The 57,671-nt window shown below is 66.3% G+C and carries 47 protein-coding genes (2 of these 47 running past the window's edge); 29 read left to right on the top strand and 18 right to left on the bottom strand.

What is annotated here, in order from left to right:
* The 19 genes from K4G53_RS20285 to dnaE form a co-directional block, all read left to right on the top strand.
* Nucleotides 1-109: the 3' portion of a hypothetical protein gene (locus K4G53_RS20285; protein WP_221387491.1), read on the top strand. Its footprint begins 584 nt before the window's first position; only the last 109 of its 693 coding nucleotides appear in the window; the start codon falls outside the window, past its left edge; it ends in the stop codon at nt 107-109.
* A gap of 48 nt (nt 110-157) precedes the next feature.
* Nucleotides 158-1,960, top strand: coding sequence for a penicillin-binding protein 2 (locus tag K4G53_RS20290; protein WP_221387492.1), 1,803 nt, complete (start codon nt 158-160; stop codon nt 1,958-1,960).
* A gap of 96 nt (nt 1,961-2,056) precedes the next feature.
* Nucleotides 2,057-3,682: a UDP-N-acetylmuramoyl-L-alanyl-D-glutamate--2,6-diaminopimelate ligase gene (locus tag K4G53_RS20295; protein ID WP_221387493.1), complete on the top strand. Its 1,626-nt coding sequence runs from the start codon at nt 2,057-2,059 to the stop codon at nt 3,680-3,682.
* Between the two features lie 6 nt (nt 3,683-3,688).
* Entirely contained in the window at nt 3,689-5,152 is a 1,464-nt protein-coding gene (murF, locus tag K4G53_RS20300; RefSeq protein ID WP_221387494.1) for a UDP-N-acetylmuramoyl-tripeptide--D-alanyl-D-alanine ligase, read from the top strand.
* Nucleotides 5,149-6,258 (top strand): phospho-N-acetylmuramoyl-pentapeptide-transferase, encoded by a 1,110-nt coding sequence (gene mraY / locus K4G53_RS20305; protein WP_221387495.1) that lies wholly within the window; start codon nt 5,149-5,151, stop codon nt 6,256-6,258. Before murF ends, mraY begins: the two co-directional genes overlap by 4 nt.
* A complete protein-coding gene (murD, locus tag K4G53_RS20310; RefSeq protein ID WP_221387496.1) occupies nt 6,240-7,817 on the top strand; it encodes a UDP-N-acetylmuramoyl-L-alanine--D-glutamate ligase in 1,578 nt (525 codons plus the stop codon). The genes mraY and murD overlap by 19 nt, the downstream gene beginning before the upstream one ends.
* A gap of 2 nt (nt 7,818-7,819) precedes the next feature.
* Nucleotides 7,820-9,148 (top strand): putative lipid II flippase FtsW, encoded by a 1,329-nt coding sequence (gene ftsW, locus K4G53_RS20315; protein ID WP_221387497.1) that lies wholly within the window; start codon nt 7,820-7,822, stop codon nt 9,146-9,148.
* A gap of 6 nt (nt 9,149-9,154) precedes the next feature.
* A complete protein-coding gene (murG, locus tag K4G53_RS20320) occupies nt 9,155-10,255 on the top strand; it encodes an undecaprenyldiphospho-muramoylpentapeptide beta-N-acetylglucosaminyltransferase (protein WP_221387498.1) in 1,101 nt (366 codons plus the stop codon).
* Nucleotides 10,252-11,625 carry a UDP-N-acetylmuramate--L-alanine ligase gene (murC, locus tag K4G53_RS20325; protein WP_221387499.1) on the top strand — a complete coding sequence of 458 codons (1,374 nt, stop codon included), beginning with the start codon at nt 10,252-10,254 and terminating at the stop codon, nt 11,623-11,625. The genes murG and murC overlap by 4 nt, the downstream gene beginning before the upstream one ends.
* Nucleotides 11,618-12,535 (top strand): cell division protein FtsQ/DivIB, encoded by a 918-nt coding sequence (locus tag K4G53_RS20330; RefSeq protein ID WP_308287939.1) that lies wholly within the window; start codon nt 11,618-11,620, stop codon nt 12,533-12,535. The genes murC and K4G53_RS20330 overlap by 8 nt, the downstream gene beginning before the upstream one ends.
* 185 nt (nt 12,536-12,720) lie before the next feature.
* Nucleotides 12,721-13,959 carry a cell division protein FtsZ gene (gene ftsZ / locus K4G53_RS20335; RefSeq protein ID WP_221387501.1) on the top strand — a complete coding sequence of 413 codons (1,239 nt, stop codon included), beginning with the start codon at nt 12,721-12,723 and terminating at the stop codon, nt 13,957-13,959.
* A gap of 8 nt (nt 13,960-13,967) precedes the next feature.
* Complete coding sequence (locus tag K4G53_RS20340; protein WP_221387502.1) at nt 13,968-14,657, top strand: polyphenol oxidase family protein; 690 nt, start codon at nt 13,968-13,970, stop codon at nt 14,655-14,657.
* A complete protein-coding gene (locus K4G53_RS20345; RefSeq protein WP_221387503.1) occupies nt 14,650-15,408 on the top strand; it encodes a YggS family pyridoxal phosphate-dependent enzyme in 759 nt (252 codons plus the stop codon). Before K4G53_RS20340 ends, K4G53_RS20345 begins: the two co-directional genes overlap by 8 nt.
* A gap of 90 nt (nt 15,409-15,498) precedes the next feature.
* On the top strand, nt 15,499-16,029 hold the full coding sequence (locus K4G53_RS20350; protein ID WP_221387504.1) for a cell division protein SepF: 531 nt from the start codon (nt 15,499-15,501) through the stop codon (nt 16,027-16,029).
* 118 nt (nt 16,030-16,147) lie between these two features.
* Complete coding sequence (locus K4G53_RS20355) at nt 16,148-16,435, top strand: YggT family protein (RefSeq protein ID WP_221387505.1); 288 nt, start codon at nt 16,148-16,150, stop codon at nt 16,433-16,435.
* Nucleotides 16,436-16,614: 179 nt separating this feature from the next.
* Complete coding sequence (locus K4G53_RS20360) at nt 16,615-17,298, top strand: DivIVA domain-containing protein (RefSeq protein WP_221387506.1); 684 nt, start codon at nt 16,615-16,617, stop codon at nt 17,296-17,298.
* Nucleotides 17,299-17,386: 88 nt separating this feature from the next.
* Nucleotides 17,387-17,959: a signal peptidase II gene (gene lspA / locus K4G53_RS20365; RefSeq protein ID WP_221387507.1), complete on the top strand. Its 573-nt coding sequence runs from the start codon at nt 17,387-17,389 to the stop codon at nt 17,957-17,959.
* The gene (locus K4G53_RS20370) at nt 17,952-18,878 is read left to right on the top strand and encodes an RluA family pseudouridine synthase (RefSeq protein ID WP_221387508.1); all 927 of its coding nucleotides are present in this window, start codon (nt 17,952-17,954) and stop codon (nt 18,876-18,878) included. The genes lspA and K4G53_RS20370 overlap by 8 nt, the downstream gene beginning before the upstream one ends.
* A 67-nt stretch (nt 18,879-18,945) precedes the next feature.
* Nucleotides 18,946-22,503, top strand: coding sequence for a DNA polymerase III subunit alpha (dnaE, locus tag K4G53_RS20375; protein WP_221387509.1), 3,558 nt, complete (start codon nt 18,946-18,948; stop codon nt 22,501-22,503).
* A 64-nt stretch (nt 22,504-22,567) separates the two neighbouring features.
* Here the strand turns inward: dnaE and K4G53_RS20380 are convergent, their stop codons facing one another.
* Nucleotides 22,568-23,068: a flavin reductase family protein gene (locus K4G53_RS20380; RefSeq protein WP_308287940.1), complete on the bottom strand. Its 501-nt coding sequence runs from the start codon at nt 23,066-23,068 to the stop codon at nt 22,568-22,570.
* A gap of 138 nt (nt 23,069-23,206) precedes the next feature.
* Here K4G53_RS20380 and K4G53_RS20385 point away from each other — a divergent pair, with 138 nt between their 5' ends.
* From K4G53_RS20385 to nrdR, 3 genes are all read left to right on the top strand, one after another.
* Entirely contained in the window at nt 23,207-23,734 is a 528-nt protein-coding gene (locus K4G53_RS20385) for a hypothetical protein (protein WP_221387510.1), read from the top strand.
* A 4-nt stretch (nt 23,735-23,738) separates the two neighbouring features.
* A complete protein-coding gene (gene hisD / locus K4G53_RS20390) occupies nt 23,739-25,112 on the top strand; it encodes a histidinol dehydrogenase (RefSeq protein ID WP_221387511.1) in 1,374 nt (457 codons plus the stop codon).
* Nucleotides 25,113-25,247: 135 nt separating this feature from the next.
* Nucleotides 25,248-25,748 (top strand): transcriptional regulator NrdR, encoded by a 501-nt coding sequence (nrdR, locus tag K4G53_RS20395; protein WP_221387512.1) that lies wholly within the window; start codon nt 25,248-25,250, stop codon nt 25,746-25,748.
* A gap of 51 nt (nt 25,749-25,799) precedes the next feature.
* Here nrdR and ppgK read toward each other — a convergent pair whose 3' ends face one another.
* Both ppgK and map read right to left on the bottom strand, forming a co-directional pair.
* Entirely contained in the window at nt 25,800-26,603 is an 804-nt protein-coding gene (ppgK, locus tag K4G53_RS20400) for a polyphosphate--glucose phosphotransferase (protein ID WP_221387513.1), read from the bottom strand.
* A 126-nt stretch (nt 26,604-26,729) separates the two neighbouring features.
* Complete coding sequence (gene map / locus K4G53_RS20405) at nt 26,730-27,608, bottom strand: type I methionyl aminopeptidase (protein WP_221387514.1); 879 nt, start codon at nt 27,606-27,608, stop codon at nt 26,730-26,732.
* 118 nt (nt 27,609-27,726) lie between these two features.
* On the opposite strand from map, the gene K4G53_RS20410 reads away from it, so the two are divergent.
* Complete coding sequence (locus K4G53_RS20410) at nt 27,727-27,891, top strand: SPOR domain-containing protein (RefSeq protein WP_221387515.1); 165 nt, start codon at nt 27,727-27,729, stop codon at nt 27,889-27,891.
* A gap of 160 nt (nt 27,892-28,051) precedes the next feature.
* Here K4G53_RS20410 and panB read toward each other — a convergent pair whose 3' ends face one another.
* Nucleotides 28,052-28,948: a 3-methyl-2-oxobutanoate hydroxymethyltransferase gene (panB, locus tag K4G53_RS20415; RefSeq protein ID WP_221387516.1), complete on the bottom strand. Its 897-nt coding sequence runs from the start codon at nt 28,946-28,948 to the stop codon at nt 28,052-28,054.
* A 275-nt stretch (nt 28,949-29,223) separates the two neighbouring features.
* On the opposite strand from panB, the gene K4G53_RS20420 reads away from it, so the two are divergent.
* The 3 genes from K4G53_RS20420 to K4G53_RS20430 are packed head-to-tail and all read left to right on the top strand — an operon-like array spanning nt 29,224 to nt 34,126.
* Nucleotides 29,224-30,564, top strand: coding sequence for a glutamine synthetase family protein (locus K4G53_RS20420; RefSeq protein WP_221387517.1), 1,341 nt, complete (start codon nt 29,224-29,226; stop codon nt 30,562-30,564).
* Nucleotides 30,565-30,573: 9 nt separating this feature from the next.
* A complete protein-coding gene (locus K4G53_RS20425) occupies nt 30,574-33,585 on the top strand; it encodes a bifunctional [glutamine synthetase] adenylyltransferase/[glutamine synthetase]-adenylyl-L-tyrosine phosphorylase (RefSeq protein ID WP_221387518.1) in 3,012 nt (1,003 codons plus the stop codon).
* Complete coding sequence (locus K4G53_RS20430; protein ID WP_221387519.1) at nt 33,575-34,126, top strand: GNAT family N-acetyltransferase; 552 nt, start codon at nt 33,575-33,577, stop codon at nt 34,124-34,126. The genes K4G53_RS20425 and K4G53_RS20430 overlap by 11 nt, the downstream gene beginning before the upstream one ends.
* A gap of 957 nt (nt 34,127-35,083) precedes the next feature.
* On the opposite strand, the gene K4G53_RS20435 is transcribed toward K4G53_RS20430, so the two are convergent.
* The 3 genes from K4G53_RS20435 to glnA all read right to left on the bottom strand — a co-directional run bounded on the left by K4G53_RS20435 (nt 35,084) and on the right by glnA (nt 41,874).
* Nucleotides 35,084-36,298, bottom strand: coding sequence for an HNH endonuclease family protein (locus K4G53_RS20435; protein WP_221387520.1), 1,215 nt, complete (start codon nt 36,296-36,298; stop codon nt 35,084-35,086).
* Between the two features lie 859 nt (nt 36,299-37,157).
* Nucleotides 37,158-38,348: an acyltransferase gene (locus tag K4G53_RS20440; protein ID WP_221387521.1), complete on the bottom strand. Its 1,191-nt coding sequence runs from the start codon at nt 38,346-38,348 to the stop codon at nt 37,158-37,160.
* Between the two features lie 2,101 nt (nt 38,349-40,449).
* Nucleotides 40,450-41,874, bottom strand: a complete 1,425-nt coding sequence (gene glnA / locus K4G53_RS20445; RefSeq protein WP_221387522.1) for a type I glutamate--ammonia ligase — start codon at nt 41,872-41,874, stop codon at nt 40,450-40,452.
* 286 nt (nt 41,875-42,160) lie between these two features.
* On the opposite strand from glnA, the gene K4G53_RS20450 reads away from it, so the two are divergent.
* Nucleotides 42,161-42,598 carry an RDD family protein gene (locus K4G53_RS20450; RefSeq protein ID WP_221387523.1) on the top strand — a complete coding sequence of 146 codons (438 nt, stop codon included), beginning with the start codon at nt 42,161-42,163 and terminating at the stop codon, nt 42,596-42,598.
* A gap of 9 nt (nt 42,599-42,607) precedes the next feature.
* Here the strand turns inward: K4G53_RS20450 and K4G53_RS20455 are convergent, their stop codons facing one another.
* The 5 genes from K4G53_RS20455 to lipB all read right to left on the bottom strand — a co-directional run bounded on the left by K4G53_RS20455 (nt 42,608) and on the right by lipB (nt 46,588).
* Nucleotides 42,608-43,534 carry a DMT family transporter gene (locus tag K4G53_RS20455; protein WP_221387524.1) on the bottom strand — a complete coding sequence of 309 codons (927 nt, stop codon included), beginning with the start codon at nt 43,532-43,534 and terminating at the stop codon, nt 42,608-42,610.
* Nucleotides 43,535-43,594: 60 nt separating this feature from the next.
* Nucleotides 43,595-43,966: a DUF3817 domain-containing protein gene (locus tag K4G53_RS20460; RefSeq protein WP_374226190.1), complete on the bottom strand. Its 372-nt coding sequence runs from the start codon at nt 43,964-43,966 to the stop codon at nt 43,595-43,597.
* A gap of 88 nt (nt 43,967-44,054) precedes the next feature.
* The gene (locus tag K4G53_RS20465) at nt 44,055-44,807 is read right to left on the bottom strand and encodes a DUF4191 domain-containing protein (protein ID WP_221387525.1); all 753 of its coding nucleotides are present in this window, start codon (nt 44,805-44,807) and stop codon (nt 44,055-44,057) included.
* An 87-nt stretch (nt 44,808-44,894) separates the two neighbouring features.
* Nucleotides 44,895-45,914, bottom strand: coding sequence for a lipoyl synthase (gene lipA / locus K4G53_RS20470; RefSeq protein ID WP_221387526.1), 1,020 nt, complete (start codon nt 45,912-45,914; stop codon nt 44,895-44,897).
* Nucleotides 45,911-46,588: a lipoyl(octanoyl) transferase LipB gene (gene lipB, locus K4G53_RS20475; protein WP_221387651.1), complete on the bottom strand. Its 678-nt coding sequence runs from the start codon at nt 46,586-46,588 to the stop codon at nt 45,911-45,913. The genes lipA and lipB overlap by 4 nt, the downstream gene beginning before the upstream one ends.
* Before the next feature lie 127 nt (nt 46,589-46,715).
* On the opposite strand from lipB, the gene K4G53_RS20480 reads away from it, so the two are divergent.
* Entirely contained in the window at nt 46,716-48,425 is a 1,710-nt protein-coding gene (locus K4G53_RS20480) for a serine/threonine-protein kinase (RefSeq protein WP_221387527.1), read from the top strand.
* Between the two features lie 19 nt (nt 48,426-48,444).
* Here K4G53_RS20480 and K4G53_RS20485 read toward each other — a convergent pair whose 3' ends face one another.
* Entirely contained in the window at nt 48,445-49,371 is a 927-nt protein-coding gene (locus tag K4G53_RS20485; RefSeq protein ID WP_221387528.1) for a TIGR01777 family oxidoreductase, read from the bottom strand.
* 73 nt (nt 49,372-49,444) lie between these two features.
* Between K4G53_RS20485 and K4G53_RS20490 the strand changes: the two genes are divergently transcribed.
* Nucleotides 49,445-52,978 (top strand): S41 family peptidase, encoded by a 3,534-nt coding sequence (locus K4G53_RS20490; RefSeq protein ID WP_221387529.1) that lies wholly within the window; start codon nt 49,445-49,447, stop codon nt 52,976-52,978.
* A 96-nt stretch (nt 52,979-53,074) separates the two neighbouring features.
* On the opposite strand, the gene K4G53_RS20495 is transcribed toward K4G53_RS20490, so the two are convergent.
* The 5 genes from K4G53_RS20495 to K4G53_RS20515 form a co-directional block, all read right to left on the bottom strand.
* Nucleotides 53,075-53,503 (bottom strand): OsmC family protein, encoded by a 429-nt coding sequence (locus K4G53_RS20495; protein ID WP_221387530.1) that lies wholly within the window; start codon nt 53,501-53,503, stop codon nt 53,075-53,077.
* Nucleotides 53,504-53,642: 139 nt separating this feature from the next.
* Nucleotides 53,643-53,996, bottom strand: coding sequence for a hypothetical protein (locus tag K4G53_RS20500; RefSeq protein WP_221387531.1), 354 nt, complete (start codon nt 53,994-53,996; stop codon nt 53,643-53,645).
* Nucleotides 53,997-54,147: 151 nt separating this feature from the next.
* Nucleotides 54,148-55,917 carry a 2-oxoglutarate dehydrogenase, E2 component, dihydrolipoamide succinyltransferase gene (gene sucB / locus K4G53_RS20505; RefSeq protein ID WP_221387532.1) on the bottom strand — a complete coding sequence of 590 codons (1,770 nt, stop codon included), beginning with the start codon at nt 55,915-55,917 and terminating at the stop codon, nt 54,148-54,150.
* A 114-nt stretch (nt 55,918-56,031) separates the two neighbouring features.
* Nucleotides 56,032-57,414 carry a dihydrolipoyl dehydrogenase gene (gene lpdA / locus K4G53_RS20510; protein WP_221387533.1) on the bottom strand — a complete coding sequence of 461 codons (1,383 nt, stop codon included), beginning with the start codon at nt 57,412-57,414 and terminating at the stop codon, nt 56,032-56,034.
* A 256-nt stretch (nt 57,415-57,670) separates the two neighbouring features.
* On the bottom strand, nt 57,671 holds a 1-nt sliver of the coding sequence (locus K4G53_RS20515) for a leucyl aminopeptidase (RefSeq protein ID WP_221387534.1). It continues 1,520 nt past the right edge of the window; only 1 of the gene's 1,521 nt is visible here; its start codon lies off the right edge, out of view; only part of the stop codon is in view: it crosses the right edge, with 1 base visible at nt 57,671.

Here is a 57,671-nt window from a genome sequence, read left to right on the forward strand (position 1 = left end):
CCCGGCTCCTGCAACCACGCCGGCGGCTTCGGCGGCACCGGCCACCCCGGCTCCCGAGCTTCACGGCGGCTCGGTTCCGGCTCCGCAGCAGAAGGTCCCCGGACAGTAGGTCAACAGGCAGGTCAGGCAGCAGGGTCAAGCAGCAAGGGATTACACGGTGGCGCAAAAGTCCGGCAAGGCAGGAACAAGCAAGGTGCCCAACGCCACCAAGCGCTTGCGCCTGGGGCTCGGCATTATGCTCACGCTCCTGCTGGTGGTGGGCGGAAAGCTCTTCCTGGTCCAGGGCCTCGACGTGGGCGGCATGGCCGAGGCCGCACTGAACAGCCGCATGACGTCCGCAGTGCTGCCGGCAGAGCGCGGAAGCATCCTGGACTCCCGCGGCACCGTACTGGCGAACAGCGTCATCCGGTACAACATCGTGGTTGACCAGCGGGTCAACACCAAGACCGACTCCTACAAGCGGCTGGAGCAGACGGACGGCCACGAGAAACTGGTGGACGTCAGCCGCGACCAGGCAATTTCCGAACTTGCCGCGGCCCTCGGCATGGAGACCAGTGCCGTCCGTGATGCCGTGACCGGGCAACAGCCGTATTACATTGTGGCCAAGGACGTGAAGCCCGACGTCGAGGACCGGATTTCCAAACTGCAGGTGCCAGGGATCGTTGCCGAAGGCGTCAGCAAGCGCGTGTACCCCAACGGTGCGGTGGCAGGGGGAGTGGTGGGCTTCCTGCAGGACGGCACCACGGGACAGGCCGGCATCGAACAGACCCAGGACGACCTGCTCAAGGGCAAGGACGGCAAGCGCCTGTTCGAAATCGGCGCCGACGGCCTCCGCATCCCCGTCGGAGTCGACGAGCTCACGCCGCCGCAGAACGGCAAGGACGTCAAGCTCACCCTGAACTCTGACCTCCAGTACTTCGCGCAGCAGGCCATCCAGAGCCAGGCGGACAAGCTCAGCGCAGAATGGGGCGTCATCATCGTGATGGACGCCAAGACGGGCAACCTCCTTGCCCTGGCGGACACGAACTCGCCCGACCCGAACAACCCTGGCCTGGTGGCCGCGAAGGACCGCGGGGTGCGGTCCGTCACGGCGGCCTACGAACCCGGATCGGTGGAGAAGATGATGACGGCTGCGGCCGTCATCGATGAGGGCCTCGCCAGCCCGCTGGACAGGTTCACCATTCCCCCCACCTATACCGTGGACGGGCAGACCTTCAGCGACGCGTTCACCCACGGCACGGAGGAACGCACACTCGCGGGCATCATCGGCTACTCCATGAACACCGGCACCGTGATGGCCGGACAGCGGCTGAGCAAGGAACAGCGCTACGACTGGCTGAAGAAGTTCGGCATCGGCGAGGCCCCGGACATCGGCCTCCCGGCGACAGCCTCCGGCATCCTCACCCCCGCGGACCAGTGGGACGGCCGCCAGCAGTACACGGTCCTCTTCGGGCAAGGCGTCTCGCAGTCCACGCTGCAGACCGTCCGTGCCTACCAAAGCATCGCCAACAACGGCGTCATGCTGCAGCCGCGGCTGATCGATTCGTACATTGCCCCGGATGGCACCGAAGAAAAAGTACCGGCACAGCCTTCCCGCGAGATAGTCTCCAACGAAACGGCCCAGCAGGTCCAGGACATCTTGGAAAGTGCCGTGACCGAGGGCGAGATCAAGGACGCAGGGATCGACGGCTACCGGGTGGGAGCCAAGACGGGCACGTCGGAATCACCCTGCGACGACGGCAAGTCCGGCTACTGCGGCTACACCGCTTCCATCGTGGGAATGGCGCCGATGGATGATCCGCGGTTTATTGTGGAGGTGGTGCTCCAGCGGCCGAAGGGCAGCATCTATGGCATCACCAACGGGCCGGTGTTCCGGTCCGTCATGAGCCAGACGCTGCGCACCTACAACGTCCAGCCTTCGACCGGCGAGCCGGCCCGGATGCCCCAGTACGCCAAGTAACCGTCCTCCACGCCGGAAGTACCAGCAGCATCCAGCGCATCACAGTGCCCGGACGATCGACTCCGGGCGCGATCACTAGCACCATCGGAGATCCCCTTGTCAGAGTTCACCACGCCCGGCGGCGAAGCCGCCGGGGACGCCAGCCAGGGCCGTTTCCGGCCCGCAGTCGTAGAGGCAGTCCGCCTGGCCGCGCTTGGGGAGGCCCTCGGCGTGGTCGTGCCGGCACCAGCCGCCGACGTGGAGATCTCCGGGATATCCCTCAACTCGCGATCCGTGGAGCCCGGGGACCTGTACGTGGCGTTGCCCGGCGCCAGCAGGCATGGCGCGGATTTCGCCTCCGACGCCATCAAGGCAGGTGCGGCGGCGGTGCTGACTGACGACGCCGGCGCACGCCTTCTCGCGCTGTCCACCGACACTGCAGTCCCGGTGCTCGTCGTGGACAACCCGCGCAACGACGTCGGGCCGCTGTCCGCCATGATCTACCGGAGCCAGGCGGGCAACCCGCTGCCGCTGTTCGGGGTGACAGGCACCAATGGGAAGACCACCACCACGTACTTCATTACGTCGCTTCTTCGTGCCTTGGGGAAGCGCAGCGGCCTGATCGGCACGATCGAAATCCTGGCCGGCGGAGAGCCGATCCCCAGCCTCCTCACCACGCCGGAGTCCACCGAGGTCCATGGCCTGCTGGCACTCATGCGCGAGCAGGGCCTCGACGCCGCGGCCATGGAAGTCTCGTCACACGCCATCTCATACCAGCGCGTCGATGGACTGGTGTTCGATGTGGCCGGCTTCACCAACCTCACCCAGGACCACCTGGACCTGCACCACAGCATGGAGGGCTACTTCGCCACCAAGGCGGAACTGTTCACTCCCCGGCGGGCCCGCAAAGCAGTGGTGATGGTCGACGACGAGTGGGGCCGCCGCCTCGCCGGCGCAGCAGAGGTACCGGTCACCACCGTCAGCACCACCCCGGGAACGCCCGCCGACTGGACCGTCACCCGGGCAGCGGCCCGCGGGCTGGGTACTGACTTCACGCTCTCCGGACCCGATGGTGCCACCCTGGACATCCACACTGGGCTGCCGGGCGGCTTTAACGTTGCCAACGCCGCCCTGGCGGTGGTCATGGTGCTCACGGCGGGGGTGGAAGTGTCCTCACTGCAGGACGTGCTGGACAGGCACGATCCCCTCACCGTGGCAGTCCCCGGACGCATGCAGCTGATTGCCGAACAGCCGGCTGCCGTAGTTGATTTCGCCCACAACACCGACGCCCTGGCGAGGGCGCTGGAAGCGGTCCGCCCACCCGAACCCGGCTCCCGGCTGATCGTGGTGTTCGGCGCCACCGGCCAGCGCGACCAGGGTAAGCGCCCGGCCATGGGCGCCATCGCCGCCCGTCTCGCCGACACCGTAATCGTCACCGACGACGACCCCCACGACGAAGACGCCGCAGCCATTCGTGCAGACGTCCTGGCCGGGGCGCAGGAGGCGCGGGAACGTGAGTCCCTGTCCAGCGAACTGCTGGAGGTCTTCCCGCGCGATGAGGCCATCCGGCGTGCCGTCGAACTGGCGCGCCCACAGGACACCATCCTCGTTGCCGGCCGCGGCCACGAGGTGTGGCAGGAAGTGAAAGGCGTCAATCTTGCCCTGGACGACAGGGTGGAGCTTCGCAGTGCCTTGACAGCCAGGGGATTCAACGTTCTCCATGACGACCGGATAGAGTCCTAGACCGAGATGATTGAATTTACAGCGGCGGAAATTGCCGAAATCACCAGCGGGCGCCTGGACGCCGATCCCGGAATCACGCCCCTGTCGGTGGTGACGGATTCGCGCGAAGCGACCCAGGGCTCGCTCTACGTCGCAAAGCCGGGCGAGCACGCCGACGGCCACGACTTCATCGCGGCGGCCTTCGAAGCCGGTGCCACCCTGGCCCTCGTCGAGCGACCCGCTGTGGCCCCGGACGGAACCGCCTACCCGTCCGTCGTGGTACCCGACGCCGTCCTCGCCATGGGCGCCCTTGCCGCCGAAGCTGTCCGCCGCATCCGCGCGGCCCGCGCCGAAGCCGGCGACCAGCTCACCGTCGTCGGCATCACCGGCTCTGCCGGGAAGACCACCACCAAGGACCTGCTGGCAGGAATCCTTGCCACCCAGGGCAACACGGTGGCGCCGCAGGGCTCCTACAACGGTGAAGTCGGCGTGCCGCTGACGGTCTTCCGGGCCGGAACCGATACCCGCTACCTGGTCATCGAAATGGGCGCCACCGGCATCGGCCACATCCGCTACCTCTCGGAGATGGTCAAGCCGGACATCGGCGTTGTCCTCGCGGTGGGAACGGCACACGCCGGCGAGTTCGGGGGAGTGGAGAACATCGCGGTGGCCAAGGGCGAGATGGTCGAAGGCCTTAACGCCGCCGGCACCGCCATCATCAACCTCGATGACGAACGTGTTGCTGCCATGCGCAGCCGCACCGAAGCCACAGTCATTGGTTTTTCCGCTGAAGGGCGGCCCGACGCACAGGTGCAGGCGCTGAACGCCGACACCAACGCGGGGGGAAGCCCTGAATTCGACCTTCAACTGCCTGACGGCGCGGACCCGCGCCACGTCAGCAGCCGACTCATCGGCGCCCACCACACCGGAAACCTCCTCGCCGCCGCCGCCGCAGCCTGGGCCGCAGGGGTGCCGGGTGAGCACATCGCCCGATCCCTCAGCAACCAGGCTGCCGCCAGCCGCTGGCGTATGGAACGCACCGAACGCGAAGACGGCGTCACCGTCATCAACGACGCCTACAACGCCAACCCCGAGTCGATGCGCGCCGCGCTGCGCACCCTGGCCGACCTCGGCCGGGGCCGCCGCACCTGGGCGGTCCTGGGGGCCATGCTGGAACTCGGCGATGACTCCATCCGCGAACACACTGCCGTCGGCACCCAGGTGGTCCGCCTGAACATCTCCAGGCTCCTGGTGGTGGGGCGCGAAGCCCGTGCCCTCTACGTCTCGGCGGTCCAGGAAGGCTCCTGGGGTGACGAATGCCTCTTCGCCGAAACCGTCGACGAGGCTTACGAGGTTCTGGAGGCCGAACTCCAACCGGGCGACCTGGTGCTGTTCAAGTCCTCCAACAGCGTGGGACTTCGCCATTTGGGCGATCGGATAGCATTGCCACCAACCCCGCGACTTGCCGATGAAAGGAGCACTCTGCTGTGATTGCACTTTTGATCGGTGCGGGCCTGGCGCTGCTGTGCGCCCTGGTGGGCACCCCGCTTTTCATCCGGCTCCTGGTGCGACGGGGCTATGGCCAGTTCATCCGCGACGACGGACCGACGTCGCACCACACCAAGCGCGGCACGCCGACCATGGGCGGAACAGTGGTGGTGGCCGCGGTGCTCCTCAGCTACGGGCTTACCCACCTCATCATGCTGATGATGAACCCCGAGTCCCCCGGACCGTCCGCATCCGCCCTTATCCTGCTCTTCCTCATGGTGGGCATGGGCCTGGTGGGCTTCCTGGACGACTTCATCAAGATCTCCCGGCAGCGCAGCCTCGGGCTGAACGCCAAGGCCAAGCTCATCCTGCAGGGACTGGTGGGCATCATCTTTGCGGTGCTGGCGCTGAACTTTCCCAACGACGCAGGCCTGACCCCGGCGTCGACCAAGATTTCCCTCGTCCGGGACCTGCCATGGCTTGACCTCGCCTTCGGAGGCACCGTCCTGGGTGCCATCCTGTTCGTGATCTGGTCCAACATCATCGTCACCGCTGCCACCAACGGCGTGAACCTGACGGACGGCCTGGACGGGCTGGCCGCCGGGGCATCCGTCATGGTGTTCGGCGCATATACGCTCATGGGCATCTGGCAGAGCAACCAGGCCTGCGGTTCTCCCCGGGAAGCGGGCAGTGGCTGCTACCTCGTCCGGGACCCGCTGGACCTGGCGCTCCTGGCCGCGATCCTCAGTGCGGCGCTGGTGGGATTCCTCTGGTGGAACACCTCGCCCGCCAAGATCTTCATGGGCGACACCGGTTCACTGGCCATCGGGGGAGCCGTCGCCGGATTCGCCATCCTCTCCAGGACCGAGCTCCTCCTCGGGATCGTGGGCGGCCTCTTCGTTCTGATCACCCTCTCCGTCATCATCCAGGTGGGGTACTTCAAAGCCACCGGGGGTAAGCGCGTGTTCAAGATGGCGCCGCTCCAGCACCACTTCGAACTGAAGGGCTGGGCCGAGGTCACTGTTGTCGTCCGGTTCTGGATCCTGGGCGGACTGTTCGTCGCCGTCGGACTGGGCATCTTCTACGCTGAATGGGTTGTACTGCTGTGACCGTTTCCCCCCGCCTGCAAAACCTCGTCTCCTGGGACTCGGACTGGGCCGGCCTGCGGGTGGCCGTCACCGGGATCGGAGTTTCCGGCTTCGCCGCCGCGGATACGCTCATTGAACTCGGGGCCCGCGTGGTGGTGGTGGACGCCGCTACCAGCGAGACCGCCCGCGCGCACGCGGACACCCTGAAGATCGTCGGCGCCGCAGATGTGCTGCTGGGCCCGGATGCTGTCACCCGGATCCCCAGGATTGACGGCGAACTCCCCGAACTGATTGTCACCTCGCCCGGCTGGCGGCCGGACCAGGCCCTGCTCGCCGCGGCGGCGCGTGCCCACATCCCGGTGTGGGGCGACGTGGAACTCGCCTGGCGCGTGCGGGTCCGCGAGGGCAGGAAGACGGCCGACTGGCTGACCATTACGGGTACCAACGGAAAGACCACCACCGTCGGCCTGACCGAGTCCATGCTGAGGGCCGGCGGGCTGAAGGCCATTGCGGTGGGCAATGTGGGAACACCCATCCTGGATGCCATCCGGGATCCCGTGGAATACGACGTCTTCGCGGTCGAACTTTCCAGCTTCCAGCTCCACTGGGCCGAGTCCGTTTCGCCGGTGGCCAGCGTTTGCCTGAACGTCGCCGAGGACCACGTCGACTGGCATGGCTCCTACGATTCCTACCTGGCGGACAAGGCCAAGGTGTACGAACGCACCCAGAAGGCCTGCATCTACAACGCCGAGCAGGTGGAAACCGAACGCATGGTGGAGAACGCCGACGTGGTGGAAGGCTGCCGCGCCGTCGCCTTCACCACCCTCACTCCCGCGGTGAGCATGCTGGGCGTCGTGGAGGGACTGCTCGTGGACCGCGCCTTCATCGAGGAGCGCAAGGACAGCGCAGCCGAACTGGCGGCCATGACAGACCTCGGTCCGCTGGCGCCCCGGCACATGGTGGCCAACGCCCTTGCGGCCGCAGCCCTGGTCCGGGCCTACGGGGTCGAGCCGAAGGCCGTCCGCCAGGGCATCCAGGACTACATCCCCGGCGACCACCGCATCCAGCCCGTGGCCCGCATGAAGGGCGTCCTCTGGATCAACGACTCCAAGGCCACCAACCCGCACGCCGCCTCTGCCTCCCTGTCGGCGTTCAGCAATGTTGTCTGGATCGCCGGCGGGCTCTCCAAGGGCGTGACGTATGACGACCTCGTCCGGGAACACGCCCACCGGCTGAAAGCCGTGGTCCTGATCGGAACAGACACATCCGCGCTCCGCGAGGCCCTCCAGCGACACGCGCCCGATGTCCCGGTGATCGAGCCGGACCCGGGTGACACTGAAGGGGTGCAGACTGCTGCGGCACCTGGCGGCACCCAGGCGGGATCCCCCGGCAACGGGGAGCAGGTGATGGCCAGGGCCGTTGCGTCAGCAGCGCGGCTGGCCGGGTCCGGTGACACCGTGCTGATGGCTCCGGCAGCTGCTTCCATGGATCAGTTCTCTTCCTATGCTCACCGTGGTGGTGCTTTCATCGACGCTGTCCGCGAGCTTGTGGAAGGGCAGGCCCAGACCGGCGAGGAGTAACAATGGTCAGCACGCCCACCCGGCCGCAGGCTGGCAAGCCGCGCCCCGGGTCCACCGCCACGGCAGCACGGGGCCCGGCAGCCCCTGCCGACCGGCTGCGGACCATCTACCGCAGGTTCTGGTCCGCTTTGGAGGGAACGGGCACGTCCCGGAACGGCTCCACCTACTACCTCATCCTCGGGGCCACCCTGGCCCTGACGGCCATCGGGATCATGATGGTCCTGTCGGCCTCAAGCGTCGAATCCATCGCCGCCGGCAAATCGCCCTACGGGGACGCCCTCAAACAGGGCATTTTCGCGGCGCTCGGCATCTTCACCATGTTCGTGCTCTCGCGCGTCAACGTCGTCTGGCTCAAGCGGCTCGCCTGGCCCGGCATCGGCGCAGCCGTGGTGCTCCTGGTCCTGGTGCAGGTCATCGGCGACGAGATCAACGGCAACCGGAACTGGATCGACCTCGGCGGCGTGACTTTCCAGCCGTCCGAGGCAGCCAAACTCGCCCTCGCCCTCTGGATGGCCACCGTCCTCGCCCGGAAGGGGCAGCTGATCAGCCGCTGGCAGCACGTGCTGGTCCCGGCGGTGCCCATGGCCGCGGTCATCGTGGGCCTGGTCCTCGTGGGCAACGACCTCGGCACCGCGATGATCATCATGATGATCGTCGCGGCCGCCCTCTTCTTCGCCGGCGTCCCCCTCTACCTTTTCGGCATCGCGGGCGTCATCGCCGCCGCAGGCACCGCCGTCATGGCCGTCACCAGCTCGAACCGCATGTGCCGCATCACCTCGTGGTGGACGGGCCAGTCGTGCGCGGACGGGATCGACGCGAACTACCAGGCCACAAACGGCCTCTATGGCCTGGCCTCCGGCGGGTGGCTCGGGGTGGGCCTCGGGCAGAGCCGGCAGAAGTACAGCTGGATCCCCGAAGCGCACAACGACTTCATCTTCGCCATCATTGGCGAGGAGCTCGGACTGGTGGGAACCGTCGTCGTCCTGATCCTCTTTGCCATCCTCGGTGCCGCCATCTACCGCGTCGTCGTGGCCCAGGCAGACATGTTCCACCGGGTCCTGGCCGGCACCATCATGGTCTGGCTGCTCGGCCAGGCCACCGTGAACATGTCGGTGGTGACGGGGCTGATGCCGGTCATCGGCGTTCCGCTGCCGTTCATCTCCTACGGCGGATCGGCGCTGCTGATGTCGCTGTGTGCGATCGGCGTGGTCCTGTCTCTGGCCCGGGAGCAGATGGCGCCCGCCATCCGGCCCAAGCGGATGCTCAAATTCAAGGCCCGGAAAGGGCGGGGCAGCAAGCCCCAACAAAAGACTGCAAGGAAGCGTGCCTAACCAGAGATGACTTCGACCCAACCCTCCATCGTCCTGGCCGGCGGCGGAACGGCAGGCCACATCAGCCCGCTGCTCGCCATTGCCGCCGCCCTGCGGAGTGCCTCGCCGGAGGCCGCCATCCTTGCCGTGGGAACACCGTCGGGGATGGAAACCCGGCTGGTTCCAGCTGCAGGCGTCAAACTGGCCACCATCGACCGCGTGCCCTTCCCGCGGAGGCCATCGGCCGACCTGCTGCGCCTGCCCGCCCGGCTGGCCGGCGCCGTCCGCCAGGCCGGAAGCATCCTGGACGACGCGGCGGCGGACGTCGTGGTGGGCGTGGGCGGCTATGTCTGCACCCCTATGTACCTCGCGGCGCGGAAGCGGCGGATCCCCATCGTGATCCATGAAGCGAATGCCCGGCCCGGGCTCGCTAACCGCGTGGGCGCCCTCCTGAACGCCCGGGTCGCCGTGGCGTTCGAGGGAACACCCCTGCGGAATGCCGTGCACGTCGGGATGCCCATGCGGACCGAAATCTCCGGACTGGACCGCAAAGCCGCCCGCGCCGCGGCCCGGGAAGCACTCGGACTCGACCCCCACCAGCCCACCCTGATCGTCACCGGCGGATCCTCTGGCGCCCAAAGCATCAACCGGACCATTGCCTCGGCCGTGGGGCAACTGTCCGCCGCGGGCATCCAGACCCTGCACATCACCGGCCGCGGCAAGACCGTTCTGGATGAGGGCGGTCGGCCGCTTGCCGCCCCCGGGTACCGCCAGGTGGAGTACGTCGACGGCATGGAGCTTGCCTACGCAGCAGCAGACCTGCTGCTGGCCCGGTCGGGCGCCGCCACGGTATGCGAGGTCGCCGCCGTCGGCGTTCCCGCCATCCTGGTGCCCCTGCCGATCGGCAACGGGGAGCAGGCACTCAACGCCGCTGGCCTTGTCGCCGCCGGCGGTGCGGTGCTGGTCGCTGACCGGGACTTCACTGCCGAGTGGGTCTCCCGGGAGCTGGTCCCGCTGATCACCGACAAAGCACGGCTCGCCGGCATGGAAACCAATTCCTACCGGCTGGGCATCCGAAACGCCGACCAGCGCATGGCTGGCCTCATCCTGGAAGCGGTATCCGCATGAACCCCAACAGCGCAGGCCTGGACACCCTTGGCCGGGTGCACTTCATCGGCATCGGGGGAGTAGGCATGTCTGCCGTGGCCCGGATCATGGTGGCCCGCGGGGTTCCCGTCAGCGGCTCCGACGCCAAGGACCTGCCCGTCATGGCTGACCTTGCCGCCGCCGGTGCCCGCATCGCCGTCGGCTACGACGCTGCACACCTGGGTGACGCGCAGACAGTGGTTGCCGGCTCGGCCATCCGGGACGACAACCCCGAGCTTGCGGCCGCACGGCAGGCCGGGCTGCCGGTGCTGCACCGTTCCCAGGCCCTGGCCGCCACCATGGGCAATGACACCGTGGTGACCGTCGCGGGAACGCACGGCAAGTCCACCACGACGTCGATGATCACCGTCCTGCTGCAGGGCACGGGACTCGATCCCTCCTTCGCCATCGGGGCCAACGTTCCTGCCCTCGGCGTCAACGCCGCATCCGGGCAGTCCGGTATCTTCGTGGCCGAGGCAGACGAATCCGACGGTTCCTTCCTCAACTACCGGCCGCGCATCGCCGTCGTCACCAATGTGGAGCCCGACCACCTGGACTTCTATGGCACGGCTGAAGCGGTGTATGAGTCCTTCGACCGCTTCACCGCGCTGCTGCCCGCCGACGGCGTGCTGGTTGCCTGCGCTGACGACGCCGGCGCCCTGGCGCTGGCCGGCAGGACCAAGGCCCGCGGCAACACCCGGGTCATCCTGTACGGCACCGGCGGCGACGCGGATGTCAAGCTGCTCGACGGCGGTCCCGGCCACGTGTCCGTATCCACGGCCCAGGGGCAGTTCGACCTTGCCCTGCAGGTACCCGGCCGGCACAACGCGCTCAACGCGGCAGCCGCCTTTGCCGTGGCCCTGGAACTGGGAGTCGAACCTGCCGCGGCAGCAGCCGGGCTGGCCAGGTTCTCGGGGGCATCCCGCCGCTTTGAACTGAAGGGCTCGGAACGGGGGGTGCGCGTCTTCGACGACTATGCGCACCACCCCACGGAAGTACGGGCTGCGCTTGCGGCGGCGCGTTCCGTCGCGGGGAACCACAAGGTCCACGTGCTGTTCCAGCCGCACCTGTTTTCCCGAACCCGTGAGTTCGCGCAGGAGTTTGCCGACGCGTTGAACCTTGCCGACACCGCACTGGTCCTGGACATCTACCCCGCGCGGGAGGATCCCATTCCCGGGGTCACGAGCCAGCTCATCGCGGACCACCTGCAGGCAGGAGGCCGGGTTGTGGCTGCCGGCGACGCCGTTGCGGCGGTCGCGGCCGAGGCGGCCGACGGGGACATCGTCCTGACCGTGGGTGCAGGGGATGTCACCGCGTACGGCCCCAGGATTGTCGAGGCGCTGCGTGGCTAGCACCCGCCGCCCCACCTACTCGCCGGCCAACCGGAACAGGCGGCCCGAAACAGGGCCCGGAAACGGTGCGAAGAAAGAGGCTTCCGGTGGCGCCGCGGGTGACGTGATTACGGCGTCCCGCAGTATCCCGGACGACGCTGCAAACGGTGCTGCACGGGAGCCGGCGAAGGATCAGAAACCCGCGGGTGCCACGGTCCTGGCGTTTCCGGAGCCCAAGGGCAAACGGCGCCGGAAGAGGCTGCTGCTGGTGGCGGGAACGGTGCTGGCACTCGTTGCCGGGTTGCTGGCGGCCGCGGTCTACTCGCCGCTGCTGGCACTGCAGAGCATCTCCGTCTCCGGGACGCGGCTCACCACGCCCGGGCAGGTGGAGGCCGCGCTGGAACCTCTCCGGGGCAGGCCCCTGCCGCAGATCACCGACGACGAAGTGCGCGGCCTCCTCGGTTCGTTGGTCCAGGTCAAGTCGGTGACGGTGGAGGCGCGGCCGCCATCCACCCTCGCTGTCGCGGTGCATGAACGCATTCCAGTGGCGCTGGTCAAGCAGGGGGAGCAGTACCAGCTCGTGGACGTCGACGGCGTCCAGCTGGCCACCACGGATGATCCGGCGTCGGCTTCCCTGCCGGTGATCGACGGTGGTGCCGGCGCCATCGGCCAGGACCTGTTCCGGGCCACCGCCGCGGTCCTGGCCGCCTTGCCCGCAGATGTCCTGGCGAAGCTTTCCAACGCCTCCGCCCAGTCGGTGGATGCCGTCGAACTCAAGCTTGTGGACGGCCAGACCATCGTCTGGGGCAACGCCTCGGAGAAGGAGCTCAAGGCCCGCGTCCTGGCGGCGCTCCTCAAGGCTCCGGTTGACCCGAAGAACCCGGTCCGGGTCTACGATGTCAGCGTGCCGCGCCAGCCCGTGACACGGTGAGCACTTTCTTTTCCGGTATTAATCCGACACGCGGACCCGGTTATTGAATGTCCGAACCAGAGGAAATACCGTCACAGACAAGAGTTACTTGACATAACTATAACCTTCAAGTCGAAGGTTAAGGTTGCGTCCTTCAAGCTCTCCATCAGTTTTTCGCAATAAGACACGAACAAGGGACACGTAACGTGGCAGCTCCGCAGAATTACTTGGCCGTCATCAAAGTCGTCGGCATCGGCGGCGGTGGCGTGAACGCAGTCAACCGCATGATCGAGGTCGGGCTTCGGGGTGTTGAGTTCATCGCGATCAATACCGACGCCCAGGCACTGCTGATGAGCGACGCCGACGTGAAGCTCGACGTCGGACGCGAGCTGACCCGTGGCCTCGGAGCAGGTGCCAACCCGGAGGTCGGCAAGCAGGCCGCCGAGGACCACGCGGACGAAATCGAGGAAGTCCTGCGCGGCGCCGACATGGTGTTCGTGACGGCCGGCGAAGGCGGCGGAACCGGCACCGGCGGCGCGCCCGTCGTCGCCCGGATTGCCCGGTCCCTCGGCGCCCTGACCATCGGCGTCGTCACCCGTCCGTTCACCTTCGAGGGCCGCCGCCGCGCCGGCTCCGCAGAGGCCGGCATCGACGCCCTGCGCGACGAAGTCGACACCCTGATCGTGATCCCCAACGACCGCCTGCTGTCCATCAGCGACCGCAACGTCTCGGTCCTGGACGCCTTCCGCTCCGCGGACCAGGTGCTGCTCTCAGGTGTCCAGGGCATTACCGACCTCATCACCACCCCTGGCCTGATCAACCTCGACTTCGCCGACGTGAAGTCGGTCATGCAGGGTGCCGGCTCCGCGCTGATGGGCATCGGTTCGGCCCGGGGCGAGGACCGCGCCGTCAAGGCGGCCGAACTGGCCATCGCCTCGCCGCTGCTGGAAGCTTCGATCGATGGCGCCCACGGCGTGCTGCTTTCCATCCAGGGTGGCTCGGACCTCGGCCTGTTCGAGATCAACGAGGCCGCCCGGCTGGTCCAGGAGGTAGCACACCCCGAGGCCAACATCATCTTCGGTGCCGTCATTGACGACGCCCTGGGTGACGAAGCCCGCGTCACAGTGATCGCCGCCGGGTTCGACGACGTCAAGGCGACGTCGCCGTCCATGGACCAGTCCCAGCCCCAGGCCGCTCCGCAGCGCCCGGCCGCCCCGGCAGCCGCGCCCGCGTCGGCCCAGCCGCAGTCGGGCGGCACGCACCAGGCCAGTGTGCAGCCGATCCACGCCGGTGTTGGTGCGGCGGGACTGAGCAACTGGGGCCAGCAGCGTCCGTCGGCCGTCCCTGCTGATTCCGGCTTCGACGTCGACCTGCCGTCCGTCGTGGAGCCGGACCTGACCGGCACCCACCCGGACGACCTGGATGTCCCCGATTTCCTGAAGTAGGCACCGGCTTGTTCCATTGGCGCGCCGGCATCCTCCCGGGGGTGTCGGCCGCATTCACTGACGCCGGAGCCGGCAACCTGGCCCTGCACGTGGGCGACGACCCTGCAGCTGTCCAGGAGCGCCGGCGCCGCGTGGAGCAGTCCATTGGCGTGGCTCCCCAGTCGCTCCGCTTCATGAACCAGGTCCACGGCGCAAACGTTGCTGTCATGGATGCCGGTTCGCCGTCGCCGGAAGCAGACGGCATGGTGTCCCGGGGCCTGCCGCTGGCAGTCATGGTGGCCGACTGCATTCCCGTTCTGCTTGCCGGTACTGCGGCCACCGGTCCAGTCCTCGCCGCCGTCCATGCCGGACGCCCGGGCGTTGCCAGCGGCGTGCTTCCTGCCGCAGTGGACAGGATGGCCTCCCTCGGTGCCTCCGGCATCCGGGCGTGGCTTGGTCCATCGATCTGTGGCGCCTGCTATGAGGTTCCCGCTGCCCTTCGCGACGAGGTGGCTGAACTGGTACCCGCGAGCTGGAGCGCCACCTCGTGGGGAACGCCCGCGCTGGACCTTCCGGCCGGAGCCCGCAGCCAGCTCGAGGCGGCAGGGGTGCAGGTGGAATACTCGGGCACCTGCACGCTGGAGACGGAGAGCCTGTATTCGTACCGGCGGAACCGGAACACCGGCCGCTTCGCCGGAGTGGTGTGGTGCCATGACTGACACCTCTGCCCACGGCGAACCAGGGACCGATCCCCGAACTGCTGAACTGGCGGAACGCCTCGCAGCGGTCCGCCGGCGCATCTCCGCCGCCGCCGAAGCCGCCGGGCGCGCCGACCGGCCGCCCTCACTCATCGTGGTCACAAAATTCCACCCGGCCGCGGACATCAGGCGGCTCGCCGCCCTGGGCGTTACGGACGTGGGCGAGAACCGGGACCAGGAGGCAGCCGCGAAAGCGGCCGAACTCGCCGACTGCCCTCTCACCTGGCACTTCGTTGGCCAGCTCCAGACGAAGAAGGCCAAGTCCGTGGTCCGCTACGCCTCGGCAGTGCACTCGGTGGACCGCGAGCAGCTGGTAGAGGCCCTGGCAAAGGCGGCCCGGAATGAAATTGACGCCAGCGGACGGCCGCCCCTGGACTGCTATATCCAGGTCAACCTTGAAGACCATGCAGACGACGCCGGCACGCACCGGGGAGGGGCTGTCCCGGCCGACGTCCCGGTGCTGGCCGAGAGGATCGCCGCGGAGCCCGGCCTGAACCTTGCCGGGGTCATGGCGGTTGCCCCCCTGGGCCTGCCGCCGGGGCCCGCCTTCGAGAAGCTGGCCGCGATTTCCGCGCGCCTGGTGGCGGAGTATCCCGGCGCCACAGCCATCTCGGCGGGCATGAGCCAGGACCTGGAAGACGCCATCAAGTTCGGGGCGACACACCTGCGAATCGGTTCCGATATTCTCGGTTCCCGTCCCGCAGTGGGGTAGCGTCGGTCCTGTTGGAAGTGATGGGCGGGGGACTCCAGTGCTGTCGAATCATTGGGCGGCCCGCTTACGGGACACGATTAGGAGTCGACCATGGCCGGCGCTCTGCGCAAGACAATGATCTATCTTGGGCTCGCCGACGGCGACGAGCATTACGAGCCCGAGCAACAGACCACACGTAAGGATGAGGACGAAACAATGGAAGTTGACCGCGAGGAACGCCGTGCGCCAGCACCGGTCCGCGAAGTCAGCCGTGAGGCGTCCTACACCCCTGAAGAGGAATACCGCGCCCCTGTGACTCCCATAAAGCGTGCGGCATCGAGCCGTGAAGAGAACACCGGCCTCCGCCAGATCACCACGATCCACCCGCGCTCCTACAACGACGCCAAACTCATCGGTGAGAGCTTCCGGGACGGCATTCCGGTGATCATGAACGTCACCGACATGGGCGAGGCCGACGCCAAGCGTCTGGTGGACTTTTCTGCCGGGCTGGTATTCGGCCTGCGCGGCAGCATCGAACGGGTGACCAACAAGGTATTCCTGCTCTCGCCGTCGTACGTGGAAGTCATCGGCGACGACAAGAAGGCCAGCGACACGCAGGCCAGTTTCTTCAACCAAAGCTGAACATCAGGATGCGGCCGGATGCCAGGCAGGGACACCTGTCTGGCATCTGTGCTGAAATAGAGAAGACGCTCGGCAACACCGCGGCACCACCGCTGGATACGGAGATATGAATTAAGCCATGGCAATTGTTTTCGCACTGGTCTATCTCGCGCTGCTGCTCTTCTTTATCGCCCTCATCATCCGCCTGGTCTTCGACTGGGTGCAGGTGTTCGCGAGGGAGTGGCGCCCCAGGGGTGCCGCCCTGGTGGTGGCGCACACCGTGTACTCCATCACCGATCCTCCCCTCAAGGGCCTGCGGCGGATGATCCCGCCCCTGCGGCTGGGGGGCATCTCGCTGGACCTGGGCTTCCTGATCCTTTTCATCGGGGTCAGCATTGCGATGAACATCACCAGGGGCCTTGCCTGATTTACCGACACGGCCCAGCTGCGCAGCGGTGCTCTCCGGCGGGGAACAGTTACTGTGAAAGCGAAGAAAGCTCGAGTTTGACACCGCAGTGTTGAATTAGAGTAAGCAGACCAAATTTAGGTACCGTAGTTTTGACGGCCGGAAGGCCTACTGACTAACCAGACCAGTGAGGTGACCAGATGGCTTTGACGCCAGAAGACGTTGTCAACAAGCGCTTTCAGCCCACCAAGTTCCGTGAGGGCTACGACCAGGACGAGGTTGACGACTTCCTGGACGAGATCGTCGTCGAGCTTCGCCGCCTGAACCAGGAAAACGACGAACTTCGCAAGAAGCTCGCCGAAGCGGGTTCCAGCGTTCCGGCAAGCTCAGCCACCGCACCCGTGGTGGAAAAGGTCCCCGCGCCGGTCAAGGCCGACAAGGACGAGGCCCGCGAGAAGGCAGAGGCTGAAGCCAAGGCTGCCGAAGCCGCCAAGAAGAAGGACGTCCAGCCGGCTCCGGTTGCTGCCGCCCCCGCTGCCGGTTCTCCTGCCGCCACCGCATCCGCCGAGTCCGCTGCCGGCCTGCTGGCCATGGCCCAGCAGATGCACGACCGCCACGTCGCCGACGGACAGGCCCAGAAGGACAAGATCATCGCCGAAGCGCAGATCGAAGCCAGCAGCCTCGTCAACGACGCCCAGGAGAAGTCCCGGAAGATCCTCGGTGCACTGGAACAGCAGCGTTCGGTCCTCGAGCGCAAGGTGGAGCAGCTGCGCGGCTTCGAACGCGACTACCGCTCACGCCTGAAGGCCTACATCGAGGGCCAGCTCCGCGACCTCGAAGCCCGTGGCTCGGTTGCGACGCCGGAAGTCAGCGAAGCCAACTAAGCTGGCAGCACGTATTCTGAAAGCCGGTGGCTGAGGATTCCTCGGCCACCGGCTTTTGGCATCACCCGGTATTACGAATGAAAGCACCATGACTGACGAACTTGCCGCCGACGCCGCACGCCCTGTCCCGCCCTCCCAGCGCCCGCGCCGGGCTGTGCTGCTGTCCCTCTTCGCCGGATTCGCGGTGTTTGCCTATGTCCTGGACCAGCTGACCAAACTCTGGGTCACCTCCACCATGGTCGAGGGCGAGCGGATCCCGGTGCTGCCGCCCCTCCTGCACTGGTACTTCATCCGGAACTCCGGGGCTGCGTTTTCCATCGGTGAGAACATCACCTGGGTGTTTTCCCTCATTATGGCCGGAGTCGCCATCGCGATCCTTTTCCAGGTACGCAGGCTGGGATCCGCCTGGTGGGCCCTGGCGCTTGGCCTCCTGCTGGGCGGTGCCCTCGGGAACCTCACCGACCGGCTTTTCCGTGAACCGTCCTTCGGGATGGGGCATGTGGTGGACTTCATCCAGCTGCCCAACTTCGCGATCTTCAACATCGCCGACTCCGCCGTGGTGTCCGCCGTCGGCATCATCTGCATCCTGACCATCCGGGGCGTAGCCCTCGACGGCACCCGCGTGGGCGGCGGACGCAAGGACGGGCCCGGCCATGACTGAGCGCATCGTTATCGAAGAAGCATTCGGCGGAACACGTGCGGACGCCGGGCTGGCAGGAATCCTGGGAATCTCGCGGTCCGTTGCCGCCTCGCTGCTGGCGGAGGGCCATGTGCTGCACGGTGGCAAGACGCTGGGCAAGTCGGCAAAACTCGTGGCCGGGGATGTCCTGGACATCACGGTGCCGGAACGGCGCAACCCGCTGGAAGTCGTGGAGGAACCTGTGGAAGGCCTGAACATCCTGCTCGACGACGACGATTTCGTCGTCGTGGACAAGCCCGTGGGCGTAGCGGCGCACCCGTCACCCGGTTGGGTGGGGCCCACCGTCGTGGGCGGCCTGGCCGCCGCCGGCTACCGCATCTCCACCTCCGGCGCCCCCGAACGGGCCGGCATCGTCCACCGGCTCGACGTCGGCACCTCCGGGGTGATGGTCGTCGCAAAGTCGGAGCGGGCCTACACCGCGCTCAAGCGGGCGTTCAAGGAACGCACAGTCGACAAGGTGTACCACGCTGTGGTGCAGGGACTCCCGGACCCCTTGACCGGAACCATCGACGCGCCAATCGGCCGCCACCCCGGACACGACTGGCGCTTCGCCGTGATCGAGGACGGCCGCCCCTCCGTCACCCACTACGAGGTACTTGAGGCCTTCGGCAGGGCCAGCCTGGTGGAAGTGCACCTCGAAACCGGCCGGACGCACCAGATCCGCGTCCACTTCTCCGCGCTCCGGCACCCCTGCGCCGGTGACCTCACCTACGGCGCAGACCCGCGGCTGGCTGCAAACCTCGGCCTGACGCGGCAGTGGCTGCATGCAAGGGAGCTGTCGTTTGACCATCCGGTGACGGGGGAGCGCGTTACGGTCACCAGCGACTATCCGCAGGACCTGGCCTACGCCCTGGACATTCTGGGATCCGGGCAGGCCTGACGGGCCGGTGAACCTGACACGCCGGCCGCAGCCCGGACGCCCGGGAGGCAGCGCTTAGAATAGTGCGGTGAGTTCCAGCAATGATTCGTTTGTCCACCTGCACACCCACACCGAATATTCCATGCTGGATGGAGCTGCCCGCCTGGGGGAGCTGTTCGACGAGACCGAGCGCCTGGGCATGCCTGCCCTTGCCACGACGGACCACGGCTACCTGTTCGGTGCTTTCGATTTCTGGCAGAAGGCCCAGGCCAAGGGCATCAAGCCGATCATCGGCGTCGAAGCCTATGTGACTCCGGGCACCGCGCGGACGGACAAGGAACGCGTGCGGTGGGGCGACGAATCCCAGCGCAAGGACGACGTCTCCGGTGGTGGCTCCTACACGCACATGACGCTGCTGAGCTACAACAACGTGGGCATGCGGAACCTGTTCCGCGCCTCCTCCATCGCGTCGCTGGACTCCGTCTTCGGCAAGTGGCCCCGGCTGGACCGCGAACTGCTGAACACCTATTCCGAGGGCCTCATCGCCACCACGGGATGCCCCTCCGGCGAAGTCCAGACCCGGCTGCGCCTCGGCCAGTACCGCGAAGCCCTGGAAGCGGCGGCCGAATTCCGGGACATCTTCGGCGCGGAGAACTACTTCTGCGAACTGATGGACCACGGGCTTGATATCGAACGCCGTGTCACGGGGGACCTGCTGCGGCTCGCCAAGGACCTGAACCTGCCGCTGGTGGCCACGAACGACCTCCATTACACGCACGAGCACGACGCCAAGGCGCACGAGGCCCTGCTGGCCATCCAGTCCGGTTCCACCCTGCTGGAGCCGACGTACGACAACGGCGGCTCGCGCTTCGCCTTCTCCGGCAGCGGCTACTACCTCAAATCCCCGCAGGAGATGCGGGAGCTCTTCCGCGACCACCCGGACGCCTGTGACAACACCCTGCTCATCGCGGAGCGCTGCGAGGTGTCCTTCAACACCGACGCCAACTACATGCCCCGGTTCCCCTGCCCGCCGGGCGAGGACGAGACCTCGTGGCTGGTCAAGGAAGTGGACAAGGGACTGAAGTACCGGTATCCCGGCGGCGTCCCGGACGATGTCAGGAAACAGGCCGACTACGAGCTCGGCGTCATCACGTCCATGGGCTTCCCGGGCTACTTCCTGGTGGTTGCCGACTTCATCAACTGGGCCAAGAACAACGGCATCCGGGTGGGCCCCGGCCGCGGCTCGGGTGCAGGCTCCATGGTGGCCTACGCGATGCGCATCACCGACCTCGACCCGCTGCGGCACGGACTGATCTTCGAACGGTTCCTGAACCCGGACCGCGTCTCCATGCCCGACTTCGACGTCGACTTCGATGACCGGCGCCGCTCCGAGGTCATCGACTATGTGACCCGCAAGTACGGCGACGAGCGCGTGGCCATGATCGTCACCTACGGCACGATCAAGACCAAGCAGGCCCTCAAGGACTCATCCCGCGTCCTCGGCTACCCGTTCAGCATGGGCGAGACGCTGACCAAGGCGCTGCCGCCGGCCGTCATGGCCAAGGACATTCCGCTCGCGGACATCCAGAACCCCGAGGCCAAGCGGTATTCCGAGGCCGGCGACTTCCGGCAGCTGATCGCCACCGATCCCGAGGCCGCCAAGGTCTTCGAGACGGCACTGGGCATCGAGGGCCTGAAGCGCCAGTGGGGCGTGCACGCCGCCGGCGTCATCATGTCCTCGGACCCCATCATCGACGTCATCCCGATCATGCGCCGCTTCCAGGACGGCCAAGTCATCACCCAGTTCGACTACCCGACGTCCGAGGGCCTGGGCCTGATCAAGATGGACTTCCTGGGCCTGCGGAACCTCACGATCATTTCCGACGCCCTTGAGAACATCAAGATGAACCGGGGCATCGACCTGGACCTGGAAAACCTCGAACTGGACGACGCCGCCTCCTACGAACTCCTGGCACGCGGTGACACCCTGGGCGTCTTCCAGCTCGACGGCGGTCCCATGCGGTCGCTGCTCAAGCTCATGAAGCCTGACAACTTCGAAGACATCTCCGCCGTCCTGGCGCTCTACCGGCCGGGCCCCATGGGCGCCAACGCCCACACGGACTATGCACTGCGCAAGAACGGGATTCAGGAAGTCATCCCCATCCACCCGGAACTTGAGGAACCCCTCCGCGAGATCCTGGGCGGCACCTTCGGCCTGATCGTGTACCAGGAGCAGGTCATGGCCGTCGCGCAGAAGCTGGCAGGCTACTCGCTGGGCCAGGCAGACATTTTGCGCCGCGCGATGGGCAAGAAGAAGAAGTCCGAGCTGGATAAGCAGTTCGCCGGCTTCTCCCAGGGCATGCAGGACAACGGCTACTCCATGGAAGCCGTCAAGACTTTGTGGGACATCCTGCTGCCGTTCTCCGACTACGCCTTCAACAAGGCCCACTCGGCGGCGTACGGCGTCATCTCCTACTGGACCGCGTACCTCAAGGCGCACTACGCGCCTGAGTACATGGCCGCGCTGCTGACCTCGGTGGGTGACGACAAGGACAAGTCCGCCATCTACCTGAATGAGTGCCGCCGCATGGGCATCACGGTGCTGCCGCCGGATGTCAACGAGTCCGCACTGAACTTCACCCCTGTGGGCAACGACATCCGCTTCGGCATGGGCGCCATCCGCAACGTGGGCGTCAACGCTGTGGAAGCCATGGTGGCCGCCCGTGAAAGCGAGGGCGCCTTCACGTCCTTCAAGGACTACCTGATGAAAGTTCCGGCCGTGGTCTGCAACAAGCGGACCATCGAATCGCTGATCAAGTCCGGCGCGTTCGATTCACTGGGCCACCACCGCCGCGCCCTGGCCATGGTCCATGAAGAGGCCATCGATTCGGTCATCACCCTCAAGCGCAACGAGGCGATCGGCCAGTTCGACCTCTTCGCCGGGTTCGACGAAGCCGAATCGGAAGCGTCCCTCAGCATCGAGATTCCGGACCTGCCCGAGTGGGAAAAGAAGGACAAGCTCTCCTTCGAGCGGGACATGCTGGGCCTGTACGTCTCGGACCACCCGCTGCAGGGCCTGGAAGGCCTCCTGGCCCAGCACGCGGAGATGAGCATCACGTCCATCCTGGGCGAGGACGGGCCGCAGGACGGTGCCATCATCACCATCGCCGGCATGATCACCTCCCTGAGCCGGCGGATCGCCAAGGCCAGCGGCAACGCGTATGCCCGCGCCGAAGTGGAGGATCTGGGCGGTTCGATTGAAGTGATGTTCTTCGGCCAGGTCTACGGGCCCATCGCCTCCGTGCTCGCCGAGGACCTGATCGTGGTGGTCAAGGGCAGGCTGCAAAAGCGCGATGACGGGGCCATCACGCTGAACTGCATGGAACTGTCCGTTCCGGACCTCAGCGAGGGGCTGCACGGGCCGCTGGTGATCACCATGCCAACGCACAAGGCCACCGAAGCCGTGGTCACCGAACTCGGCGACGTGCTGCGCACGCACCGGGGCAACTCGGAGGTCCGGCTGCACCTGCAGGGGGACACCCGCACGGAGATCATGGGCCTGCCAGTCCACCTGCGGGTGAACCCCAGCCCTTCGCTCTTCGGTGACCTGAAAGTCCTGCTGGGCCCAGCCTGCCTGGACGCCTGACAGCGACGCGGACGACGGCGGGAAGTACCTCCCGCCGTCGTCCGCGCCTTTGTGCCGGGCTGGCCTAAATCTCGTAGTCGAGGGGAACGGGCTGCCCGTAGGCGCCGCCGTGGTACAGCAGCGGCGAGCCGTCGCCGCCCACCTGGCCGTCCACCACCTGGACCACCACCACGGCGTTGTTCTCGAAGGACAGCCGCATCTGCACCTCGCCGATCAGCCACCCGGCGACGTCCTTCAGGATGGGCACCCCCCGGGGGCCGATCTCCCAGTGGTTGCCTTCGAACCTGTTACCTGGCCGCGCAAACCGGGCGGCCAGCTCCTGGTTCTCCAGGCCCAGCATGTGGACGCCCAGGTACTGCGTGTTGGCGACGGCGGGCCAGGACCTGGAACTGCGTGCCATGTTGAAGGTGAAGCGCGGGGGCTTCGCGGACAGCGAGGCCACGGAGGTGGCGGTGAAACCGTAGGGCTCGTCCTGGTAGTTCACCGTGATGATGGCGACGCCTGCGGCATGGCGCCGGAACATCTCCCTGAACGTCTGCTCGAACGGCGCGGTGTTGTCGGTCACCGGAACTCCTGGCGATAAGTGGCGTGTCTCTTACTCCAAGCCTATTGGGCTTTCGGGCCGCCGTGGAAAACCCGCAGCAGCACACCCCACGCCACCCGGCGCCGGGGGATACGGGGAACCTTTGTTAAGGTGTGTTGCATGACGAATTCTGTCCGGCCCGCCCGGCTGCCCTGGAGCATGTTGCTGGTCCCGGCGGCGGCGGGGATCCCCGCTGGCATTCTCTGGTGGGTCCTGGCACCGGGCGGCCTGAACCTCCTTACCAGGGACCCCGCCCTGGCAACGGGCGGCAACCCGGTGGTGTGGCTTCCGCGGGACCTGACCCTCGCAGGCATCATGGTGCTGGCCGGCTGCCTGCTGGCGGTGTTCCTGTCCGACGGGAAGCGCAGGGACCCGCAGGCGGCGCTGCTGATGGGGCTGGCGGGGGCGTTGGCCGGCAGCATTCTGGCGTGGCAGACAGGCCTCCTCGCTGCCCGGCTCTGGGGTCCGGCGGCGGACGCTTCGGCCAACGCCAGCGTCGCCTTCTCCCTGCGTGCCTGGCCCGTCCTGCTGCTGTGGCCCGGCGCCACGGCCGTCTCGATCTTTGTCCTGGAACTGGTGACCCTGCTCGGCCGGAAGCCCGCGGATGGCGGGCAGGGAACTCCGGGCAGTTTCAGCGCCGTAAAATAGGCGGGTGACCATTTCCCCGGAGTTCCCTGTCCCAGCGACTGCCGCCGTCGATTTCCGCACCATTGACCTTCGCGGGCGCAGCATGAGCCTCGCCGCGCTGCGCGCCGCCGTCCCGCGGGCCCAGGGCCAGACCATGGCGGACGCCGAGGAAAAGGTCCTGGACATCATCTCCGCTGTACGCGGGCGCGGTTTTGCTGCCCTGGCCGAGCTGGCCCGGAAGTTCGACGGCGTGGAGCAGGACCACCCGCTGGTCCCCGCACAGGCAATTGCCGACGCCCTGGCCGGGCTGGATCCCGCCGTGCGGACCGCGCTGGAGGAGTCCATCAGCCGGGCCCGGAAGTTCGCGGACGGACAGCGGCCCCGCAATGTCGACGTCGAACTCGGCGACGGCGCGGTGGTGAGCCAGAACTGGGTTCCCGTGGCGCGCGTGGGCCTGTATGTTCCCGGCGGGCTTGCCGTCTACCCGTCGTCCGTGATCATGAACGTCGTTCCCGCACTCGCCGCCGGCGTCGAGTCCATTGCCCTGGCTTCGCCCCCGCAGAAGGAGTTCGGCGGACTGCCGCACCCCACCATCCTGGCTGCGGCGGCCCTGCTGGGAATCACCGAGGTGTACGCCATCGGCGGCGCGCAGGCCATCGCCGCCTTCGCCTACGGGGCGGAAAGCAACGCCCACGGCCCGGCGCTGGAGCCCGTGGACGTGGTGACCGGCCCGGGGAATATCTTCGTCGCCACCGCCAAGCGGCTGGTGAAGGGCGTCGTGGGGATCGATTCGGAGGCGGGAACCACCGAGATCGCCGTCCTGGCCGATGACTCCGCCCAGCCCGCGCTGGTCGCGGCGGACCTGGTGAGCCAGGCCGAGCATGACCCGAAAGCGGCTTCGGTGCTGATCACCGATTCCGAGGAACTTGTGACGGCAGTGCGGGCCGAACTGGAGCGGCAGGCAGGCATCACCAAGCACTCCGCACGCGTCCGGGAGGCCCTCTCCGGCCCGCAGTCCGGCGCTGTGCTGGTGGACGGACTGGAGCAGGGCATCGCGGCGTGCGACGCCTACGCCGCAGAGCACCTGGAGATCATGACGCGGGACGCTGCGAAGGTGGCGGCACGTATCCGCAACGCCGGCGCCATCTTCGTGGGCGATTACAGCCCGGTCAGCCTGGGCGACTACTGCGCAGGCTCGAACCACGTGCTGCCCACCAGCGGCACCGCTGCCTTCTCCTCGGGGCTGAACGTCACCACTTTCCTGCGGGCCATCCAGGTCATCAACTACAGTGAGTCCGCCCTGGCCGAGGTCAGCAGCCACATCGTCAACCTGTCCCGGGCGGAGGACCTGCCGGCCCACGGAGACGCCGTGACGGCCCGGTTCCCGGAGACGCCGTAGCTACTACATGTAGTAATTACAGGATTGTTATTCCCCCAGATATGGCCGTAAACTGAAAGGCGCCACAGCATTGCCGCCCGGCGGCGATGATGGCCCTGACCACGTTGCACACCACAAGCGAGAAGGGGGAACGCCATGTATTGCCCGTTCTGCCGCAACCCCGATTCCCGCGTAGTGGACAGCCGGATGGCTGACGACGGGTCAGCAATCCGCCGGCGCCGCCAGTGCCCCGAATGCGGCCGCCGCTTCACCACGGTCGAAACCACCAGCCTGTCCGTCATCAAGCGCTCGGGCGTGGGGGAGCCGTTCAGCCGGAGCAAGGTCATCAACGGCGTGCGGAAAGCCTGCCAGGGCCGGCCCGTGAGCGAGGACGACCTCGCCCTGCTCGCCCAGGAGGTGGAGGAGCAGATCAGGGCTTCCGGAGCTGCCGAGATCGACGCCCACGAGGTTGGCCTCGCCATCCTTGGCCCCCTGCAGAAGCTCGACAAGGTGGCCTACCTCCGCTTCGCCAGCGTCTACCAGGCTTTCGAATCCCTTGAGGATTTTGAAACAGCCATTGCCCTGCTCCGCCACGAGGCCGAGGATGACGCCAAGGGCGCATCGGGCGCGAAGAGCTCCGAGAAGAGCCCCCTCTAGACGCCGGTGGCGGCAGCGGAGGGGAAGCCGCAGCCGCCACCGGCACCAGCGCTACTTGGCCAGTTTGTGCTGGAGCGCGATTTCCAGGGCGGCGCCCACAATTCCTGCCTCGTTGCGCAGCACGGCAGGCACGATCGGCGTGCGGAGCTTGAGGTTGGGAAGGTATTCATCCGCGCGCTTCGAAATACCGCCGCCCACGATGAACAGTTCCGGCGAGAACAGGAACTCGACATGCGAGAAGTAGCGCTGCAGCAGCACGCTGTACTCGTCCCACGACAGGCCGTCCCGTTCCCGTGCCACGGCGGACGCCTTCGACTCGGCGTCGAAACCGTCGATTTCCAGGTGTCCCAGCTCAGCGTTCGGCACCAGCTTGCCGTCGAAGATGAAGGCTGATCCGATGCCGGTGCCCAGCGTGATGACCAGGACGGTGCCGGACACGCCCGCGCCGGCGCCGTAGCGGGCTTCGGCCAGGCCTGCGGCATCGGCGTCGTTGATGACCTCAACCGGCCGGCCCAGCCGCGCGGTGAGGAGCGCGTCGATGTCCGTCTCCAGCCAGCTCTTGTCCACGTTGGCGGCCGAATGGACCACACCGTGCTGGATGATGCCGGGGAACGTCACGCCGACGGGCGAACCGGCGGCAGGCGCCTCGGGCCGGGCCGAGAGTTCCGCCACCACCAGGGCCACGGCTTCGGCCACCGCCTCCGGGGTGGCGGGCTGCGGGGTGGGCACGCGGAACCGGTCACCCAGGAGCTTGCCCTTCTTCAGGTCGACAATGCCGCCCTTGATACCCGTTCCACCGATATCGATGCCGATCAGCGGTTCGTTCTTGTGCGGCTTCTCGTCGTTCTTGGCCAATGCGGTTTTCCGTTCGTGACAGGGGCGGGCAGGTAAGGGGCGCATCGGGGCGCCCCTGGTTTGGATTCTCCGGCGTGGACCGGTTCTGCGTGCTTGGTTCTACGTGCTTTTGCCGGTGGGGCCCGGTCAGGGGAGGGTCAGGATTTCTGCGCCGGTCTCGGTGACCAGCAGCGTGTGTTCGAACTGCGCCGTGCGCTTACGGTCCCTGGTGACCACCGTCCAGTCGTCGCTCCACATGTCCCATTCCACCGTGCCCAGCGTGAGCATCGGCTCGATGGTGAACACCATGCCGGCCTCGATGACGGTGTTGTAGGCAGGGGCGGCGTCGTAGTGGGGAATGATCAGGCCGGTGTGGAAGGCCTCGCCGACGCCGTGGCCGGTGAAGTCGCGCACCACGCCGTAGCCGAAGCGCTTGGCATAGGACTCGATGGCACGGCCGATGATGTTGATCTCTCGGCCCGGGGCCACCGCCTTGATGGCCCGGTTCAGCGACTCCCGGGTCCGTTCCACCAGCAGCCGGGACTCCTCGTCGACGTCGCCCACCAGGAAGGTGTAATTCGTGTCGCCGTGGACACCGTCGATGTACGCCGTGATGTCGATGTTCAGGATGTCGCCGTCCTGGACCACCGTGCTGTCCGGAATGCCGTGGCAAATAACCTCGTTCAGGGACGAACACAGCGACTTGGGGAAGCCGCGGTAGCCCAGGGTAGAGGGGTAGGCGTGGTGGTCGAGCAGGAATTCGTGGCCCACCTTGTCCAGCTGGTCCGTGGTGACGCCTGGCTGGATGTGCTTTCCGACCTCCACGATGGCCTGGGCTGCGATCTTTCCGGCGACCCGGATCTTCTCGATCGTCCCGGCGGACTTGACCTCGGATCCGGTGAACTTGGCCGGGGCAGGCTTGCCGACATACTCCGGGCGGGGGATGGACGCCGGAACGGGACGCTGCGGGCTGACGGCTCCAGGGGTGAGGGTGCCGATGGGTGCAGTCGAGGCAAGGGAAGGCATAGATTGATCATATAAGGCACCGCTGAACGCCCAATAACCGACAGGCGGCGAAGACCCGCCGCGGGGTTTAAGTTACGTGGGTCACCCTGCGGTGCCCCCGACGGAACGAGGAGCAACGATGACCGAGTATTGGTTCAACATCAACACCCACGAGGTGGAAGAGGACCGGCTGTCGGACTGGAGCCAGCTCATTGGCCCGTACAAGACCAGGGCCGAAGCCGAGCATGCTTTGGAGAAGGTGAAGGCGCGCAACGAGGCCTGGGAAAAGGGCGACGACGACTGAACAGGTGGCGGGCGCAGGGGCGCCTGGGCGGCGCTCCTCGGCGGACTGCCTCGGCCGCGGGCGGCCTCACCTTGACGTCCGCTTCCGGAGCACCACCAGACGCCGACACGTCACCCGCCCGTTGCGGTCAGGTCGCCTGTTCCAGCGCCGTTGTAAAAAGTTAAAACGAGTGCTCGGGGCCGGGGAACGCGCCTGACCGGACGTCCTCGCCGTAGGCCGTCGCGGCGTCCAGGAGGGTGCTGCGCAGGTCTGCGTACTGCTTGACGAACTTCGCCATCCGGCCGCCGCGCAGCCCTGCCATGTCCTGCCACACCAGCACCTGGCCGGTGGTTGCCTTGCCCGCGCCGATGCCTACGGTGGGGACGTCGACTGCAGCGTCGACCGCCGCGGCGGTTTCGGCCGGTACCATCTCCATCAGCACGCAGAACGCGCCTGCCCCGGCCAGGGCCTGGGCGTCGTCAATCAGCCGCTGCGCGTCGTCGCCGCGGCCCTGGACCCGGTAGCCGCCCAGGGCGTGTTCGCTCTGCGGCGTGAATCCGATGTGCGCCATGACCGGAATGCCCGCCTGAACCATCGCCCGGACCGTTGGCGCGTAATACTCTCCGCCCTCGATCTTCACGGCGTGGGCCAGGCCTTCCTTCAGGAACCGGACGCCGGCGGCGACCGCCTGTTCGGCCGAGACTTCGTAACTGCCGAAGGGAAGGTCCGCCACCACCAGGGCGCGCTTGGCCGACCGCGCAACAGCCCGGCACAGCGGCAGCAACTCATCCACGGTGACGGGCAGGCTGGTCTCATTGCCGAACACGTTGTTGGACGCCGAGTCCCCGACCAGAAGGACTTCGATGCCGGCGGCGTCGAAAATCTCGGCGGTGTACTGTTCGTAGGCGGTCAGCATGGCGAACCGCGTTCCGTCCTTCTTGGCCTGCTGCAGGTGGTGGATGCGGACCTTCGCCGGCTTCCGTTCCGCAGCGGCAGCGGGCTGTTGCCCGGGCCCGCTGCCGTAGGGGGCGGGTACGTCGGCGGACACGCTTGAGTCGGAACTGTTGCTGGAAGCCATGGGATGAGCGTAATGCGGTACCCGCCGTCCTAGCTACCGCGGCAGCAGGCGGCCAAGGGTGATTAGCGTCATATCGCGGGCACCCGGGCGCCCTGTATCGGCGGCCAAACGGGGGTGCCCCGCCTGCATCCCCGGCCGCGGAGGTTAATGCTGTGTTACGCGCCGCGCAGGCTCAAGCATCGGCGCCGAATGCTTAGTACAGTGTTGATGAACTGCTGCCGGCTTCCCCTGTGCGGGGCCCCGGAGCATGGACGTTGACCGGAGAAGAGGCCATCATGGACCGCCAGCAAGAGTTTGTCCTGCGCACAATCGAAGAGCGCGACGTACGTTTCGTGCGCCTGTGGTTCACCGACGTCGTGGGATCGCTGAAGTCCGTGGCCCTGGCCCCCGCGGAAGTGGAGGGCGCCTTCGAGGAAGGCCTCGGCTTTGACGGCTCCTCCATTGAGGGCCTGGCGCGCGTCTTCGAGTCCGACATGCTACTGCAGCCCGACCCGGCCACCTTCCAGATCCTGCCGTGGCGCGGGGAGACCGAGCAGACGTCGCGCATGTTCTGCGACATCCTGACCCCCGACGGCGAGCCCTCCACCGCGGATCCGCGCAACGTCCTCAAGCGGACCCTTGCCAAGGCCGCGGACATGGGGTTCACCTGCTACACCCATCCCGAGATTGAGTTCTACCTTCTCAAGTCCCAGGAACTGGGCCCGGACGGCGCTCCGGTGCCGGTTGACGAGGGCGGCTACTTTGACCACGTGCCCGGCGGCGTGGCCCAGGACTTCCGCCGTACCGCCGTCACCATGCTGGAATCGGTGGGAATCTCTGTGGAATTCAGCCACCACGAGGGCGGCCCCGGCCAGAACGAAATCGACCTCCGCTACGCCGACGCCCTGCAGACGGCGGACAACATCATGACGTTCCGCACCGTCATCAAGGAGGTGGCCCTGCAGCAGGGGACCTACGCCACGTTCATGCCCAAGCCGTTCACGGCCCACCCCGGCTCGGGTATGCACACCCACTTCTCGCTGTTCGAAGGCGACAGCAACGCGTTCTTTGAAGCCGGCGCGGAATACCAGCTGTCCAAGACCGCCCGCCAGTTCATCGCCGGCATCCTCAAGCACGCGCCGGAGTTCACCGCGGTGACCAACCAGTTCGTCAACTCCTACAAGCGGCTCTGGGGCGGCGGCGAGGCACCCAGCTACCTCAGCTGGGGACACAACAACCGTTCGGCGCTGGTCCGCGTGCCCCTGTACAAGCCCAGCAAGGGGCAGTCGGCGCGGATCGAGTACCGCGGCATCGACTCGGCGGCCAACCCGTACCTCGCCTACGCCGTCCTGCTCGGCGCCGGTTTGAAGGGCATCGAGGAGGGCTACGACCTGCCGGCCGCGGCGGAGGACGACGTCTGGTCGCTCAGCTCGGCCGAGCGCCGGGCCATGGGGCACGACCCGCTGCCGGCCAGCCTGCACGACGCCATCCGCTCCATGGAGGACTCGGAGCTGTTGCCGCAGATCCTCGGCGAGCAGGTCTATGAGCACTTCCTGCGGAACAAGCGCGCCGAATGGCAGGACTACCGGCTGCAGGTGACGCCCTACGAGCTGCAGCGCAACCTCGGCATCCTCTAGGCGGCCGGCGTGAGCCTGGCACGCCGCCTCATCGCGGCCGGATTTAGCGACCTGGAAAAGGGCGAACGCTTCCTGGCTGCGCGCGAGCTGGAAGGGCTGGACCAGGACAGGCTCTTCGCCGGCCTGCACCTGGCTGCAAGCCCGGACACCGCCCTCCAGTCCCTGGTCCGGCTGATCGAAAAGCACCCGCAGCTGCGGGACCTGGCCGCTGCGGACCCGGAAAAGAGTGAGCCGCTGTACCGGCTGCTCGGCGCCTCCGAAGCGCTGGGGGAGTTCCTCATCCGGCACCCGGAGCACCTCGACGCGTTCGACGTCCGAGTCAGCCCGGAACCCCTGCCTGCCGACCCCGGGCGCCTGCGCGCAACCCTCTTGCAAGCCGTGGGCGCAGACCCCCGGGCTGCCCGCCCTGTCGCCGCAGCCACCGGTTCCGACGCCTACGTTGCCCTGCGCACGGCCTACCGCCGCGGGGTGGTGGACCTGGCCATCAAGGACCTGTGCGCGGCCGACCCGCTGGACTTCATGCCCGCTGTCGGCGGGGAGCTGGCGGACCTTGCCGGTGCCGCCATCGAGGCCGCCCTCGCAGTCTCCCGTGCGGAGGCCGGGGAGCAGTACAGCGCCGCGGACGTGGCGGACGTCGGCCTCGCCGTGATCGGCATGGGCAAATGCGGAGCCCGCGAACTGAACTATATTTCCGACGTCGACGTCATCTATGTGGTTGACGCCGGCGGCCTTGAGGACGCCCAGGCCAACACGATCGGCACGGCCCTGGCGAGCGGCATCTCGCGGGCCATCTCCTCCGTTGCCCGGGAACCCGGTTTGTGGGAGGTGGATGCCAACCTGCGGCCCGAGGGCAAGTCGGGCCCGCTGGTCCGCACCCTCGCGTCGCACGAAACGTATTACGCGCGGTGGGCCGAGAGCTGGGAGTTTCAGGCCCTGCTTAAAGCCCGCACCATCGCCGGCGACGCGGACCTGGGCCGCAAGTACGAGGAGGCCGTGGCCCCGCTGATCTGGAATTCGGCGGGCCGTGAAGGCTTTGTCGAGTCCGTGCAGGCCATGCGCCGCAGGGTCACCGAGCACATCCCGGCGGCGGAAGAGCAACGGCAGATCAAGCTTGGCCGTGGCGGCCTGCGGGACGTTGAGTTCACTGTCCAGTTGCTCCAGCTGGTGCATGGCAAGTCGGATGAGACATTACGACGGCGGGACACCACGTCCGCGATCGCGGCGCTTTCGGCCGGGGGCTATATCGGGCGGTCCGACGCCGCCGCTCTGGACAACGCCTACCGCTACCTGCGCCTGCTGGAACACCGCATCCAGCTGTTCCAGCTCCGCCGCACGCATCTCATGCCGGTTGCCGAGCCCGCGTTGCGGTCACTGGCCAAGGCAGTGCTGGGTCCGTTCTCCAACGAACGGCCGCACCCCGATGCGCTCCTGTCCGCCTGGCAGAAGACCAAGCGCTCCGTCCGTGAACTGCATGAGCGCATCTTCTACCGTCCCCTGCTGAATACGGCGGCGAAACTCAGCAGCGAGGACGCGAGGCTCACGCCCGAAGCGGCAGAGGGCCGGCTCGCCGCCCTCGGGTACCGGGACCCCAAGGGTGCCATGCGGCACATCGAGGCCCTGACCGCCGGTGTCAGCCGCCGCGCGGCCCTGCAGCGGCAGCTCCTGCCCATCCTGCTTGACTGGCTGGCCGAGGGCGTGGATCCCGACGCTGGCCTGCTGGCCTTCCGCCGGATCAGCGAGGCGCTGGGCACCACCCACTGGTACCTCGGCATGCTCCGCGACTCCAACGCCGCCGCCGAGCGGCTCTGCCACATGCTGTCCAATTCCCGGCTGATCGCCGACCTGCTGGAGGTGTCGCCGGAATCGGTGGCCTGGCTGGGGCACGACAAGGACCTCGCCCCGGTTGATTTCCAGGCGCAGTGGCAGGAGATCACCTCCAAGATGTCCCGGCACAAGGACCCGGAGAGCGCCATGCGGCTGATCCGTCTGATCCGCCGCCGCGAGATCCTGCGCATTGCGATCGCCGATTCCGCAGGCTTGCTGGACCAGGACCAGGTGGGCAGGGCGCTGGCGGACACGGACCGGGCCGCTGTCCTGGGTGCGCTGCGGGTGGCGGAGGGCATAGTGTCCGCCAACGGGCCCCTGAAGACCGCAGTGCTTGTAGTGGCGATGGGCCGCCAGGGCGGGCAGGAGATCGGCTACGGCTCCGACGCCGACGTCATGTACGTCCACCGGGCCCTGCCCGGCTTTTCCGAGGCCGAAGCGCAGGAGCAGGCCGCCCGCATCGTCGGCAAGGTCTCCAGCCTCCTGACCCAGCCGCTGAAGCCCGCCATCATGGCCGAACGCGTCCTCCAGATGGATGCCGATCTCCGGCCGGAGGGAAAGAACGGCGCCATGGTCCGTTCCCTTGAGTCGTTTGCCGAGTACTACCGCCGCTGGTCCCTGATCTGGGAGGCCCAGGCGCTGCTGCGGGCGCGTCCCATGGCAGGCGACGACGGCCTCGCTGCAGACTTCATCCAGCTCGTCGATCCCATCCGCTACCCCGAATCCGTGTCGGAGCAGGATGTACGGGAGATCAGGCGCATCAAGGCCCGCGTCGAATCCGAACGGCTGCCACGTGGCGCCGACCCCGCCCGGCACCTCAAACTGGGCCGCGGGGGACTCAGTGACGTTGAGTGGCTCGTCCAGCTGCTCCAGCTCCAGCACGCGGGCAAGCATCCGGAGCTGCGGACCACCTCCACCGTGGAAGCCCTGGAAGCCGCGGCGGAGCTGGAACTGCTGGCCGGGCCGGACGCCGCCCTGCTGGTCCGGGCCTGGCGGCTGGCAAGCCGGATCCGGTCCGCCAACGTCATCTGGAACGGCAAGGCCTCCGACCTCCTGCCCTCCTCACGCCGGGACCTTGAGGCCGTGGCGCGCTGGTGTGGCTATGAGCCCGGCAATGCCACCGCGCTGGAGGAGGACTACCTGCGGGTGAGCCGCCGTGCACGGGCAGTCTTCGAGCGTGTCTTCTATGGACAGTGACAGCTGCACGGGCGGGCCGGTATGGCTCATTCCGCTGCGGGACCTGGACGCCGACGCCCGTGCAATCCAGCTGGGCGCCGTTGCGGAGCTTGAGCTGGCTCCCGGGCAGGAACGCTTCGTCGGTGATCCGCTGAGGATGGCCCTTGCCGGACTGGCGGAAGCGGCGCGGCGGCCGTACGTGATCGAGTGGGCCGGCGCCGCCGTCGGCCTGCTGACCCTGCAGGCGGGGGCGGCGCGCCTTGCCGGCTGGCCCGACGACCACTCCGCCTGGCTGCTGCGCGGCTTCCTGATCGACCGGCGGCACCAGGGCTCGGGCCTCGGGACGCGCGCTGCTGCCGCCGCTGCGGAGGCCGCGCAGAAGCTCACCATGAGGCACCAAAGTGGCCAGTCCGGCGTCGTACTCTCCGTCAATGAGGCGAACCCGGCCGGCCTGTCCGCTTACCGCCGCGCCGGCTATGTTGATTGCGGCCAATACACGGGCGGGTCTGCCGGGCCGCAGCGGACCATGTTCCGCGCCTTTGCCGGCGCTCCGGCGGCGTAACGGGCGGTGCCGGCGTTGCGCTCAGCAACCGTTTGCCCGATTATGTGGATTGGCGGTGTTCTCCAACCTTGTTGGGGGGAAGGCTGGACAGAGTCTTCGTCTCGGGGGGCATTCGTCAAGGGGGTCCGGCTCCCGCTCTCAGCACGTCTGGAGCCGGGCCTCCACCTTAGCCGGGATCCTGCCCTGCACCCTCGGTGAACGAAAAAGGCGGCCACCGTGGTAACGGTGGCCGCCTTCGCCGTTTCAGCGTTCCTGCCGTGCAGGCTGGAGGCTAGACGCCGTAGTAGAGCTCGAACTAATCAGTCTTGTTTGATACGTATTGGCAGAGGCTGAAACCCTTATTTCTTCGCTGATCTTGCGTTGAGCGACACCGGCAAATTTTGGCATCTTTCGAGCCCCTTGCGGACTTTCCGGGGACTGGGGTTATTCAGCGCGCTTGTTTTTTCTGGCTGCCGCTCCCGAACTTGGGGGACTGTCTCCGGCGGAGGAGGAGCTAGGTGTGGTTCATGGCGTGCAATGCTTCTACGTCCTTACGGCTGAACCTGAACTCAGTTCTAAACTTGTGCCTCGGACCGGGCCACGAGAACATGCAGTGGAGCCTCTGTCGGTCACTATGAGTGGGTGAGACCGTGGTTGAGTGGCACCTATGACAACGACTGACAGTAAGAGTGACGAGCCCGAGTTCCGGAAGATCCACGAGGTAGCGGAGCTGTTCCGCATAAGCCACTCCACGGCCTTCCGAATGACGAAGGCCCAAGGTTGGCCGTCCACGTCCTCGAACGGGGAACCCAGCATGTCAGCCTGCCGCTTCTCTTCGCGCTCCTTATCTATGCGGGCGATCATCGCTGCGAACCCCTCCAGGTCAGACTTCACCATGAGCTGGAGGATAGCTAGCGGGACTTACAAAAAGAGAGCCCCTGTCAGCCAAGATGCCTCTTCTATTCAGGACGGAATGCGCTATGGGGCGCCGGGAAGCGTCTCGCGGGCGATGCCATTGTTGTTCGAGTCCAACTGGGCCACGTCGCCGTAGTACGGGTAGTAGGTGTTGAACCAGTTTTGGGCTTCATACCAGTAATTGAAGCTGTTGCAGTTTACCGAGTCACCCGGGTTTGCCGGCTGGGACGACGGGGGTGGTGTGGTTCCCCCACCACCCGACGGAGCGTTTCGAACGATTGGAATTGGCGAGCCCGCGGCCTGCCACTCAGCGAACGTCACCGGCCGGTTCATGTTCGGGCCGGCGTAGTACACGGTGGGGTTTCCGTAGTCCTGGTAAAACTGGTCCCCCGTGATCCTCTGAACCGTGGAAGGAGTCGGGAACCCCTCAGCGGCCCATTCCGTATACCCAAGAGGGCGACCAGCGCCGTTCACAACATCCGTCATCCGCGCAACCTCAGGAGCCCAAGTAAGCTTCAGGAAGCCCTCAGCCACCTTGTAGTCGAACGAACGGTAACCCGAGGCCGCCCACTCAGCGCCAGTGAGCTTGTGCTTGATGCCATCCTCGCCGGCAACAAAGATTTCGGCTCCTGTACGCCACTGGTAGTAGTAGCTGCCCTTGATCCACCCTGCGATGCGAGGGAACGGCTTACCTGCCGTGTTCCACTGCTCGAAGGACAGTGGCGTCCACATCCAGTTATCCTCGCCACCGGGCCAGAAAGTCACCGCATACACCGTCGGGGACCACGGGTACTTTACGAAGTCAGTCGATGCAGGGGTGGGCGTCTGGAAGTTGTAGACATCCTGCCACCGCTCGTAACTGAGCTGCACGGGAACTTGGTTGCCCCCGGAGTCGGGCTTCAGTTCACAGATGGTCGAGTCGTAGACAATCTTGTGGAGCGGCCACTTCTGCTGGCTCGCATCGATGATCATTTTCGTCGGCAGGCTGACCGGCGCGGTTCCGCACTGCGTGCCGTTGAGATAGTTGCCGAGTGCAGCGCGTTCCGCGTCGTCAACGCCGATGTTCCAACGCCATTTGACAGTCACCCAGCGGATTGCGTAGTCGCACTGACCAACCGTGGGCATCCATGTTGCTGGGTCCTGGTCGCCCTTGGACTGGTCGACATTGTCCGTGACCGCGTCCAGGCTGTGCTCGTAGCCGAGGTCATTGGCGAAGGCCGTGCGCTGGGCGGTGGTCCAGCTCCATGCTACGGATCGCCATGCTTCGGCCAAAGGCACGACATGGTCGATACTAACGTCTGAAGTGTTGGTCCACACTGCCCCGTCGTAGGGGGGAAGTCCACTGCCCAGTGGCGACCGTGCAGTCGGAGCTATACGTAACAGGCACAGCGGACTCTGCCTTGAGGACTTCAGCGCGTGTGTCGCACCCGTTCTCGTCAGTGTCGATCCAGTGCGGGAAGTAATCACGGCTGTACGGGTCCGCGATGTTCATGGTCCTTGGAAGCTGCGAGAGGATCCACTGCCCGGTATATCCGCCGCCAGCCGTCGCCTCGGTCTGCAACTTCTGCACTGGCGCGGTAAAGGGGGCTTCTGACGGAGCCGCATTGGTTGACTCCTCAGAAGCAGGGACCGTAGGGCCTGCGGTCGGAGTGGGAGCGCTCGTCGGCTCCGAGGGCGTTACGGTTGGCGTAGAGGCAGGGGACGGCTCGGCCGATGCGGTGGGTGAGTTTGTTGGTTTAGTAACCTGGTCATTGCTGACGGTGGTTGGGGCTGCGGTGGCCAGGGGTGCAACGAAACCTTGAGCGGTAGCTGCGATGGCTAGCGAAGCGAAGGCGGCTGTAAGCCGCCTGCGGTGATCCCCCATGGATTTCCTTCTAATAACGCTGCGATTGAAGCAGCAAGTCAAATGATGATCGGATCATATTCCACCGATTCGATAATTACGTGCGTTGTAACAAATGGGGAACCCGTCGCCAGCCGGAATGACTCGCGAGGGTTTCAGGTGTTGAGCATCCTGAGTCGCAGCTGCACATCCGCGGCCGTAGCACCAGGGTCATGCTGCTCCGTGATGTCCCCGAAAGACCCCCGGATGCCTGACTCGTGCTGCGCGGTCTTTCCTCTTCCCAATTGGTGGTACTCAGCCGGATTTTCTGCCCGTCTTGACCATGTGCGGGGCACTGCTGATCTTTGATTGGAATTTCGAGCCAACGAACTTCGACAGTCGGTGCGACGGCAGTTCGATCAGCCTGAAGAATGCAGGCGCCAGTAGAAGTGAGATGACGATGCCGAGGATGGCTGCGAGCGGTGCGAAGGCTGACCCCATGACGTAGCCCAAGCTCACGATAATGGGTTCGTGGATCAGGTACAGGCTGAATGATATCTTCCCCAGCCATTGAGCCGGCGCGGCTTCTAATGCTGCCCGCAACCCGCGCCAGTAAATTGCCGCGAAGATGATGATGGCAGCTCCGAGGACCATCGGCCCTACCGTCAGGCCATGAACTATCTGGCCTGGCGTCAGCGGAATCACGTACCAGCCAGCCCCAACGAGCAGGCACCCGGCCGTGAATATGATGGGCCACAAGCCTCGACGGGAGGTGATTTTCTCCCCCCAGCGTTCAAGGGCGCGGCGCTCCACGATCATCACGACGCCAACCATGAACATCGGCATATACTTCAAGATGGACTGGGCGGTTCCGTCTAGGTACGTGCTGGCGGATGAGAGCAGGACAAGACCCGCTATTCCGCAGGCCACGTACCCACGCGTTTTGAAGGCCAGCCACAGATAAACCGGCAGCGCCAGTGAAAACAGGATCTCCCATTGCAGGGACCACAACGGGGTTGCTAGTCCTCCGGGGCCACGCACCAGCGTCAGGTCTCCGACCAGGACTGCTGCCGTGACGTGCTCGGCTCGCCAATTGTTGAGCCAGTCGTTGCCCGTCCCGCCGACCCTTGGGACAAGGTAGACCGTGACCGCTGCTAGCAGGACTGCGGCCCAGATGGGCAGGTACAGCCGCAGGATGCGTTGACCGTAGAACGACTTGGCGCGGAAGGGCCTGCCGATGAATGGGAGGGTCAGAACGGCGCCGCTCAGCACAAAGAAGATGTAGACGGCGCCGTCGCCTTCCCATAGGAGGTGCAACGGTGTGTACGTCAGCCACCATGCGAGGGCATTGTCAGAGGTAGTAGTGCTGCTGGAGAAGTACGTGGCCGCGAGGACTGGCGACAGTAGGGCGGCGTGATGGATGAGGACAACGAGTGCTGCCACTCCACGGACCCCGTCCAGTGAATGAATCCGCCCCCCACGGGTGGACCTTGCTTCCGAATTCATACTGCGATAGTAGGTGACGCTGTTCACCTTCCTCGCATGGAGACCACTCCTGGTCATCCACCATATCGCCCGCTGGCAGGCGCGCCGTGGCCTGCATTGATGGCTGCGCCAGTGAATGAGTCGGAGCCGATCCGCGAGTACGTGCATGCGACCAAGATATGGCCTTCCTAAATCGATTTGGGTATGAGAAAACCCGCCAGAAGCGGGCACGTGGATCACTGACCTCTGATGGCGTGCTTATCGGCAACCCTTCAGAGGTTGTGTAATTCAGATTTGGGGACAAGTGATTAGTTTTCTTTTCGCTGCGGGCGCTGGCCTTTGTGCGCTACTAGCATCCTATTTCCGCTTTGTCTCTCGCGCAGAAGGGATGAGGAAGTCCAGGCGTCGCATGTCCCGCGGGCAGAAGCAGGGGAAAGCTTCAACACATAGCGGCGTGGTTGGCACTTATTGCACGGGTGCCCCCATTTCGCGCTGGGTCTACTGCCCAATGACAAGGTGGACGAGAACTCACACGGCGTCGTCCTTTGCGTCCTCGTAGTCCTATGGTGCTTAGCATGGCCCATATCCTGTTCTTGCTCTTTTTCGTCAGTGACGCCCGGGACAGCGATGGCCAGGAGGACAAGGAAAGTCGAGGGTTGGTTACCAAATAGTGAAGCTTGGAATACCCAGCTTTGGAAAAGCCCCCTGACTTGTATCAAACACTTGCCAGGGGCTTCAGGATTAAACCGCCACTAGGCGTCGGAAGCGGCCATCTGTTCGCTAACCGTTTCTGAGGGGTAGCCGCTGATTTCATCCGGCTTCGGCACATCGAACACGGCTGATTAGATGTTCGAGCCTGGAGTGCTGCTGGGCTTGCCGGGTCCGCGTCCTGGAGGTCCCATAGTTCTTCGAGCTGTTCACCCCTTGTACGGGTTCGCTTCGATACCGGCGTTGGCGACATTCACCCAGCCGGCTTCGAGCGCCCGATTGATGAGGGCTTTGCTGAGGCTGGTGCCGCGCCGGACAGTTCAGCCCGCTCCAGCAGGCTGGGTGCCCGGTCTGCAGCGTTCACGAGGATGTTTTCCGCCCGGTCCTGCGCGTCCCGGAAGGAGATGGCATCTAGAGCCGAAGTGAACTATCAAGACCGAACAGGCTCTTGGCGACTTCGTTTTCCTTGCAGCTTTGGCGGTGGTTTCGGCTGCCCGGAGTTCCTGGACTTCGTCTGGAGTTATTCGCGGGCGATGCTGCCGCTTCGCATCCGGGGTGAGGCGCTTGTCGTTGCGGATAGCCTAGCCGATGCAACCCACTACGCAATCCACTCGCGCATGGGGCAACCATTTGCCCATGCTGCGCACGATGGATTGCTTCCGAAGTCGCTGCTAAGCCGAAGAACAGCGCCCAATGCCGGAAATCAGCGGGCATATGTAGCCACGACTGAACAGGTTTGGGCGCTCCGTGACGCCATGCTAGCCGGCCAGCAACCTGCCATCCTTCTGGCTGCATTCGCAGGCCTGAGAGTATCCGAAGCGGTTGCGCTGAGCGTCTCGGACGTGGACTTTATGCGCGGGATCATCAAGCAGGCGATCCATTACCCTGGCGTGAACTCAAGACGGAAGAGTCGAAGACACCGATTCCGATACCGCAGAACCTATGCCTTGAACTGTCTGCGAATCACACGCGGTGGGGAGTGAACCCTGGTCACGAACGAGTGGGGACGCGCCATCTCACCCCACAGGTTAGAACACTACTTCAGGGAGGCGCGTGACACTGTGAATGGATTGCCGGAGGGTTTTAGATTCCATGACCTTCGGCATTACTTCGCTTCGCTCCTGATCGCTAAGGCCTCGATGTGAAGGTCGCGCAAAAGAGTCTGAGGCATTCGTCGGCGAAGACGACTCTCGACACGTACGGCCACATGTGGCCCGACAAGGAGGAGTCCGCGAGGGCGGCAGTATCCAGTGTCCTGGATGAGAGATTGAACTCGCCAACCTAAGAAAAGGCGTAGCGGATCCGGACAGCAAAAAGGCCGGCCCTCGGGGGTAAACCCAATGGCCGGCCTTTTCTCTTTGAAGATTCTTGCGGACTGCTGGCGGACTATGCCCCGTTCAGCCGCGGGATCTACCTAGACGCCGTAGTAGAGCTCGAACTCGTAGGGGTTCGGGCGCAGGGACAGCGGGCGGATCTCGTTCTCGTACTTGTACTCGATCCAGGTGTCGATCAGGTCCTGGGTGAAGACGCCGCCTGCCTGCAGGAACTCGTTGTCCTCGCGCAGGGCCTCCAGCGCTTCCTCGAGGGTGCCCGGAGCCTTGGGGATGTCCTTGGCTTCCTCGGCGGGGAGCTCGTAGAGGTCCTTGTCGATCGGAGCCGGCGGCTCAATCCGGTTGCGGATGCCGTCGATGCCGGCCATAAGCTGGGCAGCGAACGCCAGGTACGGGTTGGAGGAGGGGTCCGGAGCGCGGAACTCGATGCGCTTGGCCTTCGGGTTGGAACCGGTGATCGGGATACGGATACCGGCGGAGCGGTTGCCCTGCGAGTACACCATGTTGACCGGAGCTTCGAAACCCTTGACCAGGCGGCGGTACGAGTTCACCGTCGGGTTGGTGAAGGCCAGGACGGCGGAGGCGTGCTTCAGCAGGCCGCCGATGTACCAGCGGGCGGTGTCGGACAGGCCGGCGTAGCCCTTCTCGTCGTAGAACAGCGGTTCGCCACCGTTCCACAGCGACTGGTGGCAGTGCATGCCGGAGCCGTTGTCACCGAAGACCGGCTTGGGCATGAAGGTCACGGACTTGCCCCAGGCGTCAGCCGTGTTCTTGATGACGTACTTGAACTTCTGCAGGTCATCGGCAGCGTGGGTCAGGGTGGTGAACTTGTAGTTGATCTCTGCCTGGCCGGCGGACCCAACTTCGTGGTGGCTGCGCTCGACCTCAAGGCCGGCCTCGTCCAGGGCAACACACATGGCGTCGCGCAGGTCGGCCTGCTTGTCGGTGGGGGAGACCGGGAAGTAACCGCCCTTGACGGGGGTCTTGTAGCCCAGGTTGCCGCCCTCTTCCTCGCGGCCGGTGTTCCAGTGGGCTTCCTCGGAGTCGATCTTGTAGAAGCTGCCCTCGGGGGAGGACTTGTACTGGACGTTGTCGAAGACGAAGAACTCGGCCTCGGGTGCGAAGAAGGCGGTGTCCGCGATGCCGGTGGAGGCCAGGTAGGCTTCAGCCTTCTCGGCAACGCCGCGGGGGTCGCGGTGGTAGGGGTCGCCGGTGCGGGGGTTCACGATGGAGAAGTTCAGCGCGAGCGTCTTCTCCATGCGGAACGTGTCCAGGAACGCGGTGGTGACGTCCGGGATCAGCTGCATGTCAGATTCGGCGATGCCCTGGAAGCCGCGGATGGAGGATCCGTCGAAGAGCTGGCCGTTGACGAAGAAGTCGGCGTCAACACTCTTGGCGGGGACGTTGAAGTGCTGCTGGACGCCCGGAAGATCGGTGAAGCGGATATCGACGAACTTTACATCTTCGTCCTTGATGAACTTGAGGACTTCGTCCGCAGTCTTGAACATCTATGCTCCTAACGCATATGTAAATATCTGGCATGCAAGCCATGTGATCCAGCGCAATCCAAAGGCAGGGAGAACGCACTGTTTTCCCTGCTGCGTGCACCTGCCGTGGGATTACTTGAAACTGCTAACAGACTATGGATGCGGCATTTCCCGTCCGTGTCCGCATTGTTTCGGGCAGGTTACAGAATGCCCTGCTATGACCACGCTATCTTCAGTCCAGACTATGGTCGAGTCCTATCCACAGTGTGGGCGCCTCCGCTGCCGGCAGGGCCGGTAGGCTTGGACGGTGGTAGATCGCAAAGACATTGGGTCCTGGCTCAGCGGACCGGACACCTCCGGCATCTCCAAGTATCCCGGGGAACGCCTGGGCCTGCCGGAGTCCGGGCCCGGCTCCATTGCCAGGGCAGGCCGCAGGATCGTGGCGATCATGATCGACTGGGGCATCGCGCTGCTGATCAGCAACTTTGCCTTTGCCGGGGACTCCTGGGCCACCCTTGCGGTCTTTGCGATCGAGCAGATCCTCCTGGTGGGGACCCTCGGCTACAGCATCGGCCACCGCGCCATGGGCATCGCCGTGGTGAAGCCAGGCGGCGGGACGCCGGGTCCGCTCGCGGCATTGGTGCGGACGCTGCTGCTGTGCCTGGTGGTACCGGCAGTGATTTTCGATCCCGACCAGCGCGGTCTGCATGACAGAGCCATGAACACACTCCTGATCCGCCGGTAGCGGTCCCGCTTACGCCCCCGGCAGTGCCCCGGTCCGTCTCTGCCGCCGGAAGGCCGGAGCGTTGGTCACCACCACGCCCGCAATGACGACGGCGCCGCCCACCAGCTGGGCGGTCGTGTGGACCTGCCCGGCAAGGACGGTCAGAATCGCGGTGAAGACGGTGATGAGGTTGAGGAACACTCCCGCGCCGGCCGCAGGCAGGACCGTCAGGGCCCGGTTCCACAGCAGGTACGACAGCACTGACGGGAAGATAGCGATAAACAGCAGTGATGCCAGCGCGGCACCTGTTGGAGGAAGTGCCAGGCCGCCCGTGGCGAAGCGGACCGGGCCCAGAATGGCCACGACCACCGCCGCCTGCACTGCTGTTGCGGTAATGGGCGGGATCTTCGGTGCCAGCCGGCCTGTGATGGTGTACGCCGTCCAGACAACGATGGCGCCCACCATGAGTACCTCGCCGGTGCCGAAACCGGCGGCCACCAACCGCCCTATATTCCCTCCGCTGATGACAATCAGGACGCCCGTCAGGGCCAACAGGACGCCTGCCACCGCCAGCGGTGTGAGCCGTTCGCGCAGGAAGACTGCGGCAGCCAGGGTGATGAGCGCCGGGTTGAAAGCGTTGATCAGCGAGGCATTGAAGGCATCAGTGTGCTCCAATGCGAAATAGAGGAGCAGGTTGTACCCGAGCAGGCCGAGCACGCCCAGCGACAGCAGCCATGGCCACGCGGCGAGGACCGACCGCCAGGAGGGCCGTTCCACGAGCTGCGCTATGACGACCAGCGGTACCAGCGCCAGCAACCACCGCAGGAAGACAAGGCTCAGCGGGTCGATGCTCTGGACGGCGCCGGCACCCACCACATAGTTCCCTGCCCAGAACAGGGTTGCGCCCAGCAGGGAGAGAACGGCTACGGCCCGCCGGCGGCCCGGGCTTCCCTTCACTGGGTCCGTGACCCTTGGTCCCGCATTGGTGGACTCCAACCTCTCCGCCCCTGTCCGCGCCTACGCCCGGCTGGGTTCAAGGTCATCGGCGGCGTTGCCAGTGGGTGCGCCACTGAGGTGCCCGCGCCTTCCCGCCCACCTTTCGAACCAGATGGTGGCAAAGGGGAAGACAGCGGAGATACCGGCCAGCACGGCAACCAGGAACGGCCAGCGCTGGACGCGCCACAGGATGAGCGCGGCAAGCCCGTAGCCCACGAACAGGGCCCCGTGGATCGGCCCGGCCACCTGGACGCCCACCTCCGTGGTGCCGGCAATCCATTTGAAGTACATGCCGGTGAGCAACGCCGCCCAGCTGAATGCTTCTGCAACGGCAAGGATCCGGAAGGCGCGGAGGGCGGTTGTCCGCAGGGGCATGGTGAGACGTCCTGTCATGAGGGGAGGTTTGGCGTAGAAGGCCGCCGGTCCGGGGGCAAGAAAAACGCCCCGGTGGCCGGCGGTGCCGGCGCCGGGGCGCTTGTTCCTAGCGTCCGCGGTTGGGACGGGCTTTGTACGGGTCGATGCCCTTGGGGATGGGAAGCCGGGTGCCCATGGATGCGATGCGCTTGGACACGGTGCTGACCTCCAGCTTGGTCAGTTCGTTCTTCATCTTGCCCATCTGCTTCGCCACCTGGCTCAGCGGAACCTGGCCTTCGCCGTGCCCGGTCTGGATGGTGTGCACCGGAACGTTGGGCAGGATCCGGGCCAGCCGCTTGCGCTCGGCATCAAGCAGCGGCTTCACCCTGTGGGCGGGCCCTTCGCTGACCAGCACGACGCCGGGACGGCCAACGGCGCGGAATACGGCATCCTGGGTGCGGGGATTGACAGCCACCGGCTGTTCTTCCGTGATCCAGCCGCGGCGGAGCGTGCCCAAGGCGGCGCCGGAGGCGCCGGGCTGGTTTTCAATCTGGGCGAACGCCGCACGTTCGGCGCGGCGCGACAGGATGAAGGTAGCGGCCAGCAGGCCCAGCGGAATACCGATGATCAGGCCCGTGATCCAGTTGTCCAGCCAGAAGCCAACCAGGAAGCTGACGGCCACAACACCCAGGAAGACCAGCAGCATGAGCCACGGGACCATGGGGTCGTGGCGGCGGGTCATGGTGAAGACCTCGCCGATCTGCTTGAACCTGCTGGGCTTTTTGGCCTTTGCTTCCTTCGGCTTGCGCGTGAACAGGCCGCGCTTCACCGCGCTGGAGCCCGCCGGGGTGGGGTTGCTGGAGTCAGGGGATTTCGCCATAGTGCCTCAATTCTACGTGACTTAAAGCCAAGGGCCGGACGCCGGAATCTTCCGGTGTCCGGCCCTTGGCCGCTGCTTCCCCCGGCCTCAGGAATGGGCGGCGAGGACGCTGCTGGCTTCCTGGCGGGTGGTGCCGGAGTCCTGGATGCCTTCGGCGATGTGGGCGAGTTCGGCGGGGATGTCGCGGCCTTTCTTGCGCATGGCGGTGGCCCAGAGGCGGCCGGCGCGGTAGGAGGAGCGGACCAGGGGTCCGGACATGACGCCGAGGAAGCCGATGTCTTCGGCTTCGTGCTGCAGGTCCAGGAATTCCTGGGGTTTGACCCAGCGGTCCACGGGCAGGTGCCGTTCGGACGGGCGCAGGTACTGGGTGATGGTGATCAGGTCGCAGCCTGCGTCGTGGAGGTCACGGAGGGCTTCGGAGATTTCTTCGCGGGTTTCGCCCATGCCCAGGATGAGGTTGGACTTGGTGACCATCCCGTGGTTGCGGCCCTGGGTGATGACGTCCAGGGAGCGGTCGTAGCGGAACGCGGGGCGGATGCGCTTGAAGATGCGGGGGACGGTTTCGACGTTGTGGGCGAAGACTTCGGGCTTGGAGTCGCAGATCGCCTTGATGTGGTCGGGGTTGCCGGAGAAGTCGGGGATGAGCAGTTCGACGCCGGTGCCGGGGTTCAGTTCGTGGATCTTGCGGACGGTTTCGGCGTAGAGCCAGACGCCTTCGTCGTCGAGGTCGTCGCGGGCGACGCCGGTGACGGTGGCGTAGCGCAGCTGCATGGATTGGACGGAGCGGGCCACCTTGGTGGGTTCGAACCGGTCCAGGGGTGAGGGTTTGCCGGTGTCGATCTGGCAGAAGTCGCAGCGGCGGGTGCATTCGGAGCCGCCGATCAGGAAGGTCGCTTCCTTGTCTTCCCAGCATTCGAAGATGTTGGGGCAGCCGGCCTCTTCGCAGACGGTGTGCAGGCCTTCCTTCTTGACCAGGTTCTTCAGCCCGACGAACTCGGGCCCCATCTGGACCTTGGCCTTGATCCACTCCGGCTTGCGTTCGACCGGAACCGCAGCATTACGCTGCTCGATCCGCAGCATCTTCCGGCCTTCAGGTGCCAATGTCACAGTAGAGCTCCTTCAGGGCTCGAAACCAATGCTTCTTCGTGCTTGCGGAATTCCTCCACAAACCGGTCCACGATCTGGGCCGGCTGGATGTCCTGTCCTGTCTCCAGGGACATCGTGGTCACCCCCGCGTCGGTGATGCCGCAGGCGATGATCTGGCCATACGGCGCCAGGTCGTTGCTGCAGTTAATGGCAACGCCGTGCATGGTGACACCGTTCAGGACGCGGATGCCGATGGCGGCGATCTTGCGGTCCGGGCCCTTGGCATCGGCCTTGATCCACACGCCGGCGCGGCCCTTGATGCGCTCGGCATTGATGCCGTAGTCCGCCAGCACGGTGATCATGATCTCTTCGAGGCGTTCAACGTAATCCCGGATGCCGGAGCGGTTCTTCAGCTTCAGGATGGGGTAGGCAATCAACTGTCCGGGCCCGTGCCACGTCAGTTTCCCGCCACGGTCCACCGGAACAACGGGTGTGCCGTCGAACGGCCGTTCGTGGTCCTCGGTGAGCTTCCCCGCAGTGTAGACGGCAGCGTGCTCCAAAAGCAGGACAGTGCTGGGGGCAGCGCCGGCGACAACCTTGTCGTGGAGTTCGCGCTGGGCATCCCAGCCGTCCATGTAATCGACGAAGTCAGGGGCAAGACCCAGCTGTGAAAACTCAAGAGTCATGGCATCCAGCTTAGTCCCCGAAGCCGCGCGCTCCCGGTTTAGTGTCCAAGCTCACCGCCCGCCCTGGAACGTCGTGAGCTCGCCATGCCTGTGGATAACTCCTGCAGCGCGGCCGTGATTCGGCTAGACATGGACTATGGACGATGCAGAGGCCCCGGACATTGCCGGTTACGACGTCGGGCGGCTGCTGGGCCGGGGCGGCAGTGCGGACGTGTGGCTGGCCACCGAGCAGAGGACCGGCAGGCAGTTTGCGGTGAAGTGTTTCCGCCCCGGCCCAGGGAGCCTGGGCAATCCGGGCGTCGGCCAAGAGGAGATGAGGAGGGAGATCCGCATCCTGTCGGTCCTGGACCACCCGCACCTCATCAGGTCGCACCAAGCCGTCCCTTTGGCGGGATCCGGCCACGCTGCAGCCTTGACCATGGATTACGCCGCCGGTGGTTCCCTGGCACAGCTGGTAGGCGCCCGGGGCAGGATCAGCGTGGGGGAGACCGTCACGGTCCTGACCCCCATTGCCCAGGCGCTTGGCTACCTGCACGGGAAGGGCTTCACGCACTCGGATGTGGCGCCCGGGAATGTGCTGTTCACCGGGCAGGGCAAGCCGATGCTCTCCGATGTGGGCGTTGGCCGGATGATCGGGGATCCGGGCAGCACGGAGCTTCCCGGCACCTCTGGCTTCCTGGACCCGGCGCCCGTTGATGCAGTACGCGCCGGGCTCCAGCCCGAACGGGACGTCTATGCGGCAGCAGCCCTGGGCTGGTTCTGCCTCACAGGTGAGGCGCCGCGCCGCACGGCCGACCGGCCACCGCTTTCCCTGCTGGTTCCCGGCGTCCCCAAGGAACTGGCCCTGGCACTGGAAGCCGGGCTCAATGAGGACCGGCGGCAGCGGCCCACGGCCATGGCCCTGGCGACAGCCGTGTACCGCAGCGCCGCACCGTTGCCCGTGGACCTCGCTGATGCCGTCCACCCCTCTGTGATTCCCGAACTGCTCACCCGGCGGCACGACCCGGTGCGGGACTCCGGCGCCGGGCTCACGGGCAAACTCCGTGGAATGTTCCGTGGCGTGTTCCGGCGGGCGGCAACGTGCCGCCTGACCCGGCGGACGCCGTCGCCCCCGAGGATGCCCTTTCCGCAGGCGGCACATACGGCCCCCCTTCGTGGAAAGCACGCGGACTCCCGCGCCCGTGGCCGGGCGGGGTCAGCCGCACGGGTCCTGCGCGGCGCCGCCGTGCCGGTCCTGGCGGCAGCCGGAGCGGGAATCTGGTGGCTCTCGGCGGTCACCGGCACCGCACCCGGCGGGCAGGTGAGCGGTCTCTGGCCCGCGCCGGCTGCGTCGCTGGTTGCCGGCCCTGGCGCCGGAGATGGAACGGGGGCCAAAGATGGAACGGGCAGCAAGGGGAGCGGGACAGATGCGGCGCGGGTTGATACTGCCGGGATCGATACCGCCCGCCAGCAGGCGCGCTCGGAGGACCCCCTGCTGGCCGTGACGGGGATGGCCGCCCTGCGGGACCATGCCCTCAGCAGTGGCAGCCTGGAACTGCTGGAGGCGGTCAACGCGCCTGGGTCACCCGCAGCTGCGGCGGACCAGCGTCTTGCGGACCAGCTGGACGGTGCGGGGCTTCGGCTGGAAGGATTCACCAGCACTGTGTCGGACCTGTCGGTCGCCGACGGGGCTGCCGGCGGGCGGGCGGTTGTCCGGCTGACCTCCGCCACCTCCGCTTACCGGACGGTGGATGCCGGCGGCGCGGAGGTGGCAGCAGGTACTCCCAGCCCGGCCCAACGGCTCAGGCTGGTCCTGGTGCGGATGGACGGCCAGTGGAGGATCAGTGAGATCCTGCCCGGGGGCTGAAGCCCGGGCTTGACGTCGATCAACCCTCCCGTACGACTAGCCCCGGCCCCCGGGTGTGGCTCCCGGCCACCCAGCGGGCCCCTGATTCCAGTCGCCTGTGCTGCCACTGGAAACCGGCGGAAGAGAGGACCGCGGGCTCCATGCGCTGGCTGTACAGCAGGAGCTCCTCGCCCAGGCCCGGCATTGCGGTGCGCAGAACAGGGGCAGGAACGCGGAACACGGCCGGGCGGTGAAGTGCGCGCGCCAACGCTGCCACGGTGGTGTTGACGTCCGATTGCTCGGGAGCGGACAGGTTGACCGCGCCGGTGACCGCGGAGTCGAGCAGGAAGAGGAAGGCGGCTGAAACATCGGGAAGCGTTATCCATGGCCAGAACTGCCGGCCGCTGCCGAACGGACCGCCGAGGCCTAGCCGCAGCAGGGGGAGCAGCCGTCCCAGGGCCCCGCCCGAACGGCTGAACACTACCCCGGTACGCGGTGTCACGACGCGCACCCCGGAGGGCGCCGCCAAGGCAGCCTGCTCCCACTCAACACAAATCCGGGCAAGGATGCCGGAACCCGCCGGTGCGTCCTCCCGCAGAAGGGTATTGCCGGCGTCGCCGTAGTAGCCGGAGCCGGACTGGCTGATGAACGTCTTCGGCGGCGAATCCAGCTGCGCCATGGCCCGTACGAGGGTCCGGGTTGGCCCCAGGCGGGAATTGAACAGCTCCGCTACCCGCCTCCGGGTCCAGGGCCTGTCCCCGATCCCGGCGCCGGAAAGATTCACGACGGCGTCGGCGCCAGCAAGGGCGTGCGGGTCAAGGGGTCCCGATGCAGGGTCCCAGCGGATCTCCGCCGCATGGGCGGGCGGCCGCCGCACCAGCGTCACGACCGAGTGGCCGGCGTCGTGGAAGGCCTTGGACAGGGACGTGCCGATGAGCCCGGAGGCGCCGGACATGACGATGCGCATGCTCCATCTCACCACGGCAACGGCCCCTCGGCACCTCCCGCGACGCGGGGAAGGGGTTGACTATGATCAAACGATGACCTCTTCGAGCTACCTCCGTTTTCCGCACCTGCACGGCGATCTGGTCACCTTCGTGGCCGAGGACGACGTGTGGATTGCGCCCCTGGCCGGCGGCAGGGCCTGGCGTGTTTCCTCACTCCAGCTCCCTGCCCGCAACCCCCGTTTCACCCCGGATGGCCAACGCCTGGTGTGGAGCGTTGTCCAGGGGACGGCTCCGGAGGTCGTTTCGGCGCAGGTGGACGGCGGCGGCTATCGCCAGCTGACCTACTTCGGCCACAGCACCACCAGGGTGAAGGGTTTCACTGCAGGCGGGGAGGTAGTGGTCACCAGCGCTTTCCGCCAGGCGGAGAGCCGGCACACCTACGCGTACAGCGTGCCGCTCGACGGCGGCTGGGCCCAGGAACTGCCGTACGGGCCGGTTGAATCGGTAGCCTTCGGGCCGGAAGTGGGCGATGAGCGTCCGGTTGTGCTGGGAAGCGTGCTCTCCCGTGAGCCAGCGTGGTGGAAACGGTACCGCGGCGGCACCGCCGGCAAGTTGTGGATCGACGCCGACGGCAATGGCGAATTCGAGCGGCTGCTGCCGGACCTTGACGGCAACCTCACCGACCCCCTGTGGGTGGACGGCAGGATCGCCTTCCTGTCCGACCACGAGGGCTACGGCAACCTGTATTCGGTCCTGCCCAGCGGCAAGGACCTGCGCCGGCACACTGACCACCAGGACTTCTACGTGCGGCACGCCGCCACGGACGGCAAGCGGGTCATCTTCGAGTCCGCCGGTGAACTCTGGGTCCTCCACGATGCCGGCTCGGACGCGGTCAAGCTCGACATCACCCTCGGCTCGGCCTCGCAGAGCCGGCGGCCCGCGCTCCTCGATGCCGCGAAACATCTCGGGGCGGTGGTTCCGGACGGCACCGGCGCCGCCAGCGCCGTCGAGTCACACGGGACGGTCCACTGGCTGCGGCACAAGGACGGCCCCTCCCGCATCATCGAGGCCACGCCCGGCGTTCGGGGGCGGCTGCCGCGGCCCCTCGGGGACGGCCGCATCGCCTACGTCGCAGACCACGACGGCGTTGAGGCGCTGCACATCAAAGACATCGCCGCTCCTGTCCCGCAGGGCACGGCAGGCGCGCCGAAGAACGCTGTTGCCGCGCACGCCGGCCTTGCGGGTTCGACGGCGAAACCAGGCCACGCTCCGGGATCCGGGGAGGGGCAGGATTCGGTGCAGCTGCCACAGCCGGTGCCCGCGTCCGGGGCCGCGGTCCTCGCGGGGCACAGCAGCAGCCACGCTCCGGCCGACGACGAACAGCAGGCCGATGTTGCTCCGGATGCCTCGGCGTCCGTGGCGGAGGCCCAGTCCGTCGCGGCGGGAGGGGGCATCAGTGTGCCCACGCCCGCGCGCGCCAGTTCGCTGGAAGCCAGCCCGGATGGTCGGTGGCTCGCCATCGGCACCTCGTTCGGCGACGTGCACGTGCTGGATACGCGCAACGGGGACCTCGCGCAGGTTGCCAGCATCGGCGAAGGAAGCATTTCCGAACTGGCATGGTCCGCGGACTCGCGATGGCTCGCGTGGTCGGAGCCGGTGACGTCCTTCGGATCCCGGAGCAGGCTGCGGCTTGCCACGGTGGACAACCTGGATGCCGAACCGGTGGAGGTCACCGACGGCCGCTTCCGTGACGCCTCCCCGGCCTTCACCCCGGACGGCAAATTCCTGGCCTTCCTGTCCAACCGCAGCTTCGATCCCGTCTACGACGGGCACTCGTTCGACCTTTCCTTCCCCAGCCCCATCAAGCCCTACCTGGTGGCACTCGCGGCCGATACGCCGTCGCCCTTTGGTCCCTCGGTTGACCCCGCAGGCCCGGAACCGGAAGCCGAAACTGAGGCCGGCGGCAGCCCTGCAGCCAACAGCGGGGAAGGCGCCGTGCCCGCCGTGCGCGTCGATGCGGAGGGCCTCGCCCACCGCGTGATCGGCGTTCCGGTGCCCCAGGGCAACTACAGCTCGCTGAAGGCCGCTGATGGTGCGCTGCTGTGGCTCGACTCCGTCCTGGCCGGCGTCACCGGTGACGGCAAAGCCAGCCAGGAGGACAAGGACGCCCGGCCCAGCCTGGTGCGGTACGACATCGTGCAGCGCAGGAAGTCGACCCTGGTGGATTCGCTGGACAGCTACCGGCTCTCCGGGGACCGCAGCAAAGTGGTGCTGGTCTGCGACAAGCAGGTCACCGTCGTCCCGGCGGACGCCAAGGCGGATGAGGAATCAGGCAAAGTGGTCAAGGTGGACCTGGGCCGGATCCGCGTCATGCTGGACCCGGTCAGCGTCTGGGCCCAGGCGTTCGATGAAGCCTGGCGCCTGCAGCGCGACTTCTTCTGGACCGAGGACATGGCCGGGCAGGACTGGGAATCCATCCGTGCCCGCTACCGCCCACTGGTTGACCGGCTGGGGTCCCACGACGACCTCGTGGACCTGCTGTGGGAACTGCACGGCGAGCTGGGAACCTCGCACGCCTACGTCCGGCCCGCCGCCGTCACCGAACGCGGGAGCCGCGGCCAGGGGCGGCTGGGCGCAGATCTCGCCCACACCGCCGCCGGATGGGAAATCACCCGAATCCTTGCCGGCGAGTCCTCCGACCCCCTGGCAACCTCGCCCCTGACGAGGCCGGGAGTCGGGGCAAAGGCAGGGGACGTCCTGCTGGCCATCGACGGCGTCCCGCTGTCCGGGAGCGTCACGCCCGCCATGCAGCTGGTTGGCGCCGCCGGCCGCGCCGTGGAGCTGACCCTCCTCAACGGCCCGGCACACGGCCCTGCCGCCGGCACCCAGCGCAGGGTCGCCGTCGTGCCCGTCAAGGATGAGGAACGCCTGCGTTACCAGGAATGGGTTGCTGGCAATCGGCGGACCGTCCGGGAAGCCTCCAACGGCACCTTCGGTTACCTGCACATCCCGGACATGATGGCCAACGGCTGGGCGCAGCTGCACCGCGACCTGGACACCGAAACCGCATTGGACGGCCTGATTGTGGATGTCCGCCGGAACCGCGGGGGCCACACGTCGCAGCTTGTTGCCGAACTGATCGGCAGAAAGGTCACGGGCTGGAGCATGCCGCGCGGCGAGAAACCCCGGACCTATCCGCACCATGCACCGCGCGGACCGGTCATCATCCTTGCCGATGAGTTTGCCGGTTCCGACGGGGACATCATCACCCAGGTCTCAAAGCTGCGGGGGATCGGACCGGTCATCGGTACCCGAACCTGGGGCGGCGTGGTGGGCATCGACAACCGCTTCGCACTGGCCGACGGCACCGGGGTCACCCAGCCCCGGTACGCCACTTGGTTTGGCGGCGGTGTCGGCTGGAGCGTGGAGAACTACGGGGTGGATCCGGACATCGAAGTGGCGTTCCCACCGCACGCCTACGCCGCGGGCCGCGATCCCCAGCTGGAATACGGCATCAGCGCCCTGAAGGAAATGATCCAGGAACTGCCCACGGACCGTCCGCCGGCCCGTGAGGGGTACCGCCGGCTGCGCCCGGCACCCTTGCCCGCCCGCAGCCAGGGAAGCTAGCAGGCGCGCCAGGCCTGCCGCCGGGGACCGAAAAGGCCCTGCCCGCCGGAAATGTTCCGGCGGGCAGGGCCTTTTCGCAGAAGCGACAGTATCCGGTCAGGACTCCAGGGTGGCATCCATCGTGATGTCGATGCTGGCGAGTGCACCGGAGACCGGGCAGCCCACCTTTGCTTCGCCGGCGATCTTCTGGAATTCGTCTTCCGAGATCCCCGGGACCCGCGCCGAAACGGTCAGGTGGCTGCCCGTGATGCCCGTGCCGGGAACGAACGTGACATCAGCCTTGGCGCGGACTTCCTCCGGCGTGTGGCCTGCCTTTGCCAGTTCATTGCTGAAGGCCATGGAGAAGCAGGCCGCGTGGGCAGCGGCGATGAGTTCCTCCGGGCTGGTCTTGCCGTTGGCCGCTTCGGTGCGCGCCTTCCAGGTGACATCGAACGTGCCCAGGCCCGAGGTGGCCAGGGAGGTGGTTCCTGCGCCCTCCGTCAGGTTGCCGTTCCATACAGCGTTTGCTGAGCGGGTTGCTGCCATGTTCACTCCTCACATCGTTTTGTCTTAGGCCTGGCCGTTAATCTTTCTGCCAGGCCCACCGTTTTCCATCCTATGGATCATGACCGGGCGGCGCACGGGTTGTCCGCTGTCAGTGGATTATGACCGCAGGCCCGGATGGTTACTGCCAGAGGGTGGCGATGGCGATATTGATCAGCGCCAGGCCGCCGACACCATGGGCCAGGCCCGTTGAGACCGGCTGCCCGGTCTTGGCCTTGCGGGTTCCAACGATGGCCAGGACAGCCACCACAACCGCAATGACAAGCTTGATGCCCAGCTTGGCGTAGTTGGGGTTGGCGTCGGGCAGGAACGGGAGGAGGCCCATCATGGCGACGCCGGTGAGGAGCTGCAGGAAGGCTCCGTCCCGCTGGCGCGGGTGCACGGTGGGTTCGCGCATGGTGGCAATCCAGTAGCCCACGATCATGGCGGCGCCGACGACGTGCAGGAACACCAGGAAATTGAACAGAATAGTCATGGCACCAGCTTAGCCAGTCAGTTCTACAGCCCGTAGCACAACCACGCGGGCAACGGCGTGCCGGGGTGGCCGCTTAAACCACGACGGCGGCACTCGCCGTTGGTGGGTTTCCCACCGCGGGCGCGTGCCGCCGTCGTTGCTGGTGCTTCGCTTACAGACCGAGGTCCGCTTCGAAGGCGCCTTCTTCAAGGCGGGCCTTCAGGGTCTGGAGGAACCGGCCGGCGTCCGCGCCGTCCACCAGGCGGTGGTCGTACGTCAGGGACAGGTACATCATCGAGCGGATGGCGATCGAGTCGTCACCGTTCTCATCGGCCACCACCACGGCGCGCTTGACGATCGCGCCCGTGCCCAGGATGCCCACCTGAGGCTGGTTGATGATCGGGGTGTCGAACAGGGCGCCCACCGAACCGATGTTGGTGATGCTGAAGGTGCCGCCGGACAGCTCGTCCGGGCCGATCTTGCCGTCGCGGGTGCGGGAAGCGACGTCGGCGATCTTGCCGGCCAGGCCGGCCAGGTTTAGGTTTCCGGCGTCGGCAATGACCGGAACCAGCAGGCCCTTGTCAGTGTCGACGGCGATCGCCAGGTGTTCGGCGTTGTGGTAGGTGATCTCCTGCTTGTCCTCGTCGTACGCAGCGTTGAGCTTGGGGTGCTGCTTGAGGGCCTCGGCCACGGCCTTGGCGATGAACGGCAGGAAGGTCAGCTTGGTGCCGTTCTGCGCCTGGAACGAGTTCTTGGCACGGGCGCGGAGCTTGGCGACCTTGGTCATGTCCACTTCGTGGACCTGGGTCAGCTGCGTGGAGATCTCGAGGGATTCGCGCATGCGGCGGGCGATGACCTGGCGGATGCGGGGAGCCTTCTGCGTGGTGCCGCGCAGCGAGGAGGCTGCGGCGCCGGACGCTGCCGGTGCCGAGGCTGCCGGTGCTGTTGCCGGAGTGGCTGCGGGAGCTGCCTTGGCCTCGGCCGCGGCGATGACGTCCTGCTTGCGGATGCGGCCGCCGACGCCGGTGCCGGAGAGGGAGGAGATGTCCACACCGTGCTGGTTGGCCAGCTTGCGGACCAGGGGCGTCACGTAGCCGGATTCGCCGCCGCCAGCCGGTGCTGCTTCCTGGGCTGCGGGAGCAGCGGGCGCCGCAGCGGGTGCGGGGGCCGGTGCTGCTGCCGGGGCCGGGGTAGCGGCAGCTGCCGGAGCGGGCGCTTCCTGCTTCGGGGCTTCCTGCTTGGGGGCTTCGGGTGCGGCTGCCGGAGCCGGGGCGGCCTGCGGTGCTGCGGCCGGCGCGGCGGCAGCGCCGGAGCCGATGACGGCCAGGACGGAGCCCACCTCGGCGGTTTCGTCCTCGTTGACCCGGATCTCCTGCAGGGTGCCGGCAACGGGGGACGGGATTTCGGTGTCCACCTTGTCGGTGGAAACTTCCAACAGCGGCTCGTCAACCTCGACGGAGTCGCCGACTGCCTTCAGCCAGCGGGTAACCGTTCCCTCGGTGACGCTCTCGCCCAGTGCGGGGAGGGTAACCTCGTGGCTTTCGCCGCCACCGGCAGAGGGGGCTTCCTGGGCCGGTGCTTCCTGGGCAGGGGCTGCCGCAGGTGCCTCTTCGGCGGGAGCTTCTTCGGCCGGTGCAGCGGGCGCTTCCTGTGCGGGCGCCTCTTCCGCAGGAGCTTCCGCGGCAGGGGCGGAACCGCCGCCGGAGCCGTCGCCGATGCGCACCAGGGGTGCGCCGACCTCGGCGGTCTCGTCTTCAGCGACCAGGATTTCCTCAATCACGCCAGCTACAGGAGAGGGGATTTCAGTGTCTACTTTGTCGGTGGAGACTTCGAGCAGCGGCTCGTCCACCTCTACCCGGTCACCTACCTGCTTGAGCCAGCGGGTGACGGTTCCTTCGGTGACACTCTCACCGAGGGCGGGCAAGTTAACGGATTCAGACATGTCGTCCCCGTTCTCCTTATTGATCTTTAGTGCGAATGGTTGCTGCCTTGTTGGAAGCCTAGTGCACCCGGTCTGCGCGACCGGGTGCACCGGGCCTGGTAATGCTGGCGAAAATCAGCCGTGAAGCGGCTTGCCGGCCAGCGCCAGGTGGGCTTCGCCGAGGGCTTCGTTCTGGGTGGGGTGGGCGTGCACCAGCTGGGCCACATCCTCCGGGTAGGCTTCCCAGTTCACGATCAGCTGGGCCTCGCCGACCTGCTCGCCCATGCGGGCGCCGATCATGTGGACGCCCACCACGGGGCCGTCCTTCTGGCGGACCAGCTTGACCAGGCCGGAGGTGCCCAGGATGGAGCTCTTGCCGTTGCCGGCCAGGTTGTATTCCTGGGTCTGGACCTGGTCCTCGCCGAACTTTTCCTTGGCAGCCTTTTCGGTGTAGCCGACGGTGGCGATTTCAGGTTCGGAGTAGGTGACCTTGGGGATGTTGATGTCCTCGACAACCACAGGCTTCAGGCCGGCGATTTCCTCGGCCACGAAGATGCCCTGCTGGTAGCCGCGGTGGGCCAGCTGGACGCCGGGGACGATGTCGCCCACGGCGTAGATGTTGCCGACGCCGGTGTGCAGGCGCTCGTTCGTGATGACGAAGCCGCGGTCGATGGTGAGGCCGGCTTCCTCGTAACCGAGGTTGGCCGTGACGGGGCCGCGGCCGACGGCGACCAGCAGCAGGTCGGCCTCGAATGTCTTGCCGTCCACCAGGGTGACCTTTACGCCGTCGTCATTCTGCTCGACGCCCTGGAAGAAGACGCCGGTGGAGAACTTGATGCCGCGCTTCTTGAAGGCCCGCTCGAAGTTCTTGACGATGGTGGCGTCCTCGTTGGGAACGAGTGAGGGGAGGCCTTCGACGATGGTGACGTCCACGCCGAACGACTTCCAGACCGAGGCGAACTCGACGCCGATGACGCCGCCGCCCAGGATGATGGCGCTCTTGGGGATGAAGTCCATGGTCAGGGCCTGGTCGGAGGTGATGACCTTGCCGCCGATTTCGAGGCCCGGGAGGGTGCGCGAGTAGGAGCCGGTGGCCAGGACGATGTTCTTGCCCTTGTAGGCGGTGCCGTTCACCACGACGGTGTCGGTGCCCTGCAGCTTGCCTTCACCCTCGATGACGGTGATGCCCTTGGACTTGATGAGTCCCTGCAGGCCCTTGAACTTGCCCGCGATGATGCCGTCCTTGTACGCGTTGACGGCGTTGATGTCGATGCCGTCCAGGGTGACGTTCACGCCGTACTTGGCGGAGTCACGGGCGTGGTCGGCCAGCTCTGCGGAGTGCAGCAAAGCCTTGGTGGGGATGCAGCCGTTGTGGAGGCAGGTGCCGCCCAGCTTGCCCTTCTCCACGAGGCCGACGGTAAAGCCGAGCTGTACCGCACGCAGCGCCGCAGCGTATCCGCCGCTGCCGCCACCGAGTACCAGGATGTCGAATTCTTGCGCAGTTGCCTGATCGGCCACTAAAACGCTCCCTCGCGTGAACGATGACGCGATCAGCGCGCATCATCTGGTCTTGGAACTTGCACTGCCGTGATTATTTCAGCAGGGCAACTCTCTTGCATTTGTGACTACCGTGGTTCACCTTAGCGAACCACCTATCCATGCTCCACCTTGGCACTGCGTTTGTGGAGCGCTTGTGTCCAGTGTCACGCGGCTTTGTGGCGCAGGGATCTCCTGCGCCGCAAAGCCGCGCGGCACCGCGGCTGCAGCCGGTCCCT

It is taken from the genome of Arthrobacter sp. MAHUQ-56 (assembly GCF_019710585.1).
Lineage (GTDB): Bacteria > Actinomycetota > Actinomycetes > Actinomycetales > Micrococcaceae > Arthrobacter.

Coding starts and splice junctions, on each gene's coding strand:
- murF (WP_221387494.1), top strand. CDS start 3,689: ATGATTGAATTTACAGCGGCGGAAATTGCCGAAATCACCAGCGGGCGC.
- murD (WP_221387496.1), top strand. CDS start 6,240: ATGGGTTGTACTGCTGTGACCGTTTCCCCCCGCCTGCAAAACCTCGTC.
- ftsW (WP_221387497.1), top strand. CDS start 7,820: ATGGTCAGCACGCCCACCCGGCCGCAGGCTGGCAAGCCGCGCCCCGGG.
- murG (WP_221387498.1), top strand. CDS start 9,155: ATGACTTCGACCCAACCCTCCATCGTCCTGGCCGGCGGCGGAACGGCA.
- murC (WP_221387499.1), top strand. CDS start 10,252: ATGAACCCCAACAGCGCAGGCCTGGACACCCTTGGCCGGGTGCACTTC.
- K4G53_RS20345 (WP_221387503.1), top strand. CDS start 14,650: ATGACTGACACCTCTGCCCACGGCGAACCAGGGACCGATCCCCGAACT.
- K4G53_RS20350 (WP_221387504.1), top strand. CDS start 15,499: ATGGCCGGCGCTCTGCGCAAGACAATGATCTATCTTGGGCTCGCCGAC.
- K4G53_RS20355 (WP_221387505.1), top strand. CDS start 16,148: ATGGCAATTGTTTTCGCACTGGTCTATCTCGCGCTGCTGCTCTTCTTT.
- K4G53_RS20360 (WP_221387506.1), top strand. CDS start 16,615: ATGGCTTTGACGCCAGAAGACGTTGTCAACAAGCGCTTTCAGCCCACC.
- lspA (WP_221387507.1), top strand. CDS start 17,387: ATGACTGACGAACTTGCCGCCGACGCCGCACGCCCTGTCCCGCCCTCC.
- K4G53_RS20370 (WP_221387508.1), top strand. CDS start 17,952: ATGACTGAGCGCATCGTTATCGAAGAAGCATTCGGCGGAACACGTGCG.
- K4G53_RS20385 (WP_221387510.1), top strand. CDS start 23,207: ATGACGAATTCTGTCCGGCCCGCCCGGCTGCCCTGGAGCATGTTGCTG.
- nrdR (WP_221387512.1), top strand. CDS start 25,248: ATGTATTGCCCGTTCTGCCGCAACCCCGATTCCCGCGTAGTGGACAGC.
- map (WP_221387514.1), bottom strand. CDS start 27,608: ATGCCTTCCCTTGCCTCGACTGCACCCATCGGCACCCTCACCCCTGGA.
- K4G53_RS20410 (WP_221387515.1), top strand. CDS start 27,727: ATGACCGAGTATTGGTTCAACATCAACACCCACGAGGTGGAAGAGGAC.
- panB (WP_221387516.1), bottom strand. CDS start 28,948: ATGGCTTCCAGCAACAGTTCCGACTCAAGCGTGTCCGCCGACGTACCC.
- K4G53_RS20420 (WP_221387517.1), top strand. CDS start 29,224: ATGGACCGCCAGCAAGAGTTTGTCCTGCGCACAATCGAAGAGCGCGAC.
- K4G53_RS20430 (WP_221387519.1), top strand. CDS start 33,575: ATGGACAGTGACAGCTGCACGGGCGGGCCGGTATGGCTCATTCCGCTG.
- K4G53_RS20440 (WP_221387521.1), bottom strand. CDS start 38,348: ATGAATTCGGAAGCAAGGTCCACCCGTGGGGGGCGGATTCATTCACTG.
- glnA (WP_221387522.1), bottom strand. CDS start 41,874: ATGTTCAAGACTGCGGACGAAGTCCTCAAGTTCATCAAGGACGAAGAT.
- K4G53_RS20460 (WP_374226190.1), bottom strand. CDS start 43,966: ATGACAGGACGTCTCACCATGCCCCTGCGGACAACCGCCCTCCGCGCC.
- K4G53_RS20465 (WP_221387525.1), bottom strand. CDS start 44,807: ATGGCGAAATCCCCTGACTCCAGCAACCCCACCCCGGCGGGCTCCAGC.
- K4G53_RS20480 (WP_221387527.1), top strand. CDS start 46,716: ATGGACGATGCAGAGGCCCCGGACATTGCCGGTTACGACGTCGGGCGG.
- K4G53_RS20485 (WP_221387528.1), bottom strand. CDS start 49,371: ATGCGCATCGTCATGTCCGGCGCCTCCGGGCTCATCGGCACGTCCCTG.
- K4G53_RS20490 (WP_221387529.1), top strand. CDS start 49,445: ATGACCTCTTCGAGCTACCTCCGTTTTCCGCACCTGCACGGCGATCTG.
- K4G53_RS20495 (WP_221387530.1), bottom strand. CDS start 53,503: ATGGCAGCAACCCGCTCAGCAAACGCTGTATGGAACGGCAACCTGACG.
- K4G53_RS20500 (WP_221387531.1), bottom strand. CDS start 53,996: ATGACTATTCTGTTCAATTTCCTGGTGTTCCTGCACGTCGTCGGCGCC.
- sucB (WP_221387532.1), bottom strand. CDS start 55,917: ATGTCTGAATCCGTTAACTTGCCCGCCCTCGGTGAGAGTGTCACCGAA.